General features: G+C 65.6%; 52 protein-coding genes (1 of these 52 running past the window's edge). 20 read left to right on the top strand and 32 right to left on the bottom strand.

Annotated elements, in window-relative coordinates:
* Both RT513_RS04135 and RT513_RS04130 read right to left on the bottom strand, forming a co-directional pair.
* A protein-coding gene (locus tag RT513_RS04135; protein WP_290690887.1) for an inner membrane-spanning protein YciB crosses the window boundary here: on the bottom strand, window positions 1-552 show its 5' portion. 57 nt of this gene lie to the left of the window's left edge; the window shows 552 of its 609 coding nt (coding positions 1-552); its start codon is at window positions 550-552; its stop codon lies beyond the left edge, outside the window.
* Window positions 553-604: 52 nt separating this feature from the next.
* Window positions 605-1,513, bottom strand: a complete 909-nt coding sequence (locus tag RT513_RS04130; protein ID WP_290690885.1) for an EamA family transporter — start codon at window positions 1,511-1,513, stop codon at window positions 605-607.
* A gap of 63 nt (window positions 1,514-1,576) precedes the next feature.
* On the opposite strand from RT513_RS04130, the gene RT513_RS04125 reads away from it, so the two are divergent.
* Window positions 1,577-2,080 (top strand): MgtC/SapB family protein, encoded by a 504-nt coding sequence (locus RT513_RS04125; RefSeq protein WP_290690883.1) that lies wholly within the window; start codon window positions 1,577-1,579, stop codon window positions 2,078-2,080.
* Window positions 2,081-2,200: 120 nt separating this feature from the next.
* Here the strand turns inward: RT513_RS04125 and ftsY are convergent, their stop codons facing one another.
* The gene (gene ftsY, locus RT513_RS04120) at window positions 2,201-3,316 is read right to left on the bottom strand and encodes a signal recognition particle-docking protein FtsY (protein WP_290690881.1); all 1,116 of its coding nucleotides are present in this window, start codon (window positions 3,314-3,316) and stop codon (window positions 2,201-2,203) included.
* 160 nt (window positions 3,317-3,476) lie between these two features.
* Here ftsY and RT513_RS04115 point away from each other — a divergent pair, with 160 nt between their 5' ends.
* The 3 genes from RT513_RS04115 to RT513_RS04105 all read left to right on the top strand — a co-directional run bounded on the left by RT513_RS04115 (window position 3,477) and on the right by RT513_RS04105 (window position 6,178).
* On the top strand, window positions 3,477-4,208 hold the full coding sequence (locus tag RT513_RS04115; RefSeq protein WP_290690879.1) for a lipopolysaccharide kinase InaA family protein: 732 nt from the start codon (window positions 3,477-3,479) through the stop codon (window positions 4,206-4,208).
* Between the two features lie 85 nt (window positions 4,209-4,293).
* On the top strand, window positions 4,294-4,704 hold the full coding sequence (locus RT513_RS04110; protein ID WP_290690877.1) for a hypothetical protein: 411 nt from the start codon (window positions 4,294-4,296) through the stop codon (window positions 4,702-4,704).
* A 187-nt stretch (window positions 4,705-4,891) separates the two neighbouring features.
* Window positions 4,892-6,178, top strand: a complete 1,287-nt coding sequence (locus tag RT513_RS04105; RefSeq protein ID WP_290690875.1) for an O-acetylhomoserine aminocarboxypropyltransferase/cysteine synthase family protein — start codon at window positions 4,892-4,894, stop codon at window positions 6,176-6,178.
* Between the two features lie 84 nt (window positions 6,179-6,262).
* Here the strand turns inward: RT513_RS04105 and RT513_RS04100 are convergent, their stop codons facing one another.
* Window positions 6,263-6,955 (bottom strand): SIMPL domain-containing protein, encoded by a 693-nt coding sequence (locus tag RT513_RS04100; RefSeq protein WP_290690873.1) that lies wholly within the window; start codon window positions 6,953-6,955, stop codon window positions 6,263-6,265.
* Window positions 6,956-7,113: 158 nt separating this feature from the next.
* Here RT513_RS04100 and RT513_RS04095 point away from each other — a divergent pair, with 158 nt between their 5' ends.
* Window positions 7,114-9,015, top strand: a complete 1,902-nt coding sequence (locus tag RT513_RS04095; RefSeq protein WP_290690871.1) for a hypothetical protein — start codon at window positions 7,114-7,116, stop codon at window positions 9,013-9,015.
* Here RT513_RS04095 and RT513_RS04090 read toward each other — a convergent pair whose 3' ends face one another.
* Together RT513_RS04090 and RT513_RS04085 are read right to left on the bottom strand one after the other, a co-directional pair.
* Window positions 9,016-9,813 (bottom strand): alpha/beta fold hydrolase, encoded by a 798-nt coding sequence (locus RT513_RS04090; RefSeq protein ID WP_290690894.1) that lies wholly within the window; start codon window positions 9,811-9,813, stop codon window positions 9,016-9,018.
* An 8-nt stretch (window positions 9,814-9,821) separates the two neighbouring features.
* Window positions 9,822-10,418 carry a 2-hydroxychromene-2-carboxylate isomerase gene (locus tag RT513_RS04085; RefSeq protein ID WP_088214318.1) on the bottom strand — a complete coding sequence of 199 codons (597 nt, stop codon included), beginning with the start codon at window positions 10,416-10,418 and terminating at the stop codon, window positions 9,822-9,824.
* Window positions 10,419-10,516: 98 nt separating this feature from the next.
* On the opposite strand from RT513_RS04085, the gene RT513_RS04080 reads away from it, so the two are divergent.
* Window positions 10,517-11,533 carry a ribose-phosphate pyrophosphokinase gene (locus RT513_RS04080; RefSeq protein WP_035744902.1) on the top strand — a complete coding sequence of 339 codons (1,017 nt, stop codon included), beginning with the start codon at window positions 10,517-10,519 and terminating at the stop codon, window positions 11,531-11,533.
* A 163-nt stretch (window positions 11,534-11,696) separates the two neighbouring features.
* On the opposite strand, the gene RT513_RS04075 is transcribed toward RT513_RS04080, so the two are convergent.
* From RT513_RS04075 to RT513_RS04050, 6 genes are all read right to left on the bottom strand, one after another.
* Complete coding sequence (locus RT513_RS04075) at window positions 11,697-12,095, bottom strand: F0F1 ATP synthase subunit epsilon (protein WP_088214317.1); 399 nt, start codon at window positions 12,093-12,095, stop codon at window positions 11,697-11,699.
* Between the two features lie 10 nt (window positions 12,096-12,105).
* Window positions 12,106-13,524: a F0F1 ATP synthase subunit beta gene (atpD, locus tag RT513_RS04070; RefSeq protein ID WP_290690867.1), complete on the bottom strand. Its 1,419-nt coding sequence runs from the start codon at window positions 13,522-13,524 to the stop codon at window positions 12,106-12,108.
* 15 nt (window positions 13,525-13,539) lie between these two features.
* Window positions 13,540-14,415, bottom strand: a complete 876-nt coding sequence (locus RT513_RS04065) for a F0F1 ATP synthase subunit gamma (protein WP_290690865.1) — start codon at window positions 14,413-14,415, stop codon at window positions 13,540-13,542.
* A 24-nt stretch (window positions 14,416-14,439) separates the two neighbouring features.
* Complete coding sequence (atpA, locus tag RT513_RS04060; RefSeq protein ID WP_290690863.1) at window positions 14,440-15,978, bottom strand: F0F1 ATP synthase subunit alpha; 1,539 nt, start codon at window positions 15,976-15,978, stop codon at window positions 14,440-14,442.
* Window positions 15,978-16,547 (bottom strand): F0F1 ATP synthase subunit delta, encoded by a 570-nt coding sequence (locus RT513_RS04055; RefSeq protein WP_088214314.1) that lies wholly within the window; start codon window positions 16,545-16,547, stop codon window positions 15,978-15,980. The genes atpA and RT513_RS04055 overlap by 1 nt, the downstream gene beginning before the upstream one ends.
* A gap of 225 nt (window positions 16,548-16,772) precedes the next feature.
* Window positions 16,773-17,531 (bottom strand): methyltransferase domain-containing protein, encoded by a 759-nt coding sequence (locus tag RT513_RS04050; RefSeq protein ID WP_088214313.1) that lies wholly within the window; start codon window positions 17,529-17,531, stop codon window positions 16,773-16,775.
* 67 nt (window positions 17,532-17,598) lie between these two features.
* Between RT513_RS04050 and gloB the strand changes: the two genes are divergently transcribed.
* Both gloB and clpA read left to right on the top strand, forming a co-directional pair.
* Window positions 17,599-18,369 (top strand): hydroxyacylglutathione hydrolase, encoded by a 771-nt coding sequence (gloB, locus tag RT513_RS04045; protein WP_290690856.1) that lies wholly within the window; start codon window positions 17,599-17,601, stop codon window positions 18,367-18,369.
* A 202-nt stretch (window positions 18,370-18,571) separates the two neighbouring features.
* Window positions 18,572-20,920: an ATP-dependent Clp protease ATP-binding subunit ClpA gene (gene clpA / locus RT513_RS04040; protein ID WP_290690853.1), complete on the top strand. Its 2,349-nt coding sequence runs from the start codon at window positions 18,572-18,574 to the stop codon at window positions 20,918-20,920.
* A gap of 340 nt (window positions 20,921-21,260) precedes the next feature.
* Here clpA and RT513_RS04035 read toward each other — a convergent pair whose 3' ends face one another.
* The 9 genes from RT513_RS04035 to cyoA form a co-directional block, all read right to left on the bottom strand.
* Window positions 21,261-22,775 carry a peptidoglycan -binding protein gene (locus RT513_RS04035; RefSeq protein ID WP_290690851.1) on the bottom strand — a complete coding sequence of 505 codons (1,515 nt, stop codon included), beginning with the start codon at window positions 22,773-22,775 and terminating at the stop codon, window positions 21,261-21,263.
* Window positions 22,775-23,953: a biopolymer transporter ExbB gene (locus tag RT513_RS04030; RefSeq protein WP_088214309.1), complete on the bottom strand. Its 1,179-nt coding sequence runs from the start codon at window positions 23,951-23,953 to the stop codon at window positions 22,775-22,777. Before RT513_RS04030 ends, RT513_RS04035 begins: the two co-directional genes overlap by 1 nt.
* A gap of 117 nt (window positions 23,954-24,070) precedes the next feature.
* On the bottom strand, window positions 24,071-24,628 hold the full coding sequence (locus RT513_RS04025; RefSeq protein ID WP_290690847.1) for a response regulator transcription factor: 558 nt from the start codon (window positions 24,626-24,628) through the stop codon (window positions 24,071-24,073).
* Window positions 24,567-25,910, bottom strand: coding sequence for an ATP-binding protein (locus RT513_RS04020; RefSeq protein WP_290690844.1), 1,344 nt, complete (start codon window positions 25,908-25,910; stop codon window positions 24,567-24,569). Before RT513_RS04020 ends, RT513_RS04025 begins: the two co-directional genes overlap by 62 nt.
* Window positions 25,907-26,686, bottom strand: coding sequence for an SURF1 family protein (locus RT513_RS04015; RefSeq protein WP_290690842.1), 780 nt, complete (start codon window positions 26,684-26,686; stop codon window positions 25,907-25,909). The genes RT513_RS04020 and RT513_RS04015 overlap by 4 nt, the downstream gene beginning before the upstream one ends.
* Entirely contained in the window at window positions 26,683-27,096 is a 414-nt protein-coding gene (cyoD, locus tag RT513_RS04010; protein ID WP_088214307.1) for a cytochrome o ubiquinol oxidase subunit IV, read from the bottom strand. The genes RT513_RS04015 and cyoD overlap by 4 nt, the downstream gene beginning before the upstream one ends.
* Window positions 27,093-27,722, bottom strand: coding sequence for a cytochrome o ubiquinol oxidase subunit III (gene cyoC, locus RT513_RS04005; protein ID WP_290690840.1), 630 nt, complete (start codon window positions 27,720-27,722; stop codon window positions 27,093-27,095). Before cyoC ends, cyoD begins: the two co-directional genes overlap by 4 nt.
* An 18-nt stretch (window positions 27,723-27,740) precedes the next feature.
* The gene (gene cyoB, locus RT513_RS04000) at window positions 27,741-29,744 is read right to left on the bottom strand and encodes a cytochrome o ubiquinol oxidase subunit I (RefSeq protein ID WP_088214305.1); all 2,004 of its coding nucleotides are present in this window, start codon (window positions 29,742-29,744) and stop codon (window positions 27,741-27,743) included.
* Between the two features lie 14 nt (window positions 29,745-29,758).
* Window positions 29,759-30,943 (bottom strand): ubiquinol oxidase subunit II, encoded by a 1,185-nt coding sequence (gene cyoA / locus RT513_RS03995; RefSeq protein ID WP_290684795.1) that lies wholly within the window; start codon window positions 30,941-30,943, stop codon window positions 29,759-29,761.
* 220 nt (window positions 30,944-31,163) lie between these two features.
* Between cyoA and RT513_RS03990 the strand changes: the two genes are divergently transcribed.
* Window positions 31,164-32,498, top strand: coding sequence for an MFS transporter (locus RT513_RS03990; RefSeq protein WP_088214304.1), 1,335 nt, complete (start codon window positions 31,164-31,166; stop codon window positions 32,496-32,498).
* A gap of 68 nt (window positions 32,499-32,566) precedes the next feature.
* Here the strand turns inward: RT513_RS03990 and RT513_RS03985 are convergent, their stop codons facing one another.
* Window positions 32,567-34,231 (bottom strand): thiamine pyrophosphate-binding protein, encoded by a 1,665-nt coding sequence (locus RT513_RS03985; RefSeq protein WP_290684799.1) that lies wholly within the window; start codon window positions 34,229-34,231, stop codon window positions 32,567-32,569.
* Between the two features lie 254 nt (window positions 34,232-34,485).
* Window positions 34,486-35,523, bottom strand: coding sequence for an NAD(P)/FAD-dependent oxidoreductase (locus RT513_RS03980; protein WP_290684801.1), 1,038 nt, complete (start codon window positions 35,521-35,523; stop codon window positions 34,486-34,488).
* A gap of 69 nt (window positions 35,524-35,592) precedes the next feature.
* Between RT513_RS03980 and mnmD the strand changes: the two genes are divergently transcribed.
* Both mnmD and RT513_RS03970 read left to right on the top strand, forming a co-directional pair.
* On the top strand, window positions 35,593-36,279 hold the full coding sequence (gene mnmD, locus RT513_RS03975) for a tRNA (5-methylaminomethyl-2-thiouridine)(34)-methyltransferase MnmD (protein WP_290684803.1): 687 nt from the start codon (window positions 35,593-35,595) through the stop codon (window positions 36,277-36,279).
* An 18-nt stretch (window positions 36,280-36,297) separates the two neighbouring features.
* Complete coding sequence (locus RT513_RS03970; RefSeq protein ID WP_290684805.1) at window positions 36,298-37,212, top strand: DMT family transporter; 915 nt, start codon at window positions 36,298-36,300, stop codon at window positions 37,210-37,212.
* 221 nt (window positions 37,213-37,433) lie between these two features.
* Here RT513_RS03970 and RT513_RS03965 read toward each other — a convergent pair whose 3' ends face one another.
* Window positions 37,434-39,389: a lytic transglycosylase domain-containing protein gene (locus RT513_RS03965; RefSeq protein ID WP_290684809.1), complete on the bottom strand. Its 1,956-nt coding sequence runs from the start codon at window positions 39,387-39,389 to the stop codon at window positions 37,434-37,436.
* A gap of 145 nt (window positions 39,390-39,534) precedes the next feature.
* On the opposite strand from RT513_RS03965, the gene dapA reads away from it, so the two are divergent.
* From dapA to RT513_RS03945, 4 genes are all read left to right on the top strand, one after another.
* A complete protein-coding gene (dapA, locus tag RT513_RS03960; RefSeq protein ID WP_088214298.1) occupies window positions 39,535-40,407 on the top strand; it encodes a 4-hydroxy-tetrahydrodipicolinate synthase in 873 nt (290 codons plus the stop codon).
* Between the two features lie 106 nt (window positions 40,408-40,513).
* The gene (gene smpB, locus RT513_RS03955; protein WP_035708467.1) at window positions 40,514-40,987 is read left to right on the top strand and encodes an SsrA-binding protein SmpB; all 474 of its coding nucleotides are present in this window, start codon (window positions 40,514-40,516) and stop codon (window positions 40,985-40,987) included.
* A 410-nt stretch (window positions 40,988-41,397) separates the two neighbouring features.
* Window positions 41,398-42,246 carry a 3-mercaptopyruvate sulfurtransferase gene (gene sseA / locus RT513_RS03950; RefSeq protein ID WP_290684813.1) on the top strand — a complete coding sequence of 283 codons (849 nt, stop codon included), beginning with the start codon at window positions 41,398-41,400 and terminating at the stop codon, window positions 42,244-42,246.
* Window positions 42,247-42,250: 4 nt separating this feature from the next.
* A complete protein-coding gene (locus RT513_RS03945; protein WP_290684815.1) occupies window positions 42,251-43,450 on the top strand; it encodes an amino acid aminotransferase in 1,200 nt (399 codons plus the stop codon).
* 46 nt (window positions 43,451-43,496) lie between these two features.
* Here the strand turns inward: RT513_RS03945 and RT513_RS03940 are convergent, their stop codons facing one another.
* Together RT513_RS03940 and RT513_RS03935 are read right to left on the bottom strand one after the other, a co-directional pair.
* Window positions 43,497-44,276: a gamma-glutamyl-gamma-aminobutyrate hydrolase family protein gene (locus RT513_RS03940; RefSeq protein WP_290684817.1), complete on the bottom strand. Its 780-nt coding sequence runs from the start codon at window positions 44,274-44,276 to the stop codon at window positions 43,497-43,499.
* Between the two features lie 119 nt (window positions 44,277-44,395).
* Window positions 44,396-44,725 (bottom strand): hypothetical protein, encoded by a 330-nt coding sequence (locus tag RT513_RS03935; RefSeq protein ID WP_290684819.1) that lies wholly within the window; start codon window positions 44,723-44,725, stop codon window positions 44,396-44,398.
* A gap of 117 nt (window positions 44,726-44,842) precedes the next feature.
* On the opposite strand from RT513_RS03935, the gene pepN reads away from it, so the two are divergent.
* Window positions 44,843-47,404: an aminopeptidase N gene (gene pepN, locus RT513_RS03930; protein WP_290684821.1), complete on the top strand. Its 2,562-nt coding sequence runs from the start codon at window positions 44,843-44,845 to the stop codon at window positions 47,402-47,404.
* 182 nt (window positions 47,405-47,586) lie between these two features.
* Here the strand turns inward: pepN and RT513_RS03925 are convergent, their stop codons facing one another.
* Both RT513_RS03925 and RT513_RS03920 read right to left on the bottom strand, forming a co-directional pair.
* The gene (locus RT513_RS03925) at window positions 47,587-48,165 is read right to left on the bottom strand and encodes a lytic transglycosylase domain-containing protein (protein WP_088214292.1); all 579 of its coding nucleotides are present in this window, start codon (window positions 48,163-48,165) and stop codon (window positions 47,587-47,589) included.
* A 161-nt stretch (window positions 48,166-48,326) separates the two neighbouring features.
* Window positions 48,327-48,884: a type 1 glutamine amidotransferase domain-containing protein gene (locus RT513_RS03920; protein WP_290684824.1), complete on the bottom strand. Its 558-nt coding sequence runs from the start codon at window positions 48,882-48,884 to the stop codon at window positions 48,327-48,329.
* Between the two features lie 148 nt (window positions 48,885-49,032).
* On the opposite strand from RT513_RS03920, the gene gatB reads away from it, so the two are divergent.
* A complete protein-coding gene (gatB, locus tag RT513_RS03915; protein WP_290684826.1) occupies window positions 49,033-50,544 on the top strand; it encodes an Asp-tRNA(Asn)/Glu-tRNA(Gln) amidotransferase subunit GatB in 1,512 nt (503 codons plus the stop codon).
* Window positions 50,545-51,490: 946 nt separating this feature from the next.
* Window positions 51,491-51,934 carry a DUF4177 domain-containing protein gene (locus tag RT513_RS03910; RefSeq protein WP_290684828.1) on the top strand — a complete coding sequence of 148 codons (444 nt, stop codon included), beginning with the start codon at window positions 51,491-51,493 and terminating at the stop codon, window positions 51,932-51,934.
* 3 nt (window positions 51,935-51,937) lie between these two features.
* Here RT513_RS03910 and RT513_RS03905 read toward each other — a convergent pair whose 3' ends face one another.
* Complete coding sequence (locus RT513_RS03905; protein WP_088214288.1) at window positions 51,938-52,195, bottom strand: BolA family protein; 258 nt, start codon at window positions 52,193-52,195, stop codon at window positions 51,938-51,940.
* Window positions 52,196-52,267: 72 nt separating this feature from the next.
* Here RT513_RS03905 and RT513_RS03900 point away from each other — a divergent pair, with 72 nt between their 5' ends.
* Entirely contained in the window at window positions 52,268-52,900 is a 633-nt protein-coding gene (locus RT513_RS03900) for a J domain-containing protein (RefSeq protein ID WP_088214287.1), read from the top strand.
* 3 nt (window positions 52,901-52,903) lie between these two features.
* Here RT513_RS03900 and RT513_RS03895 read toward each other — a convergent pair whose 3' ends face one another.
* A complete protein-coding gene (locus RT513_RS03895; RefSeq protein WP_290684831.1) occupies window positions 52,904-53,668 on the bottom strand; it encodes an SDR family NAD(P)-dependent oxidoreductase in 765 nt (254 codons plus the stop codon).
* 162 nt (window positions 53,669-53,830) lie between these two features.
* On the opposite strand from RT513_RS03895, the gene cobS reads away from it, so the two are divergent.
* Window positions 53,831-54,802 (top strand): cobaltochelatase subunit CobS, encoded by a 972-nt coding sequence (cobS, locus tag RT513_RS03890; protein ID WP_290684833.1) that lies wholly within the window; start codon window positions 53,831-53,833, stop codon window positions 54,800-54,802.
* Between the two features lie 68 nt (window positions 54,803-54,870).
* On the opposite strand, the gene RT513_RS03885 is transcribed toward cobS, so the two are convergent.
* Window positions 54,871-55,407, bottom strand: a complete 537-nt coding sequence (locus tag RT513_RS03885; RefSeq protein ID WP_088214284.1) for an isochorismatase family protein — start codon at window positions 55,405-55,407, stop codon at window positions 54,871-54,873.
* A gap of 105 nt (window positions 55,408-55,512) precedes the next feature.
* Window positions 55,513-56,097: an NADPH-dependent FMN reductase gene (locus tag RT513_RS03880; protein ID WP_290684836.1), complete on the bottom strand. Its 585-nt coding sequence runs from the start codon at window positions 56,095-56,097 to the stop codon at window positions 55,513-55,515.
* Between the last annotated feature and the right edge of the window lie 78 nt (window positions 56,098-56,175).

Raw genomic sequence — 56,175 nt, 5'->3', positions numbered from 1 at the left:
GATGAAGAAGGCAAAGACCGCGAGCGTCAGGCCGAAGGTCTTGAAGTTCACCCAGACCTCGGTGGAAAGCGTCCGCCAGATCACCTCGTTCGCGACCGCGATGAGCAGGAAGAACACGAAGACGCGGCGGGTGAGGATCATCCAACCCTCCTCCCGCATCGGCACCACCTCATCCATCAGGAAGCGGAGGTAGGATTTGCCCTGCAACAGCCCCACCCCCAGCACACCCGCGAACAGCAGGTAGATGATGGTGAGCTTCATCTTGAAGAACCGCTCGTCGTTCAGCCAGACCGACAGCCCGCCGAACACGGTCACCAGCACCAGCGTCAGCACCTGCATCCGCGACAGATGCCCCGTCAGCGCCCAGAGGATCGCCGTGCAGACGATCATCACCGGGATGAAGGCCGCCGTCATCAGGATGAAGCCGTCATAGGACGTGCCGCCGATGACGAAACTCTGGTCCTTGATCCGCATGTAGCCCACGAAGAACAGCAGCACCGGCCCAAGCTCCAGCGCGAGCTTCAGCCACGGGTTGATCTTTCTCACAGCCATCGGCACCTCCGTTCGGGCGGCAAATTGCGCGTTCGGGCGGGGCAATGCAACGTCAATGCACCGCCCCCACCTGCACAAGCACGGCACCTGCGGCGATAAGCAGCATGAGCGCCGTGCGCGCCGGCCCTACCTTCTCGCCGAGCATCAGCCATCCGATCAGCGCGGCGAAGGCGGTCGATGTCTCCCGGAGCACCGCCGCCTGCCCGACATCGCCGATCCGCGTGGCGATCATGATGGCGCCAAAGCTGAAGAACGCCGTCACCGCCCCTATCAGGCCGAGCCTGATGAGCGGGCGGGCCTCTCCGGGCCGAATGGGATACCACCTGCGCCGGATGACGAGCGGGAAGCTCAGCCCGTCGATCAGAAAGAACCACGCCAGAAAGGTGAAGGGATCGGCGGTGGAGCGGATCCCGAAGGCGTCATAGGTGGTGTAAAGCGCGACGAACCCGCCCGTCGCCACGGCAAAGCCCAGGGCGGACACCAGCGTTTCGCGGTTCAGGACGATCGTCCGCAGGTTGTAGAAGGCAAGCCCGAAGATCGCCCCCACCAGCACCAGAACGCCTGCGAACTGCAAGGGCGCGAAGACCTCCCCGAAGAACAGATAGGCCCCGAGCACCGCAAAGAGCGGCGCTGCGCCCCGCACCACCGGATAGACGACCGTATAGGCGCCGCGGGCATAGGTCGCCGCCTGCAGGAACTTGTAGGCGAGGTGAATGACCAGCACACCCGCGAAGATCGGCCACATGTGCGGCTCAGGCCATGGCACGACGAACAGCGCAAAGGGCGCGGCCATGGCCGCCGCCGTCAGGTCGATCACCGCGCGCGATTTCCACGGGTCCGCCCGCTGCCCCTTCTGCAACGCGCCGAACACCGCATGGAGGAGCGCGGCCAGAAGCGCGAGCCCCATGGAGATCTCCTGGCCGAGCGGCGTTCCCGCGATGCTGACGAGCCATTCGCTCATTGCCACGCCGGGAACCGCAACCGGCTCCCCCCGCTTGTAGCAAAGGGAAAAAAGGGGGCGATCATGCTGGCCGTGCTGAAGGAAGAACTGTCCGCGCCATTCGAGGCATTTCCGATGGAGGTGGCGGTTCTGCGGTTGCTGGCCGCCGTGACGCTGGGGGGTCTCATCGGTTTCGAGCGGGAGATCAAGGAAAAACCGGCCGGGCTCCGCACGCATATGATGGTCGCGCTGGCCGCCTGTCTGTTCACCCTCATGGCCTTCGAGATGGTGCAGGTGGAGGCCAAAGGCAGCGGCGCCTCCATCCAGGCCGACCCGATCCGCGCCATCGAGGCCGTGACGGCGGGTGTGGCCTTCCTTGCCGCGGGCACGATCTTCAGCCAGAGGGGGCGGGTCAACGGGCTGACGACGGGGGCGAGCATGTGGCTCGCGGGGGCGGTCGGCCTTGCCTGCGGGGCGGGGCGCATCCCGCTTGCCGCCCTCGCGACGCTGGTGACGCTCATCGTGCTTTGGCTCGTCCGTCTCGCTTCGCGCCGGATCGGGGCGGTGGAACGCGGCGACCACGCCTGATCTTCCCTCGACCGTCGCTGTCGCGCGCATCGGCGCGGCATCGGACGCTGGCCGTTTCTCACCGGTCAGCCTCTCACCGGCCAGCGGGCCCGGCGGCTCCCGGATCGCGCCGGAGAGCGATCACGCCTCCGCCCCGGTCAGGGCGCGCGCGAAATCCTCCGGGTCGAACGGGGCGAGGTCGTCTATCTGCTCGCCCACGCCGATCGCATGGATCGGCAGGCCGAACTTGTCGGCCAGCGCCACGAGCACGCCCCCGCGTGCCGTTCCGTCAAGTTTGGTCATCACGAGGCCGGACACATCGGCAAGCTTTCGGAACGTTTCCACCTGATTCAGCGCGTTCTGCCCGGTCGTCGCATCGAGAACGAGAACGGTATTATGCGGCGCGGAGGGGTCCTTCTTGCGGATGACCCGCACGATCTTTGCCAGCTCCTCCATCAGGTCGGCGCGGTTCTGAAGCCGGCCGGCGGTGTCGATCATCAGCAAGTCCGCGCCCTCCGCCTCCGCCTTGGTCATGGCGTCGAACGCGAGGCTCGCCGGGTCCGATCCTTCGGGCGCCGTCAGCACCGGCACACCGGCACGCTCCCCCCAGACCTGCAACTGCTCGACCGCCGCTGCGCGGAAGGTGTCGCCTGCGGCAATGACCACCTTCTTGCCCGCTGCCCGGAACTGCGAGGCGAGCTTGCCGATGGTGGTGGTCTTGCCGGAGCCGTTCACGCCGACGATCAGCACCACCTGCGGTTTCTTCGGATAGAGCGGCAGGGGCCGCGCCACCGGCTCCATGATCCGGGCGATCTCATCAGCCAGCGCCGTGCGGATCTCGCTGGCGGACATGCGGCGACCCATACGTCCTTCGGCGATATTGGCCGTGACGCGAAGCGCGGTCTCAACTCCCATGTCGGCCTGGATCAGCAGCTCCTCAAGGCTCTCCAGCATCGCGTCATCCACGACGCGGCGCGGCTCCTCCACCCGCGCTTCGCGGCCGAACAGCCGGCCGACCAGACCGGGCCGTTCCGGCGGAATGGAAGCGGGCGGCTCAGGCGCCACATCGACCGGCAGGACCGGCAGGACCGGCGTCGCGGCAAGCGGCAGGGCGGGCGGCGCGGAAGGGGATGTCTGCGCGGCAGGCTGGGTTTCTGCCTCCGCGGCCGGAGCCTCTTCCACGAGGGCATCGATCCCCTGCTCGATCCGGCTCGATGATCGCGTGAGCCGTTCCTTGAGCTTGCTGAAGAAGGACATGGGCACTCTCCCCGCGATTGCACCGGCGATTTCACTGGGCCTTTCGGCTTTTCTCTCAGCTAAAGCAGACGGACGTCAGTTGAAAGACCCGCACCCCCCGAAACCAGCCCGAAGGCTCTTTCCCCTCCCGTTTCGGAGCGTGAGCGGCTAGATAACCGGGATGACCGACGCTTTCCTCCCCCGGCTCCGTGCCGCAATCGCCACGCTGCCACCCGCACAGCGCGTCGCGCCGGTGGCGGTGGATGGCAGGCGCTACTGGGTGAAGCGGCGGGAGCATTACAACAGCCTGAAGCTCCGGCTGCAGAAAGGCGATGCCGCGCGCGCCTTCGAGCGGGAGCGCCGCGCGCTTCATGATCTGGGCCGGCTCGGGCTGCCGGTTCCGCCGGTGGTCGATGAAGCGGAGGATTATTTCGTCACCCCCGACAGCGGTGTGCCGCTGGCGAAAATCCTTCGCGACAGGCTTCTTGCGGAGGAGGAGCGGATGGCGGCCTTTCGGGCCGCGGCGCGCGCGCTCCATGCCTTCCACGCAGCCGGAATCGCGCATGGACGCCCGAACCTGCGCGACATGCTGTGGGACGGGGAGCGCATCACGCTCATCGACTTCGAGCGCTATGCCCCCCGCAGGAACCGCCGGATCAACATGGCGCTCGATCTGCTGATGTTCGTCTTTTCCGCCTATGTCGCGGCGGAGGGCGAGCGCCCGGAGATCGACGCCGCCATCGCGGCCTACCGGGAGGAGGACAGCATCGGACTGTGGCCTCTGGCGGGGCGTATCGCGCGTATGCTGGGCTTTCTGACGCCACTGACCGCGCCGCTCCGCAGGCGCAGACCCCGCTCGCGCGAGCTTGCCGCCCTGCCGCTGACGCTCCATCGTTTCAGCGCGGAGACGTGAGGAAACAGGGACTGGCCAGACGCCGGTCGATCTGTCACCGTTCGGAGGTGCCCCCCACTTCGGAGGTGACCCCGACGAGGTTCCGATGCGCCTTCTGCTCTCCGCTCTCGCCCTTGGCCTTGCCGCCCTGCCCGTGCTCTCGGCCACGACGGCCGAACGGCCCATGTCGGCAGAGGCGTTCGAGCGGTATTCGACGGGCAAGACACTGACCTATGGCGCGAACGGCGCGCCCTATGGCATCGAGCGCTATCTGCCGGGGCGGCAGGTCGTCTGGGCCTTTGTCGGGCAGGAATGCCGCTACGGCCAGTGGTATCCCGCCGGGGACGAGATCTGTTTCGTCTATGAAAGCGATCCGCTTCCGCAATGCTGGGTCTTCTACGCGACGCCGGGGGGCCTCCGCGCCCATTTCAACGGGGATCCGAACGGGGAGGATCTGGTGGAAGTGAACCAGAGCAACGACAACATGCCCTGCCCCGGGCCGAAGGTGGGAGCCTGAGTCCAGCCATCGGACACTGGCCTTGCGAGCGGACACTGGCCCTGCGGGGTTCCGTCTCATCCTCTGCCGGACGGATGACCGGTCCGGAACTCCCCGCCTGGAATGACTGCGCTGTCACCGGTCGGTCACGCGCCGCTTGCGGCGGGCTGCGCCCTCCCCTAGCCTCCCGCGCGAAGAGGAGAACGACATGACCAGAACCCCCGGTTTCGACACGCTGCAAGTCCATGCGGGCGCGAACCCCGATCCCGCGACCGGTGCCCGTCAGGTGCCGGTCTATCAGACCACCGCCTATGTGTTCCGCGATGCAGATCACGCAGCGGCGCTCTTTGGCCTTCAGGAGGTGGGCTACATCTATTCCCGCCTGACCAACCCCACGGTCAGCGCGCTTCAGGATCGGGTGGCGGCGCTTGAGGGCGGTGCGGGCGCGGTCTGCTGCTCCTCCGGCCATGGCGCGCAGATCATGGCGCTGTTCCCGCTGATGGCGCCGGACAAGAACGTTGTCGCCTCCACCCGGCTCTACGGGGGAACGGTCACGCAGCTTACCCAGACGATCAAGCGGTTCGGCTGGTCCGCCAAGCTGGTGGATTTCGACGATCTGGACGCGCTGCGGGCCGCGATCGACGAGGATACCCGCGCGATCTTCTGCGAATCGATCTCCAATCCCGGCGGCTATGTCACCGATATTCCCGCGGTGGCAAAGGTGGCGGATGAGGCCGGGCTGCCGCTCATCGTGGACAACACGCTCGCCACGCCCTGGCTCTGCCGCCCCATAGAGATGGGCGCGACGCTGGTCGTGCATTCGCTGACGAAATACATGACCGGCAACGGCACGGTCACGGGCGGGGTCGTGGTCGATTCGGGCAAGTTCGACTGGTCGGCGTCTGACAAGTTCCCCTCGCTCTCCGCGCCGGAACCCGCATATCACGGACTGAAGTTCCACGAGGCGCTGGGGCCGATGGCTTTCACCTTCCACAGCATCGCCGTCGGTCTGCGTGATCTTGGCATGACGATGAACCCGCAGGGCGCACATTACACGCTCATGGGGATCGAGACGCTGAGCCTGCGCATGGCCCGGCACGTGGAGAACGCACGGAAGGTCGCCGCCTGGCTGGAGGCCGATCCCCGCGTGGAGGTCGTGACCTATGCGGGGCTGCCGTCCTCCCCCTGGTATGAGCGGGCGCAGCGGATCACGCCCCGTGGCGCGGGGGCGCTGTTCACCTTTGGCGTGAAGGGTGGCTACGAGGCCGGGGTGAAGCTGGTGGACAGCGTGAAGCTGTTCAGCCACGTGGCGAACCTTGGCGATACGCGTTCGCTCATCATCCATTCGGCCTCCACCACGCATCGGCAGCTCACCGATGCGCAGCGGGAGGCCGCAGGCGCCGGGCCGAACGTGGTCCGCCTGTCCATCGGGATCGAGGATGCCGACGACCTGATCGCGGATCTGGATCAGGCCCTCAGCGCCGCGGTGGGGTAACGCCCGGGCAGCCAGCGCAAACGAAAGGCCCGGACAGGTTGTCCGGGCCTTTTCCCTGTGTCGCGCATCCTTGTATCGCGGGGCCTACTGTCCCAGACGGAAAACCATCGTCACATTCGCGTTCACGCTGACCTCACCCTCTGCCAACGGGACGCCCGCGCCGCTGTCCGCGCTCATGCGCATCATCGGGCGCGGCTGCTGGCCGGTGAAGCTTTCGGTCAGCGACTGAACCGGGCCGAGCGCGACGCCCGCCGCCTCCGCATAAAGATGCGCGCGTGCGATGGCATCGGCGACGGCGGCCTTGCGCGCAGCATCCGCGTTGGGTTTGGGATCGGACAGCCCGAACCGCAGCCCCTGGAACGTGTTCGCCCCGTTCCTGACGACGGTATCCAGCACGCTGCCCAGCTTGTTCAGATCCCGCACCGTCACGCTCACGTTGTTGGCGGCGACAAATCCCACGACCTTCGGCTGGCCCTGCTGGGGCTGCTCCCAGCGGGGCCCGAGCGTCAGGTCGGAGGTCTGCATGTCCTTGGCGGCAATTCCGGCCGCCTTCAGCGTCTCAAGCATCTTCGCGGTCGCGGCGGTGTTTTCGGCCAGCGCCGCATTCGCGCTGTCCCCCAGGGTCTCGACCCCCAGCGTCACGGTAGCCATGTCGGGGCGGGCGCTGACCTCTCCCTCTCCGTTCACGGTAATGGTCGGATAGGTCATCTGTGCCTCCTGCGCGGCAAGCGGCGTGGCCGCGAACGTCATGAGCATGGCGAGAGTGGTGAACCGCATGATATGCCTCCTTTTTCCTCTGCTGTGGCGGGGCGTCGCACCGCTGACAAGTGAACTCTCCGTGTTCCTACCCCTAGCGTGCGCGATTTCCCGCTATACCCCATGCTGATGCCACTGCATAATCGCAGCGGTCCGTCTTTCGTGGTAGGTGCGTTCCGATGAAGCCCAGTTTCACGCTCGAACTTGCCGCCGACGGCATCCGTCTTTTCCACCGCACGCCGCTTGGCTGGCGAACGGTCGGGGCCGTCGGTCTGGGCGATCCCGACCTCGGCCAGAAGGTCGCGGCACTCCGCAGCACCGCGCTTGGCATGGAGCCGGGCGTGCTGACGACGCGTCTTGCGATCCCGAACGACCAGATACTCTATACGCGCGTCATGGCCCCCGGGCCGGATGCCGCCTCCCGCCGCCGTCAGATCCGCGCGGCGCTGGAGGGGATGACCCCCTATGCGCCGGAGGAGCTGGTTTTCGACTGGACCGGCGACGGGCGGGAGGTGCAGGTCGCCATCGTCGCGCGGGAGACGCTGGAGGAGGCGGAGGCCTTCGCCGCCGATAGCCGCTTTGCGCCGGTGGCCTTCGTGGCGATACCGCCGCAGGGCCAGTTCAATGGCGAACCGTTCTTCGGCCAGACCCATCTCGCCCCCGCGCTGCTCGGCCCGGAGGAGCGGGTGGAGCGTGAGACCGTACCGATGCGCCTTCTCGACCGGCGTCCTGTTCCGGGGGAGCCGAAACGGCCGCCCGACGCCGCGCCGACGGCTTCCCCGGGGGCGCAGCGGGCGGTGCAGGGCTCCGAGGCGATGGCGGTGGATGCGCCGGGCTCTGTCGGGGTTCTGTCAGACCATGTGGAGGAGGGTCGGGAAACCCACCCCCCTGCCCCCATGGCGGCCGAACCGCCGCCGCTCGATGCGGATGTGGCCGCGCTCGCCGCGCCAGCCGCCACTGTTCGGCCGACCGCGCCGCGCCCCGATCTGCCCCCGCAGGAGAGCGTCCGCCATGTCAGCCCGCCGCTTCAGGGCGCCGCCAGCACGTCCCCTGCGACGGATGCGAAGAACACCCTGCGTGCGCCTGCGAGGGAGCGGACACGCATGCGGCGCGGACTGATGCTCGCCCTTGGGCTTCTGGTGCTTATCCTGCTTGTCCTGCTCGGGTCTGGCCTGTTTCTGGGTGACCAGCGGACGAGCCGCGCCGGTCAGTTCGACTTTGTCGGTGCCGCGCACGCCGGCACCCTCGCCGCTCCGACTCGCCCTCTGACGGCGCAAGCGGCGGAGGCGGAGACCCTTCGTGGGCTTCTTGCACGACACCGTCCGGCCATGCTCGGGGTGGCTTATCCGGTCGGCCCGCGCCTCGCCCTGACGGAAGCACCACGCCGCCGCACGGGGGCGCAGATCGACGCCACCCGGCCGAAAGCGCGCCCCGGCTCCCGCCCGATAGCCGCCACACCGGCGGCACCGCGGAACATGGCCAGCAACGATCCTGCCCCGAAACTGTCCTCGCATCGTCCGATGCCGAAGCCCGCAGGCATCGCCGCGCGTGGCCAGGCCGCAGCCGAGGCAGAGAACCCCCCCGTCGCGCTCGCCGTCGATCGGCCCCGTTCGAGACCAAGGAATTTTGCGCCCGCCATCGCGGTCGCCCTTGCCGCAGCCGTGGCGGAACCAGCCGCCCCGGCGCGCGCCGCCGTCGCAGCCCCCCCTCAGCCGCAAATGACGCCGCCCGTCGTTGCTGCGGCGCGCCAACCGGTCGTGACCAGAAGCCCTCTGGCTGCAGCCACAGAATCTGACGATGAACCGGAACCACAGGTCGTGACACCCAGAATCCCCACCCGAGCCTCCGTTGCCAAGCAAGCCACCATCACTAAAGCGATGAACCTGCGCGATGTTAATCTGCTTGGCGTGTTCGGCACATCGTCGAACCGCCGCGCCCTCGTTCGGCTATCCAACGGACGGTTGCAGCAGGTGAAGGTGGGAGACCGGTTCGACGGGGGTCAGGTGGTGGCCATCGGGGCAAGCGAGCTTCATTACGTGAAGTCGGGGCGTGGCTTCGTGCTCGCCATGCCCAAGACCTGATCAGCTCCGCGCGAGCAAACGCCGCAAGGCCTCTGCCACAGCCGCCGGATGCGTGATGGGCGCCATATGGCCCGCGCCCGGAATCGCCACGACCTCCGCATCGGGAAGGCGCGCCGCAAGCCGGTGCACGATCTCCGGCGCGAGGGGCGCGGATGCGGCCCCATGGATCAGCGTTACGGGCCGGGCCAGCCCTTCCAGCCGCCCCGGTCGGAGCAGGCCTGCGGAATCCTCGGACAGCGCCCCCGATGTCGCGGGAATCACCTCGATACGATCGACGATGTAGCGCTTCATCCGGTCGGGCAACCACTCCCATGCCATGCCCGCACCCCAGCGCGACATGAAGGCGCGGGAGGCCTCTTCCCTGTCGCCCCGCCCCCAGGCCTCTGCAAAGGCCCGGTTGTCAGCTACGGGTCCGCCACCCGTCACCGCGGCGAACAGCACCGGCTCCACCAGGGCGAGGCTCCGCACGAGTTCAGGGGTCTCCAGCGCCAGACGAAGAACAAGCGTGCCGCCGAGCGAGTGGCCGACCAGATCGACCGGCCCGCCCCTGCCCGCCGTCAGCACCGAACGACGTAGCGCATGCGTCGCGACATCGTGATAGTCGCCAAGGCCGGGGGCCCACCGCCAGCTTCGCCCGTGCGAGGGCAAATCCACGGCAGTCATCGCGCAGAGGTCATCCAGATCAGCAGCGACACCGCTCCACGCTCCGCCATGGGCGAGCGAGCAATGCGCCAGAACGACTGCCCGGGGGCCGCTGCCCCAGCTTCGCGTGGCAAGCGGCGCTCCGCGGTCCACCATGTCGGCCACTACAGCCGCCCCGACAGATGCGCGTCGAGGTCGGAGAGCCGGTCCTGCCCCCAGAACATCTCCTCGCCGACTATGTAGAAAGGAGCGCCGAAGACGCCCCGGGATACGGCTTCCTCCAGATTTCTCGCATAGGTTTCCGCTCCCACCAGCAGGCCCTTGTCGGCCAGTGCGGCGTCAAAGCCGTGGCGGGAGAGTTCGTCGCGGATCACGTCATCCTCCGCGATGTTCCGCTCCTCCGCCCAGCAGGCGGCGCAGAACCCGTGAACGAGACCTCCCAGATCGCCTCCGCCAGCAGATTGCGCCGCGATGATCGCATAGGCGGAAGGCGCGGCGTTCACGGGCCAGAAGCGCGGCTGGAGATGGATCGGCAGCCCGGCCTTCGCCGCCTGCCGCCGCAATTCCTGCAACCGGTAGGCCTGCCGCGCCGGGTGACGTTGCGGCAACGCCAGCCCGCCCGTGCGGGGGAACAGACCGCCGAGATCGACCGGTTTATAGGCGATGGTCGCGCCGTGGCGGGCGGCGATCTCTTCCAGGCGCAGGCCCGCGAGGTAGGTATAGGGCGAGGCCGTCGAAAAGAAGTAGTCGATCTGCGTCATGAACCGTCCCCCCGCGTGTTGGCGCGAGCGTAGCCCGGTGATAAGCGGTGTCAATATCGCGAATCCGGCCTCCCGCCGATTGTAGCAAGGATCCCGTCATGGCTGCCATGAATGAGCCGAAACTGATCTCCGGCAACGCCAACCGCTCGCTCGCCTCTTCCATCGCACGTCGCATGTCGATGCACCGCGGCATGACCGTCGGGCTCGTCGATGCGCGGGTGGAGCGCTTCAACGATCAGGAAATCTTCGTCGAAGTCTATGAGAACGTCCGTGGCGAGGACATGTTCATCATCCAGCCGACCTCCAACCCGGCGAACGACAACCTGATGGAGCTGCTCATCATCACCGATGCGCTCCGCCGCTCCTCCGCCGGACGGATCACCGCCGTGGTCCCCTATTTCGGCTATGCCCGGCAGGATCGCCGCACCAAGGCGCGCACGCCGATTTCCGCGAAGCTGGTCGCCAACCTGCTGACCGAGGCCGGGATCGAGCGCATCCTCACGCTCGACCTGCATGCGGCCCAGATTCAGGGCTTTTTCGACATCCCGGTGGACAACCTCTATGCCGCCCCGGTGTTTGCTCTGGATGTGGAGCACAATTTCCGCGGCCGGATGAACGAGATCACCGTGGTTTCGCCCGATGTCGGCGGCGTGGGCCGCGCGAGGGAGCTCGCCCAGCGGATCGGCGCCAACCTCGCCATCGTGGACAAGCGGCGCACCAAGCCGGGTGAGGTCGCCGAAATGACCATCATCGGTGAGGTGGAGGACCAGATCTGCCTTATCATCGACGATATCTGTGACACGGCCGGAACGCTGGTGAAGGCGGCTGACCTGCTTCTGGAGAATGGCGCGAAGGAGGTCCACGCCTATATCAGCCACGGGGTGCTGTCCGGCCCCGCGGTGGAACGGATCACCAATTCCGCCATGAAGAACCTCGTCATCACCGATTCCATCGAGCCGACGGCGGCGGTGAAAGCGGCGCATAATATCCGCATCGTGCCCACCGCGCCGATGTTCGCGCAGGCGATCCTGAACATCTGGAACGGGACATCGGTGTCCTCGCTGTTCGACACCAATACGCTGGTGCCGATCTATGAGGGCATGTATCCGCGCTGACGGCGCGGCCTTCGGGAGAGGGATCGGACCGCGCTTCGGCGCGGTCTTTTTCATGCCGGTGAAAGGTTTTTATACCGGTGAAGGGCTTTCATGCCGGCGAAGGCTGGCGCATGAAAAAAGCCGGCATCGCTGCCGGCTTTCCCGCATCTCATGGAGCCGCCGCTCAGTGGCGGATCAGATCCTTCAGCGCCTTGGTATCGGCGACCAGCTTTTCCGTATTCGCCTTTTCCTCGGGCGGCGCGCTGTCGGCAAGGCTCTCCGCCTCGAGCACCAGTTGGTCGATCACGCTGGAGGTCACCTCCGTAATCGGGATCGCCTTCTCCGCCAGCACAGAAACCGCGCCCGCGTTGATCTCGGCAAAGCCCCCGGTAACGACGAAACTCGCCGCGCCTTTCGGACCTTCGACCCGGACGATGCCGGGACGAAGCGTGAGGATCAGGGGGGCGTGCCCCGGCATGGCCGTAAGCTCTCCCTCCGATCCGGGGATGGTGACCGCCGTGGCGGCAACGGATGTCAACATCCGCTCCGGCGCCACGAGGTCGAACTGCATCGTATCGGCCATGTCAGCTCCCTCAGGCCGCGGCCGCAGCGAGACGCTCGGCTTTCGCCTTCACTTCCTCGATGTCGCCGACCATGTAGAAGGCTGCTTCCGGCAGGTGATCGTATTCGCCCGCGACGACCGCCTTGAAGGAGGCGATGGTCTTGTCGAGCGGAACCTGCACACCGGGCGAACCCGTGAACACCTGCGCCACGTCGAAGGGCTGCGACAGGAAGCGCTGGATCTTCCGGGCGCGGGCCACGGTCAGCTTGTCCTCCTCCGACAGTTCGTCCATCCCGAGGATGGCGATGATGTCCTGCAGCGACTTGTAGCGCTGAAGGATCCCCTGCACGGCGCGGGCGGTGTCGTAGTGATCCTGCCCCACCACCTGCGGATCGAGGATCCGGGAGGTCGAGTCGAGCGGGTCCACCGCCGGGTAGATGCCCAGCTCCGAGATGGCGCGGGACAGCACCGTCGTCGCGTCGAGGTGGGCAAACGACGTCGCAGGTGCCGGGTCGGTAAGGTCGTCGGCCGGCACGTAGATCGCCTGCACCGAAGTGATGGACCCGGCGCGGGTCGAGGTGATCCGCTCCTGCAGCGCACCCATGTCGGTGGCGAGCGTCGGCTGATAGCCCACGGCGGAGGGGATGCGGCCCAGCAGCGCCGACACTTCCGAGCCCGCCTGGGTGAAACGGAAGATGTTGTCGACGAAGAACAGCACGTCCGAACCCGACTGGTCACGGAACTGCTCCGCGATGGTCAGACCGGTGAGCGCCACGCGGGCACGGGCACCCGGCGGTTCGTTCATCTGGCCATAGACCAGCGCCACCTTGGACTCTTCGAGCTTGTCGATGTTGATGACGCCCGATTCGATGAACTCGTGGTAGAGGTCGTTGCCCTCGCGCGTCCGCTCACCCACGCCGGCGAACACGGAATAGCCCGAGTGCACCTTGGCGATGTTGTTGATGAGTTCCTGGATGAGCACCGTCTTGCCGACGCCCGCACCGCCGAAGAGGCCGATCTTGCCGCCCTTCGCATAGGGGGCCAGCAGGTCGATGACCTTGATGCCGGTGACGAGGATCGCCGATTCCGTGGACTGGTCCTCGAAGTCGGGCGCGGGCTGGTGGATGGCGCGGCGCTCGGTCGCGTCGACCGGACCCTTTTCGTCGATCGGCTCGCCGATGACATTCAGGATGCGGCCGAGCGTGCCGTCGCCGACGGGCACCGAAATCGGTGCGCCGGTATCGCTCACCGGCTCGCCGCGGACGAGGCCTTCCGTCGCATCCATCGCGATGGTGCGCACGGTGTTCTCGCCAAGGTGCTGAGCCACTTCCAGAACGAGGCGCTTGCCGTTGTTGGTCGTCTCCAGCGCGTTCAGGATCGCCGGGAGCGCGCCGTCGAACTGCACGTCCACGACAGCGCCGATGACCTGCGTGACTTTGCCTTGTGACATTGGTTACTCCGGTCGTTAGAGCGCTTCGGCGCCCGAGATGATTTCGATAAGCTCTTTGGTGATCGCAGCCTGCCGGGAGCGGTTGTACTGGATCGTGAGCTTGTTGATCATGTCCCCCGCGTTGCGGGTCGCGTTGTCCATCGCGCTCATCCGCGCACCCTGCTCCGAGGCTGCGTTCTCAAGCAGCGCCGTGAAGATCTGGGTCGCGATGGAACGCGGCAGCAGATCGGTCAGGATACCTTCCTCGGACGGCTCATACTCATAGAGCGACGAGGCGGATGTGGCGGGCGTTTCCTCGAACGAGGCGGGGATGATCTGCTTCGCCGTCGGCACCTGGCTGATGACCGACTGGAAACGGTTGTAGAAGATCGTCGCCACGTCGAATTCGCCGTTCTGGAACCGTGTCATGATCTGACGCGCGATATCGTGGGCATTGACGTAGCCGAGTTTCTTTACCTCCGACATATCGACATGCCCGACGAGATACTGCCCGTAGTCGCGGCGGAGCTGTTCGCGCCCCTTCTTGCCCACGGTCAGGATCTTCACCGTCTTGCCCTGCCCGATCAGCGTGTCGGCACGGAGCCGCGCCAACCGGACGATGGAGGAGTTGAAGGCACCGGCAAGGCCACGCTCCGAGGTCATGACGACCAGGAGGTGGACCTTGTCCTGCCCCGTTCCGGCGAGCAGCCGCGGCGCGCCAGGCGAGCCCGCGACCGACCCGGCGAGGCCCGCGATGACCGAATTCATCCGCTCCGCATAGGGGCGGGCGGCTTCGGCGGCTTCCTGGGCGCGGCGCAGTTTCGCCGCCGCGACCATCTGCATGGCCTTGGTGATCTTGCGCGTCGACTTGACGCTGCTGATCCGGTTCTTGAGGTCCTTTAGGCTCGGCATCTATCCGTCCCTGCTCCCCCGCCCTTAAGCGAAGTCTTTGGCAAATTCAGTGATCGCGGCCTTGATCTTGGCTTCAAGCTCGTCCTTCACCTTGCGGTCGTTGACGGTGATGTCGTCGAGCAGCGCGCGGTGATTGGTGCGCAGATGGCCCAGCAGGCCCTTCTCGAAGGCACCGACCTTGCCAACCGGGATCGAATCCAGGAAGCCATGCGTCCCCGCATAGATCGCGCAGACGATCTCCGCGTTGGTCAGCGGCGAATACTGCGGCTGCTTCATCAGCTCCGTCAGGCGGGAACCGCGGTTCAGCAGCTTCTGCGTGGAGGCATCGAGGTCGGAGCCGAACTGGGCGAAGGCCGCCATCTCGCGATACTGCGCGAGTTCCAGCTTCACCGGGCCCGCGACCGATTTCATGGCATTGGTCTGAGCAGCCGAGCCGACGCGCGACACCGAGAGGCCGGTGTTCACCGCCGGGCGGATGCCCTGGTAGAACAGTTCCGTCTCAAGGAAGATCTGACCGTCGGTGATGGAGATCACGTTGGTCGGGATATAGGCCGACACGTCGCCCGCCTGGGTTTCGATGATCGGAAGCGCCGTCAGCGAACCGGCGCCAAAGGCATCCGACATCTTCGCCGAGCGTTCCAGCAGACGGGAGTGGAGATAGAACACGTCGCCCGGATAGGCTTCGCGCCCCGGCGGACGGCGCAGCAGCAGCGACATCTGACGGTAGGAAACGGCCTGCTTGGAGAGGTCATCATAGATGATGAGCGCGTGACGGCCGTTGTCGCGGAAGAATTCCGCCATCGCGGTCGCCGAATAGGGCGCGAGATACTGCATCGGCGCGGGATCGGAAGCGGTCGCGGCGACGACGATCGTGTATTCGATCGCACCGCTCTCCTCGAGCTTCTTCACCAGCTGCGCCACGGTCGAGCGCTTCTGCCCGATGGCGACGTAGATGCAGTAGAGTTTCTTGGATTCGTCGGAACCGGCAGCCTCGTTGTAGGACTTCTGGTTCAGGATGGTGTCGAGCGCCACGGCGGTCTTGCCGGTCTGACGGTCGCCGATGATGAGCTCCCGCTGACCGCGGCCGATCGGGATCATCGCGTCGATCGCCTTGAGGCCGGTGGCCATCGGCTCGTGCACGGACTTCCGCGGAATGATGCCGGGAGCCTTCACATCGGCCACGCGGCGCTCGGAGAAGTTCAGCGCGCCCTTGCCGTCGATCGGGTTGCCGAGACCGTCGAGCACGCGGCCCAGCAGCCCCTCGCCCGCGGGCACGTCCACGATGGATTTCGTGCGTTTTACGGTGTCGCCCTCGCGGATGCCGCGGTCGTCACCGAAGATCACGATACCGACGTTGTCGACTTCGAGGTTCAGCGCCATCCCCTGGATGCCGCCGGGAAACTCGACCATCTCCCCCGCCTGCACGTTGTCGAGGCCATAGACCCGGGCAATCCCGTCGCCAACCGACAGGACGCGGCCGATTTCCGCCACTTCGGCTTCCTGGCCGAAATTCTTGATCTGCTCTTTGAGGATCGCGGAGATCTCAGCAGCTTGGATACCCATTATCCGACCTCTTTCATTGCATTCTGGAGTGCCGAGAGCTTCGAGCGGACCGAGGTGTCGATCATCTTCGAGCCCAGCTTGACGACAAGACCACCGATGAGCGTGTCATCCACGGTCGTATTGATCAGAACCTTGCGCCCGTCCGCCTTGGCGGTGAGCACGGTTTCGAGACGTTGCACCTGATCCTCGGTGAGCGGCTGGGCGGAAATCACCTCAGCAGTCACCTCGTTCTTGGCGCGCTTGATCATGTCCCGAAGCTCGGTCACGAACTGGGGGAGCGTGAACAGCCGCCGATGATCCGCCATGAGGCCCAACGTGCGCGACATCACATCCGTGAGACCGGCCTTGCCCGCGACGGCCATCACCGCATTCTTCTCCGCGTCGCGCGAGTAGAGGGGCGAGGTAATCATGGTTCGGAAATCGGCGCTTTCCTTGAGAATCGCGTCGAGAGTGCCGATATCGGCCTCCAACGCATCAAGCGCGTTCTGCTCTTGTGCCAGTTCGAAGACGGCCGTCGCATAACGCGCGGCGATACCGTATGAAATCGAAGCAGGTTCGGCCACGTCCACCCTTCCGATGCTGTGACCCCTCACCGGCGCAGTGCGGGAAAAGCACGCGGGTCCGGGGCCGTCCAAGGCGCACGCACGGCGCGGCCCAAATCCGGGGTTGCGTGTAGCAGACCCCTTCCGCGCTCGCAACCGTGTTGGACCGACGGAGACACCCACAAAAGGCTTATTTCGGGCCTTTAGCGCCAACATCTGGCAAGGTTGCCACAGCTCTGTGCAACCTGTGACTTAAGCGGGCTCCGCGCCTGCGACGGGACCGGGCTGGGTTGCCCCCTCCAGCACGCGGAGCGGCCGGCGGACCATCTGCCGCAGGCCCGGACGGGTGGGGGCATAAACCTGCTTCGACGCCTCCACGATATGTACGCCGCCCGAAAAGACGGACGAAAGCCGCCGCCCCGTCCCCTCCCAGAAGTCTGAGGTGCGCAACCAGAATCGCCGGGGAGATGGCGGGGTGTAAAGCGAGGTGACGTAGCGTTCGGGAGTGAAAGCGTGGCGCTTGAGCTGCGACTCCAGCTGGCGGAGCGAATAGGGACGGCCGAAACCGAAGGGTGTCGAATCCGTCCGGGACCACATGCCGGACCGGTTGGGCACGACGAAGATCGCACGCCCCCCCGCCCCCAGCACCCGCCAGCACTCCTCCAGAAGCTCGGACGGGTAGTCCGTCGTCTCCAGCCCGTGGAGCAGGAAGAGCTTGTCCGCGATGCCGGTGGGGAGCGGCCACTGCGTCTCCTCGCAAAGCACGGAGACGTTCGCCTCCCCCCGCGGCCAGGACATCACGCCCTGCTGACCCGGCATCAGTGCGACAATCCGACGCGCCTTGCCCATGTAGGGTCGCAGAAGCGGCGCGGGAAAGCCGAATCCCACCACCGTCTGGCCCTGAGCCTCCGGCCAGAGCTCAAGGAAGCTCTGCCGCAGGCTCCGCTGCGCAACCCGGCCGAGGCCGGTGCGGTAATAGAAATTACGCAGTTCCAGCGCGTCCAGGTGCATTGTCTCCGCGGTATCAGCGATTAGCTTGGCCATGACCCGCAAGATAGCCGAGCCGCAAGGAAACACCATGACCCTCGACATCATCACCATCCCCTGCCTGAGCGACAATTACGCCTACCTGCTGCACGACGCCGCGACCGGCGACACCGCCGTGGTGGATGTGCCGGAAGCCGCGCCGATTCTCCGCGCCCTTGAGGAGCGGGATTGGCGGCTGGGCACGATCCTCCTCACCCACCACCATCCCGATCACGTTCAGGGGGTCGATGAGCTTCGGGCCGCCACGAATGCGCGCGTGATCGGCGCCGCCGCCGACCGACACCGGCTCCCCGCGCTCGACACCGCGGTGACGGAGGGCGACACGGTTCGGGTCGGCGGAGAGGACGGCCGGGTGATCGATGTCTCCGGCCATACCGTGGGACATGTCGCCTTCCATTTCCCGCAGACAGGGGCGCTCTTTTCCGCAGACAGCCTCATGGCCTGCGGCTGCGGGCGGCTTTTCGAGGGAGCGCCCGCTATGATGTGGGAAAGCCTGACGAAGCTCATCTCATTGCCGCCCGAAACGCGCGTCTATTCCGGTCACGAATACACGACGGGCAACATCGCGTTTGCGCTAACCATTGAACCTGAGAACGGAATGCTTAGATCGCGACAGACCGAGGTGGCGGCTCTGCGTGCGCGAATGCAACCGACCGTACCCTCGACGCTCTCGGAAGAACTCGCGACCAATCCTTTCCTGCGGCCCGGCGAGGCCGGCATCAGACGCCAGCTCGGGTTCGGGAGCGATGCAGAAGATGCGGAAGTTTTTGCCGAAATCCGGCGCAGAAAGGACGCATTCTGAGCGATTCCGGGACGACCGGTCATCCGGTCGGGACATGGGAGGAGCCTTTCCGATCACATTTGTCGCAACTGCGCGCGGATCGGGCGGAATCTCACAGAAAAAACTTGAAGCGCGGCCTCGAACACCGAACTTTAAGGATATGGGGACACGGTTGGAGCGGGGTCCGCCCCACCTCCGACCCTCAAGGACAGGAGCACGGCCCGTGCCTTCTTTTTCGACCACCCTCGAGCAAGCAATCCATGCTGCGCTGGCGCTGGCCAACGCGCGGCGCCACGAACTCGCAACGCTGGAGCACCTGTTGCTGGCGTTGATCGACGAACCCGACGCCTCCCGGGTGATGAGGGCCTGCAGTGTCGATCTTGAGGAACTCCGCCGGACGCTCACCGACTTCATCGACGATGATCTTTCGACCCTCGTGACCGATATCGAAGGCTCGGAGGCGGTGCCGACCGCGGCCTTCCAGCGCGTGATCCAGCGTGCGGCGATCCATGTCCAGTCCTCCGGCCGGACAGAAGTGACGGGGGCGAATGTCCTTGTCGCGATCTTTGCCGAACGCGAATCGAACGCGGCCTTCTTCCTGCAGGAGCAGGACATGACCCGTTACGATGCGGTCAACTTCATCGCCCATGGCGTAGCCAAGGATCCCTCCTTCGGCGAGACGCGCCCGATCACCGGAACCAGCGATCATGAGGAGGAACAGAACACGTCGTCCCAATCCGGTTCCACCTCGGGGAATTCCGGGGGTGAGTCGCGCGAATCCGCGCTTGCGAAATATTGTGTTGACCTGAACGCCAAGGCGCGGAAGGGCGATGTCGATCCGCTGATCGGCCGGGAGGGGGAGGTGGAGCGCTGCATCCAGGTGCTCTGCCGCCGCCGCAAGAACAACCCGCTTCTCGTGGGGGATCCCGGAGTCGGCAAGACCGCCATCGCCGAAGGACTCGCCTGGAAGATCGTCGAAGGGGAGACGCCGGACATTCTGGCCTCTGCCACGATCTTCTCGCTCGACATGGGCGCGTTGCTCGCCGGAACCCGCTACCGGGGGGATTTCGAAGAGCGCCTGAAGGCCGTGGTCAAGGAGATGGAGGATCACCCCGACGCGATCCTGTTCATCGACGAAATCCATACAGTGATCGGCGCGGGCGCCACCTCCGGCGGCGCGATGGATGCCTCCAACCTGCTGAAGCCCGCGCTTCAGGGGGGGCGGCTGCGCTGCATGGGCTCCACCACCTACAAGGAGTTCCGCCAGCATTTCGAGAAGGACCGGGCGCTGTCGCGGCGTTTCCAGAAGATCGACGTGAACGAACCGTCGGTGCCCGACACGATCAAGATCCTGATGGGCCTGAAACCCTATTTCGAGGAGCATCACGACATCCGCTATACCGCGGATGCCATCAAGACGGCCGTGGAGCTGTCCGCGCGCTACATCCATGACCGGAAACTGCCCGACAAGGCGATCGACGTGATCGACGAGGCAGGTGCCGCTCAGCACCTGCTGCCCGAGTCACGCCGCCGCAAGACGATCAACGCCAAGGAAATCGAGGCCGTCGTGGCCAAGATCGCCCGGATCCCCCCGAAAAGCGTCTCCAAGGACGATGCAGAGGTGCTGCGCGACCTGGAAAAGACCCTCAAGCGCGTGGTCTTCGGTCAGGACAAGGCGATCGAGGCGCTCTCCTCCGCGATCAAGCTGGCCCGCGCGGGCCTGCGGGAGCCGGAGAAGCCCATCGGCAACTACCTGTTCGCGGGTCCGACCGGCGTCGGCAAGACGGAGGTCGCCAAACAGCTCGCCAATACGCTTGGCGTGGAACTGCTGCGCTTCGACATGTCGGAATACATGGAGAAACATACGGTTTCCCGGCTGATCGGCGCGCCTCCGGGCTATGTCGGCTTCGATCAGGGCGGCATGCTGACCGACGGCGTGGACCAGCATCCGCATTGCGTGCTGCTGCTGGACGAGATGGAGAAGGCGCACCCGGATGTCTACAACATCCTGTTGCAGGTGATGGATCACGGCAAACTCACCGACCACAATGGCCGGCAGGTGGACTTCCGCAACGTGATCCTGATCATGACCTCGAATGCCGGGGCCTCCGAACAGGCGAAGGCGGCCATCGGCTTCAACCGTGACCGTCGCGAAGGTGAGGATACGGCAGCCATCGAGCGGACCTTCACGCCGGAATTCCGCAACCGTCTGGATGCGGTGATCTCCTTCGCACCGCTGCCGCGTGAGGTGATCCTGCAAGTCGTCGAAAAGTTCGTTCTGCAACTTGAAGCCCAGTTGATGGACCGTGGGGTGCATATCGAACTGACACCAGCCGCCGCTGACTGGCTGGCCGAGAAGGGCTACGACGACAAGATGGGCGCGCGTCCCCTCGGTCGGGTGATCCAGGAGCACATCAAGAAGCCGTTGGCGGAGGAGTTGCTCTTTGGTCGGCTCGCCAAGGGCGGCGTGGTCAAGATCGCGGTCAAGGACGACACCATCGCCCTGGAGATCGAGGAGCCGTCGCGCCCCCGGCTCACAGGCAACAAGCCGCCGCTTCTGACAGCGGAATAAGCCCGATCTTCATGAAAGGCCCCGCTGTGCGCAGCGGGGCCTTTTCTTTGCTGCGCTTGGCAGGCTGCTAAAAAGGCCCTGAAATGTCCTGTTTCACAAATCGGGAAATAGGCTCCCGGATGATCAGAACCGTTTGAATTCTTCTTTGGATTGCGAACGATCACCGCCTCAACGCAGATCTGAACGCCTTTTCAGCAGTCCGTGGAGATGTCTAAATCTCCCTTGGTGAGGATCCGCAGCGCAACACCCTACACGACCGGCACTTTCGTGAAAGAAGCGCTATCTTGTTGCTGGCGCGCGCCTCCAAACGTCAGGCCCACCCGAAATCACCCCCACGGGTTCAACGCTCGGTCAGTTTCAACTCGATTCGGCGGTTCTGCGCCCGCGCTTCGGGTGAGTTGCCGCTCGCGACGGGGCGAAATTCACCAAATCCCGTCGCGGCCAGACGTTCGGGTGGGAATCCCAGATCGTTGACCATGTAGCGCACGACCGACAGGGCACGGGCCTGACTCAGCTCCCAGTTGTCGCGAAACTGTCCCGTCCCCGACAGGGGCGTATCGTCGGTATGGCCATCCACCCGAAGGATCCAGTCGATGCCCGGCGGAATTTCATTCGAGATATCCTTCAGAATCGAGGCGACCCCGGCGATCTGCGAGCGTCCTTCGGGCGCAAGGGTATCCGAACCCGGCTGGAACAGCACTTCGGAAGAAAAGACGAAGCGATCCCCCACGATCCGCACGCCATCCCTTCCCTGCAGAACATCGCGCAGCTTGCCAAAGAACTCCGAGCTGTAGCGTTCCAGCCGTTCGGCTTCCGCCGCAAGCCGGGCCCGCTCCGCCGCTTCGAGTTCCGCCCGCCGCCGCTGTTCTTCAGCGACCTGCGCCAGCGCGACGTTGAGCTGGCCCCCGAGCGTTTCGATACGCACATCCGCCTCACGCGTCTTCTCGCCGGAGGCATCGAGCACGGCCTGCAAGGAGCCGAGTTGTGCGCGCAACGCCGCCACCTGTTCATTCAGGGCGGCAACCCGGCGGGCATCCTCGGCTCCCCGTGCCTGCTGGCCTGCCAGCGCGGAATTGGCGGCGGCAAGCAGGCCCGCGCGCCGCTCGGCTTCGGTGAGTTCCCGCGTCGCATCCGCCTTCGCCGTGTCCCGCGCGGCTTCCGCAGCGGCGAGCAGGGTCAGCGTTTCCTCTGCCCGTTTGCGCTGCTCCTCCAGGGCGAGGGTCATGGCCGTCAGTTCCGCATCGGCGTTCTTCAACCGCTCACGAAGCGCCGCGGCGGCCTCCGACTCCGTCAGGCGCTGGACCTCCGCCTCCGACAGGCGGGCCGCATCCGCCTCTCCCTTTGCCCGAAGATCGGCAACAAGCGCCTCCAGCGCTTCCCGCCGGGCAGCCGCCAGCCGGGCGGCCTCCTGCCCCGCATCGACCTCCTGCCGGGCCTGTGCGAGCGCGAGATTCAGCGCCTCCTGCGCGGACAGAAGCTCCCGCTTCTCGCCCTCCGCCGTTGCGAGCGAGGTCTGAGCCCGATCCCGCGCTGCGATCAGCGCGGCGACCTGCGCCTCGAAATCGGTGATACGGCCAGTCGCAGCGTCCAGCGCCCCCTGCCGCTCCGCCAGTGTGCCTTCAAGCACCTGCCCCCGGCGTTCGGAAATGTTGAGTGCACGCGACAGTTGGGCCACTTCGCCCGTCAGCGCCTCCAGCTCGGAATCCTGGCTGCTCACCCGATCCTGCAACACGAACATCACGATCATGAAGATCGACAGCACGAACATGATGACCATGAGGAGCGAGGTCATCGCGTCCACGAAACCCGGCCAGACGTTGGTTTCAAATCGTGTGCGCCCGCGCGAGAACGCCATCACCCCCTCCGCTGGTCGGAGCCCAGACCCCGCACCGCCGATGCGAGTGCGGCAAGGTCGCTGCGGAGATCATAGAGCGTCTCCTGCCGCCCCGCGGACAATTCTTCGAGAATCTTCAGAAGCTGCACGTCCATGGACCGCAGCCGCATACGGCTTTCGGCATCCAGCGCGCCGGTTTCCTCCCGCTGGGCAAGGGCGCCGACCAACCGCTCCTGCCCCTCCGTCAACCGGGTGAGCGCGCCCATCGTGCCCGCCTCCCCCTCCAGCTTGCGGGTCAGGCGATCCACGGATTCGGCCAGCAGCCCGATACGCTGGTCGAGCAGGCTCCGCCGCTGCTCCGCCTGTGCGTAAAGCTGGGTCAGTGCATCCATCTGGTCCGACAGGTGGTCGATCAGACCCCCCACGGCCTCCTGGCTGATGGAGCCGTCGTCGCCGGAGGCGATCCCGATGCGCGTCATGGAGGAGAGCCAGTCCTCAAGCTCGCTGTAAAAGCGGTTCTGCCCGTGGCTGGCAAAGATCTCCAGAAGCCCGATGACCAGCGACCCCGACAGGCCGAGCAGCGAGGATGCAAACGCCGTCCCCATTCCGCCAAGCTGCGAGTTCAACCCCTGCATGAGCCGGCCGAACACCGCGAGGCTCTCCTCCCCCGGCTGGGGGCTGAGTGCGCCGATGGTCCGCACGACCGCGGGAACCGTCGTGGCGAGGCCGAAGAAGGTGCCGAGCAACCCAAGGAAGATCAGCAGGTTGCCAAGATAGCGGGTGATGTCCCGCATCTCCTCCATCCGCGCGCCGACCGATTCCAGAATGGAGCGCGCGGAGGTTGAGGAGAGCTGAAGCCGCCCCGCCCCCGGCGTGCGCTGCCCGAGAAGCGTGGCAAGCGGCACCAGCAGCTTCGGCGGCCGGGAGGCGACGTAGCCCGGGCGGTTGTGCGCAAATCCCTCGATCCAGTTCACCGCCGCCATGAGCTGACCCACCTGCCAGAAGCAGGCCACCACCCCGACGACGAACACGAACAGGATGGAACCGTTCAGCCAGACGTTCGCGCGGAAGACCTCCGACACCTCCCGGTGGATCATCCACGCGCCCGCCGCGACCAGCAGCAGCGCGATGACCATGAACAGAACCTGCCGGACCGGCTGGGAAAAAACGGTATCAACCTCTCGGGTCGGGCGGTTCATTGCAATCCGTTCACATGACGTTCGATTTCGGGGGAGAATGACGTGCCCGGCCCGCGATGCCAACAGGCAAGACGGCTGATGCCGCGGGCCATTACGCCGCCGTTGCAGAATAGCCGGTCAGCGAACCTGACGCTTCTCCAGCTTGCGCGCCAGCGTCCGGCGATGCATCCCCAGCCGCCGCGCGGTTTCCGAGATGTTGAACCCCGTCGCGACCAGCGTTTCGTGGATGCGTTCCCATTCCAGCGTCTTGATGGAGGAGGGCTGGGTGGACAGCTCCACCCCAGGATCCCCTGTTCCGCGCACGAAGGCATCGAGGATTTCATCGGTATTCGCGGGCTTCGTCAGGTAGTGGCAGGCGCCCAGTTTGATCGCTTCGACGGCCGTCGCGATGCTGGCGAAACCGGTGAGGACGACGATCTGCATCTCCGGGTCACGGCGATGAAGGTGATCGACACAGACAAGGCCCGAGCCGCCGGAAAGCTTGAGATCCACCACGGCGCGGGCCGGCCGATGCGCCGCGAGCACCTGCTCCAGATCCTCCATCCCGTGCGAGTGGAAGACGATCATGCCGCGCCGCTCCAGCGATTTCTTCAGGGTCGCCGCAAAATCGGGGTCATCCTCGATCAGAAGGATCGTCTCCTCCGTCCCACTCCCCGTCTGACCAGTCTCCGTCATTGTCATCCTCGTCCTCGGCGCTGAGGAGATGCAGGGGCAACCGCAAGGTCACTTCCGCCCCGCCCTCCGGCCGGTTCCCGGCGGATACCGATCCACCGAGCTTGCGTATGGCGTTCACCACGAGGAACAACCCCAGGCCACGCCCTTGCCGTCCCTTGGTGCTTTGATAGGGCCGGCCGAATTCGTCAAGCATCTGCGATGAAAAACCCTGACCGCGGTCCGTGACACGAAGCAGCAGCATCGCCCCCTCCCGCCGCACGTCGAGGCCCACCCAGTCGGGCGAGGCCTCCACCGCATTGTCGAGCACGTTCATCACGATCTGCCGAAGCGTCGCATCGGATACGAGGCCCACATCTTCGCCGAAATCGTTGTGACGCTCCAGCATGACGCCGGGATGCGCGGATTGCCAGTCGCGCGAGATGCGGGCAACGAAGCTGTGAACGGTGGTCAGTTCCGTTCCCTCGCCCCGCGCGGCGCCGGAGGTCATCAGGATGCCGGTGATGATCGCCTTGCAGCGATCGACCGAACTGCGCATCGTCTCGATCTCCTGCTGGAGTTCGGGATCGTCGGAGAGCTTCGGCATCCGCCGCCAGTCCCCCAGAATGACGGAGATGGAGGCAAGCGGCGTAGAGAGTTCATGCGCCGCACCGGAGGCCAGAAGCCCCATGCGGACGATGTGGTCCTCCTCCGCCGCCTGCTGGCGAAGGCGGGCCACGCGGGCATCGCTCTGCCGCAGGTTCGCGGCGACCCGCGTCAGGAAGGCGACGACAAGCACCGCATCCAGCGTAAGACCGACGAACATGCCCGCGACGTAAAGCTTGAAGAAGGACGGTCCGTCCGGGGGCAATCCCAGCGGCCGGTGCAGCACGATCAGCAGCGCAAAGAGGCAGCTCGTCAGCGCGACGAGAAACCACCCCGCCGGAGGCCGGAGCATCATCGCTCCCAGCGCCACCTGCACCACGTAAAGCGTGACGAAGGGATTGCTGGCCCCGCCGCTGAGCGCGAGCTGCGCCGTCAGCGCCAGCACGTCGAGCGTCAGCGCCATGAACACCACGCGCCCCGGTACACGCTCCGCCCGGCGGAGCCAGAGGATGGTCGCGGCGTTCAGCAGGACGAGGCAGGCCACGACCGCCGACATCGGCACGAGCGGCAGTTGCACCCGCAGGAACCACGCGGCAAAGGCGATGGCGACGATCTGGCCCGCCACGGCGATCCAGCGAAGCTGGATCAGCAGCCACATGTTCTTGCGCGCGGTGGGCGGGCTGGCGGCGGGCGGCCTCACGCCCGCCTCCGCCTTCCGGCTTCATGCCGCAGGACGAAGATCGTGCAGCCCGCCATTCCGATCGCCAGCGCGAACCATGTCAGTGCATAGCTGAGGTGGTTGTCCGGAAAGCGCACGACGGTCAGTCCGCCGACCGGCAGGCCGCCGGGGTTCGGCGTGGCGTCGGCGTCGATGAAGTAGGGGGCAACCGTCCCGCTCAGGCTGCGGGCAGCCGCGATGGCCGACACGTCGCGCGAATACCAGCGGTCGCCCGCCGGATCGTTGGACCGCAGGAACCCGCCCCCCGGTTCCGTCAGTCGCAAAAGCCCGGTGACCGTGGTGCGGCCCGCGATCTCTCCCTGCTCCCGGCTGGCCTCGTCCCGCCGGTCGGAGGGGACAAAGCCCCGGTTCACCACGACCGTAAAGCCCTGATCGGTCGCAAGCGGGGTCATCACCCAGAAACCTCCGCCCAGAGCGGTCAGCGCCTGCACCAGCGTCTCGCGGCTGTGATCGAAGGTGCCGGTGACTGTCACGCGGCGGTATTCGTCCGTATCGGCGCCGACGGGCCAGGCCTCCGGCCCGGGTGCCGCGACCGGAGCGGCATGGATCCGGGCATCCACCCGCGCCACAAGGTCATGCTTCCATGCCCGCCGCTCCACCTGCCACCAGCCGAGCGCGAGGAGGCACACTGTCAGCACGAGACCGATGGCGGCGATCACCCCCATCCGCAATGGCGAACGGGGCGCCCTTTCGGTATCGCCCCGTCCCGGTTCCACGTCATGACCCTTGGCGGTCACATCGTGCTCATGTTGTGCATCTCCGGCATCATGTTCGTGTTCAGGTGATACATCACCCACAGCGAACCGGAGAGCGTGATGATCACCAGAATAAGGGTGAAAATCAGCGCCAGCATCGTCCAGCCGCCCTGCGACCGGGTGTTCATGTGCAGGAAGTAGATCATGTGGACCACGATCTGCACCACGGCAAAGGCCATGATGACAATGCCGGTCGTCCGCGGGTTGGGGATCACCTCGCCCATCACCAGCCAGAACGGGATCGCCGTCAGGATGACCGACAGGATGAAGCCGGTCATGTAGGATCCGAACGAGCCGTGATCCTCCTCCTCATCCGGGTGATCGTGGAGGTGCTGCTGGTGCGACCCCTGCGTCGCGTGCGCGGTATGGAGAGGCGTGTAGTCTTTGCTCATCTCAACATCCCCATAAGGTAAACGAAGGTGAAGACCCCGATCCAGATCACGTCGAGGAAGTGCCAGAACATCGACAAGCAGGTGAGCCTGCGACGGTTCGCGGCGATCAGCCCCTTCCGGCGCACCTGCGTGACCAGCACCACCAGCCAGATCAGGCCGATGAACACGTGAAGACCGTGCGTGCCGACCAGGGCATAGAAGGCCGACAGGAAGCCCGACCGCTGCGGGCCCGCACCCAGGTGGATCATGTGGTGGAACTCGTAGAGTTCGATGCACAGGAAGGCCAGCCCGAACAGCCCCGTCACGATCAGCCAGTTGATGACATGGCGGCTGTGCCCCTTCACCATCGCCAGCATCGCAAAGCCGTAGGTGATGGAGGAGAACAGCAGCATGGACGTGTTCAGCGCCACCAGCGGCAGGTCGAACAGGTCGCGCGGCCCCGGCCCGCCGGCGAAGTTGCCGCCGAGCACGCCGAAGCAGGCAAAGAGCACCGCGAAGATCAGGCAGTCGCTCATCAGGTAGATCCAGAAGCCGAGCATGGTGCTCGCGCCTTCGGGATGCTCATGCGGGTCGAGATCGAAGAACTCCGGCGCCTCGCCCGCGGTCTTTGCAGTCATGGTTGTCATGGAACTGTCTCTCCAGGCTCAGGCTCGGGCTCGGGCGAGCTGCCGCGTCCGGTCCGCTTCCGTCGTGCTCACGTGCGCGGCGGGAATGGTGAAGGTCTGGTCGTAGCGGAAGCTGTTGGCGATCGCGACCCAGAACACGCCGACGAGGCAGAGCGCGGCCAGCCACCAGATATACCAGATCATCGCCAGACCGAGCACGGTGCTGAGCCCCGCGATGATGATGCCCGCCCCCGTGTTGCGGGGCATCAGGATATCGCGGAACCCTTCGACCGGGCGGCGGTAGCCCGCTTCCTTCATGTCCCACCACGCGTCGAGATCGCGCACGACAGGCTGGAAGGCGAAGTTGTATTCCGGCGGCGGCGACGAGGTCGCCCACTCCAGCGTGCGCCCGTTCCAGGGATCGCCCGACACGTCGCGAAGCTGATCGCGCCGCAGGATGGAAACCCCGAACTGGATGAACATCGTCAGGATGCCGAGCGCGATGAGCGCCGCACCGACCGCCGCGATCTGGAACCAGATCTGCAACGAGGGGTCGTCGAACACCCGCATCCGCCGGGTCACCCCCATGAGGCCGAGGATGTAGAGCGGCGTGAAGGCGATCCAGAAGCCCGGCACCCAGCACCAGAAGGATACCTTGCCCCAGAACGGGTCGAGCTTGAAGCCGAAGGCCTTGGGCCACCAGAAGTTCATCGCCGCGAACAGGCCGAACAGCACACCGCCGATGATCACGTTGTGGAAGTGCGCGACGAGGAAGAGCGAGTTGTGCAGCACGAAATCCGCCGGCGGCACGGCCAGAAGCACGCCCGTCATCCCGCCGATCACGAAGGTCAGCATGAAGGCGATGGACCACATCATCGGCAGTTCGAACCGGATCCGCCCCTTGTACATGGTGAACAGCCAGTTGAAGATTTTCGCGCCCGTCGGGATGGAGATGATCATCGTGGTGATCCCGAAGAAGGAGTTCACCGACGCGCCCGACCCCATGGTGAAGAAGTGGTGAAGCCACACGAGGTAGGACAGGATCGTGATGACCACCGTCGCATAGACCATGGACGTATAGCCGAAGAGCCGCTTGCCGGAGAAGGTGGACACCACCTCGGAGAACACGCCGAACAGCGGCAGGATCAGGATGTAGACCTCCGGGTGGCCCCAGATCCAGATCAGGTTCACATACATCATGGCGTTGCCGCCGAGATCGTTGGTGAAGAAGTTCGTCCCCACGTAACGGTCGAGGGTCAGCAGCGTCAGCACTGCCGTCAGCACCGGAAACGCCGCGACGATCAGCACGTTGGTGCAGAGCGAGGTCCAGGTGAAGACCGGCATCTTCATCATCGTCATACCCGGCGCGCGCATCTTCACGATGGTCGCGATCAGGTTGACGCCGGAAAGCAAGGTCCCCACACCCGCGACCTGAAGGCCCCAGATGTAGTAATCCACCCCGACCCATGGGCTGTAGGTGATCCCCGACAAGGGGGGATAGGCCAGCCAGCCGGTCTGGGCATATTCACCCACGAACAGCGACACCATGGTGATGATCGCCCCGCCCGCCGTCATCCAGAACGAGAAGTTGTTCAGGAACGGGAAGGACACGTCCCGCGCGCCGATCTGCAGCGGCACGACATAGTTCATCAGCCCCGTGACCATCGGCATGGCCACGAAGAAGATCATGATGACCCCGTGCGCGGTGAAGATCTGATCGTAGTGGTGGGCGTTCAGATAGCCCTCCGATCCACCGAAGGCCATGGCCTGCTGGATCCGCATCATCACCGCATCGGCAAATCCGCGAACGAACATGATGAGGCCCAGGATCATGTACATGATCCCGATCTTCTTGTGGTCCACCGTGGTGAACCATTCCTTCCAGAGATAGCCCCACAGCTTGAAATAGGTGAGCGCGCCGAGAAGCGCGATCCCGCCTATCGCCACCGCGACAAAGGTCGCGACGACGATTGGCTCGTGCAGCGGCAGGGCCTCCCAGGTGAGGCGGCCGAAGATGAATTCGGAGAGCGGCATACCAAACATCGGTCAGTCCTGTCTCAGAGCGCGGAGGGGCGGGCGGCGTCTGCCTCCGCTTGCGAAGTGGGCGCCGTGAACGGCAGGAGCGAGGGCTGCGTCAGGCCATGCCCGCGGAACGGCGTCCGGGTGCGGACCTGCTCGGGCAGTTCGGCCGCAGCCAGCGGGCCGCCGAAAGCAAGCTTTGAGTCTTCCACGGTGCAGAATGTCTCCACAAACGAAGGCAGGCCGCCGAAGATGGTCGCCTGACGGATCGGTCCCTCGGCATCGAAGGGACGGACGTTCAGCGTTCCGGCGAGACCCGCCCCGCCCCGTGCGTCGATGGAGGCCATTTCATTCATGCACATCCGCCCCGGCTCCACGCACATGTTGAGAATCAGGCGATAGAGATCGGCATCGACCGACTGGTAATGCGTGGCGGGGTTGTTCTCGCTGGGTTTGACGAGGTCGAGATAGGTCGCGCGGTCGAGCGTCTGGCCGCTTTCGCGCACCTGCTGAACCCATTGGTCGTAACCCGCGTCGTCAAGCCCGTGGAAGGCGAATCGCATGTGGGAGAAGCCGTGGCCGCTGTAGTTGGCGGAGAAGCCCTCATAATCGCCTGCATGGTTGATGACGGCGTTGAGCTGCGTCTGCATCCCGGGCATCGCATAGATCATGCCCGACAGCGCCGGAATGTAGAAGGCGTTCATCACGGAGGTGGCGGTGATCTTGAACCGGATCGGCCGGTCCACCGGCGCGGCGAGTTCGTTCACCGTGGCGATCCCCTCTTCGGGGTAGATGAACAGCCATTTCCAGTCCATCGCCACGACCTGCACCTCCAGCGGCCGGTGATCGGCGGCAAGCGGCCTGTCCTTGTCCAGCCGGTCGAGCGGCCGGTAGGGGTCAAGCAGGTGCGTGCCGACCCATGTCAGCGCACCGAGGCAGATGATGATGAGCAGCGGCGCCGCCCAGATGACGAGTTCGAGCTGAGTCGAGTGATCCCAGTCCGGCTTGTATTCCGCTTTCCGGTTCGATTCGCGGTACTTCCACGCGAAGAAGATCACCAGCGCCATCACCGGAATGATGATGAGCAGCATGAGCAGCGTGGAGATCACAAGCAGGTCCCGCTGCCGCATCGCAATATCGCCCGCCGGTGACAGGACCACCGGCTTGCACGCTGCGAGAAGGAGCGGAACGAGGATAAGGGGGACGAGGCGCGCTGGTTTCACGGGCTTTCCCATCATCTGGCAAGGAAACTAGGGGGCGATCCGGCTGGGCCGGAAGATCGGGCGTTGGATTAAAGGCTCTGCCGCAGGTCCGACATTGGACAATTTGCCCAATGCCGCAGGTGCAGCCGTCGGCTCTATAGAGACGCCGCCCCGTGCCAGTGGCGCGGAGTGCGCTATCATGCACAACTTATATCAGATGCAGGAAGAGGCGAGGTCCAGCATGAGCAGCACCGCAGCCACGGGAACGCCGGAGACGACGGCGGAACGCGACGCCCGCGCCATCCACAAGGATGGCGGTCATGACGTCTCGCCCAACGAAATCGCCATCGGCGTCATCATCGGCCGGATGTCGGAATTCTTCGACTTCTTCGTCTATTCCATCGCCTCCGTTCTGGTCTTTCCGGCGGTGTTCTTTTCCTTCGCCGATCCGCTGACGGGCACGCTGCTGTCCTTCGCAGTCTTCGCGCTGGCCTTTGTCGCGCGTCCCATCGGCACGATTCTCTTCATCCAGATTGACCGCGCCTGGGGACGGGGAGCAAAGCTCACGCTCGCCCTGTTCCTGCTCGGAACGGCGACCGTCTGCATCCCGCTGATTCCCGGCTATGCCACCATCGGCTACTGGTCGATCCTGTTCCTTGCCGCCTTCCGCTTCCTGCAGGGGATCGCGCTCGGCGGGGCATGGGACGGGCTGTCCTCGCTGCTCGCCATGAACGCGCCTCCCGGCAAGCGGGGCTGGTACGCGATGCTGCCGCAGCTTGGCGCACCGCTCGGGCTGATCGTGGCGTCCGCGCTGTTCGCCTATCTGGTGCTCAGCCTCTCCACCGAGGATTTCCTGAGCTGGGGCTGGCGCTATCCGTTCTTCGTCGCCTTCGCGATCAACGTGGTGGCCCTGTTCGCCCGCCTGCGCATCGTGGTGACGCCGGAATACGAGCGCCTCTTCGAAAGCCGCGACCTGCAACCCGCGCCGGTCGGCAATACGCTGAGCGCGGAAGGGCCGCGGATCATCCTCGGCATCTTCACCCCGCTCGCGAGCTTTGCGCTCTTTCACATGATGACGGTGTTCCCGCTGTCCTACGTATTCCTCTACACGGAGGAACCGCCGGCGGACTTCCTCATCATCCAGGTGATCGCGGCTGTTGTGGGCGTCGGTGCCGTGCTGCTGTCGGGTGTGCTGTCGGACAGGATCGGCCGGGGCAACCTGCTCGCCCTCGCCGCCATCGGTATCGCGGTGTTCAGCGTCGTGGCGCCGGCCTTCCTTGGCGGGGCGGAGACGGGGGAGCTGATCTACATGATCGTCGGGTTCGTGCTGCTCGGCCTGTCCTTTGGCCAGTCCTCCGGCGCGACGGCGGCGCGGTTCGATCCGACCTATCGCTACACCGCGTCCGCCCTGACATCCGACCTCGCCTGGCTGTTCGGCGCCGGATTCGCGCCGCTGGTCGCCCTGGCGCTGGTGCATTGGTTCGGCCTGTGGTCGGCGGGCGCCTATCTGCTCTCCGGCGCGATCTGCACGCTGGTGGCGCTCCGGGCGAACCGGCAGCTCGAATTCAAGAACTGAGCATCGGGCCTTCCAAAATTAAAAGGGCCGCTCCCCGGAGCGGCCCTTCTTCATTTCGGCCCGGGAGCTCAGCCCTTTTGCGCCGCCTCGCCCTGTGCCCGCGTCTGGGCCAGCGTCGCGCCGGCAGAGAGCGCCTCCGGGTCCAGCACGAGTTCGATCATCGCAGGCTTGCCGGAGGCCGCCGCGCGCTCAAATGCCGCCGCGAAATCCTCCGTCCGCTCCACCCGCTCGCCATGCCCGCCATAGGCCCGCGCCAGCGCCGCGAAATCAGGCGAGGCCAGGCGCGTGCCGCTGACCCGTCCCGGATAGGTCCGTTCCTGGTGCATGCGGATAGTGCCATACTGGCCATTGTTGGCGACGATGGTGATCGGGGTCGCGCCATGCTGCATCGCGGTGGAGAACTCGTTCAGCGTCATCTGGATATCGCCGTCGCCCGCCACGCAGACCACCCGCCGCCCCGGATGTTCGAGCGAGGCGGAGATCGCCGCCGGGAACCCATAGCCCATGCTGCCCGACGTCGGCGCCAGTTCCGTAGGGAAGCCGCGATAGCTGTAGTAGCGATGCAGGAAGGCCGCGAAGTTGCCCGCGCCATTGGTCAGGATCGCATCGTCGGGAAGCGTTTCCGCCAGCCAGCCGATCACCTGTTCCATCTTCACCGCACCGGGGGTTTCCTTGGGCCGGGTCCAGCCCTCGAAATCCGCGCGGAGCGCCTTGGTCCAGCCCTCCCGCACCGGGTTCGGCGCTGCGTTCTGGCGGGCGAGGGCGGCGATCATCGCGGGCGCCGTCGCGACGACCGCGACATCCGGCCGCCAGACATGACCGAGTTCGTCCGGGTCGGGATGGACATGCACGATCCGCGGTCCCGGCGCGGCCGGGTCGAGCAGCGTGTAACCATTGGTGGCCGTATCGCCCAGGCGGGAGCCGAGGACGATCAGCAGGTCCGCCTCGCCCAGACGCGCGCCGAGCTTCGGGTTCATGCCGACGCCGAGATAACCCGCGTAATGCGAATGGCGGTTGTCGAGCCTGTCCTGCCGCCGGAAGGAAGTCGTCACCGGCAGGTTCTGCGCCTCTGCGAACCGGGCGAGATCCGCCGCCGCCTGAGCCGACCATTGCGACCCGCCGACGACGAGGAGCGGGCGCTCCGCCCCCTCCAGCGCCGCCATCACGGCAGCCACATCCGCCTCGGCAACCGTGGGCGCGCGCGGTTCGGCAGGGGCCAGATCGGGCACATCCGCACGGCCGGCCAGCACATCCTCCGGCAAGGCCAGCACCACCGGGCCGGGCCTGCCGGAGACGGCGAGCCGGAAAGCGCGGGAGACATATTCCGGGATCCGCTCCGTCTGATCGATCTCGGTGGCCCATTTCGCCAGCGGACCAAAGACGGCGCGGTAGTCGATTTCCTGAAACGCCTCCCGGTCGCGGTCGCTACGGGCGATCTGACCGACAAAGAGGATGAGCGGGGTCGAATCCTGCCGGGCGACGTGCACACCGGCGGAAGCATTGGTCGCCCCCGGCCCGCGGGTCACGAAACAGACGCCCGGCTCGCCCGTAAGCTTGGCATGGGCCTCCGCCATCATGGCCGCGCCGCCTTCGTGACGGCAGACGATATTCTCGATCCCGCTGTCGTAAAGCCCGTCAAGGACAGCCAGAAAGCTCTCCCCCGGAACGGAGAAGACGCGCGTCACCCCCCGCGCCTTCAGTTGGTCCACAAGGATCTGTCCGCCGTGCCGCATGGGTGCTCCCTTCCGTTCGGGCCGCACAGTGCGACAGCGGAGGCGAGGGGGCAAGTGTTGGAAATGTCTCCCGGCGACGGAAGGGGATAGCCGCCGATGCCGGGCTTGCCCTGATCGGCATGGGGAACTTGGCGCGGAGCGAGGGGGCCGCACCCTATCCGCCCCGGGATCACCTCAAGGCGCGCGCCCGCGGCGGCGGCATCGCACGCGGCGACATCGACCATGCGCCATGTCTACCCGGCCCGCCAGGCGCGTCAGAGGTTAGCCTCGACCCGGAAGCCCGAAGGAATGCCCTCCTCCCGCCCCTCCAGCACGAGGTCCGCCATGACCTCGGCCACCTTGGGCGCGATGCCGAAGCCGATCTTGAAGCCGCCGTTTGCGATGAAATGATCCGCCCGCCCCGGCCAGGGTCCGAGCATGGGGGACCTGCTCCGCGCACGCGGCCTTACCCCTGCCCAGCACCGCACCACCGGCGCGCCCTCCAGCGCCGGGCAAAGCCCGACGGCCCGCGCATGCAACTCCGCGAGCGCACCGTCCACCCGGTCGGGCACATCGAACTCCTGCTCGGAAGTGGATCCGACAGCCACCGTGCCATCGGCATGGGGCACGATATGAACGCCTTCGGTGAACACCTGCGGGCGCTCCGCCGCCGGAAGCGCGAGGGTCAGCGCCTGCCCCTTCACGCCCCCGCCCACCTTCCGGTCCAGCGCCAGGGACAGCGCCGCCAGCCCCGTCCAGCCGGTGGCCCAGACCACCCGGCCATAGGGCGCGCCCTCCCGCCGCACATCGCCCCCCCGGGCGATGATCGCATGGGCCAGCGCCTCGCAAGCTGCGGCGGGCAGGATGCGGGCGGTGAGCGTATCCTCCACCACCTCGACCACACCGGGAGGGAGCCAGTCGCCTTCGCCAGCGGAAACAGAGCGCACACGCCAGCGCGCCGCCCCCGTCCAGAGCGCTTCGGCCGTGGCCTCCCGCGTGCGGGCCAGCGTCGCGGCCTCCGCGCTCATGAGCGGCTGGATACGCCCCGTCCGCCCATAGCCCGGATCGCGGCCGGAGGCCCGTGCCACGCCCGCCCACCAGGTCTCCGCCATCAGCAGGCTGTCGAGCTGGAACTGCTTCTTGTCGTTCCACGTCTCCGGCACATGCGGTGCAAGCGCGCCCACCACCCCGCCCGACGCTCCGGCCCCCACGCCCGAAGGGTCGATCACCCGCACCTTGGCTCCGCGTTCCAGACAGGCCCAGGCGATGGAAAGCCCGAACACGCCCGCGCCGTAAACCGTCACATCCGTCATGCCCTGCTCTCCCCGCTTGTGTGTCGTGCCGCTCTGTTCTAGCCCCGGAACAGCCTTGAGGACCATGCCATGCCGCACACACCTTCCGACACGGCCCAGATCGACTGGCGCGACGGCGGCGTGCCGGTCGCCCGCCGCTTCGACGACCCGTATTTCTCGCTGGGCGACGGGCTGGCGGAGACGCGGCATGTTTTCCTTGGCGGCAATGATCTGCCAGCGCGGTTCCAAGACGGCTTCCACATCGCTGAGCTGGGATTCGGCACCGGGCTGAACCTGATCGCGACCGTTCTGGCATGGCAGGCGGCGGACCTTCCCGGCAGCTTCCGCTTTACCAGTTTCGAGGCCTTCCCGATGCGCGCGGATGACATGGCCCGCGCGCTCTCCGCCTTCCCGGAGGCCGCGGGCATGGCGGAGCCGCTGCTCTCTGCATGGGCGGGAGGGGAGCGCCGCTTCCCCCTCGGCCCGGCGGAGGTTGAGATCGTGGAGGGCGATGCGCGGGAGACGCTGCCGCTCTGGACGGGGCGGGCGGATGCGTGGTTCCTCGACGGCTTCTCCCCCGCCAAGAACCCGGAGCTGTGGAATGAGGCGCTTATGGCTGCCGTTGCCGCCCACACGTGTCCGGGCGGCACCTTTGCCACCTATACGGCTGCGGGACATGTGCGGCGGGCCTTGCAGGCGGCGGGATTTGCGGTAGAGCGCAGAGAGGGATACGGACGCAAGCGGCATATGACCGCTGGTCGTCTGCTCACACCCTGAAGCGGACGCTGACCAGCCATGGCACAACAGAACACCCGTCTCGGCATCGTGCTGATGATCTGCACGACCTTCGTCTTTGCGGTGCAGGACGGGATTTCGCGCCATCTCGCGGGCGAATACAACGTGCTGATGGTGACGATGATCCGCTACTGGTTCTTCGCTGCCTTCTGTGTGGCGCTGGCATCGCGGATGCCGGGCGGCCTGCGCCGGGCGCTCCGGCCCGCCTATCCGAAGCTCCAGATCCTCCGCGGCCTGCTCCTCGCCTTCGAGATCTGCGTGATGGTGCTGGCCTTCACCCTGCTGGGGCTGGTGGAGACGCATGCGATCTTCACCGCCTATCCGCTCATCGTCGCGGCGCTCTCCGGCCCGATTCTGGGGGAGAAGGTCGGCTGGCGCCGCTGGGCCGCGATCGCCGTGGGCTTCCTCGGCGTGTTGGTGATCCTACGGCCCGGACATCACGTCTTTTCGGCAGTGGCGCTGGTCCCGTTCATCTCCGCCACTTCCTTTGCGATCTACGGGCTGCTGACCCGTTACGTCGGCCAGAAGGACAGCGCGGGCGTCAGCTTCTTCTGGACGGGAACGGTGGGTGCCGTGGTGATGACGGCGGTGGGCCTGCCCAATTGGCAACCGATGAGCGCGCCGGATTGGGGCTGGATGCTGCTTCTGTGCTGTGTGGGCGTGCTCTCCCACTACATGCTGATCCGCTGCTACGAGGTGGCGGAGGCGAGCGCGGTGCAGCCCTTTGCCTATTTCCAGCTTCCCTTCGTCGCGGTGATCGGCCTGACGATTTTCGGCGAGACGCTGGCATGGAACCTGGTGATCGGCGCGGCCATCGTGGTCGGCGCCGGGCTGTTCACGCTATGGCGGGAACGGAAGGTGGCCGCGCGGGCCGCCGCCGCGGCACGGGCGGAGGCCGCGATCACCTCCCCCTGAAAGGGGGCGGATGGCGCGCGGCTCTGCCTGACTGTGGCCGGTTTACAGGCGTCATCGCGCGGCTGTGCCCCCGCATTCGCACCATTCGAAATGCCTTCGAGAGATGCCGCCGCAATGCCAAGCCGCCTTTGCTCCGGCGAAGGCGGATGGATGGGTCCGCCCCTGACGGAACCGCCCGGACCTGCGGGACCGGACGCCCGTTCCAGCGCAACTTGCCCGCTTTACCGAGACTTCAGATCCGCCGTGGGGCGCAGTTCCACCGTCTTTCCGGCAAGCCGCGCGCGATAGATGGGGAGTGCCTCCGCCACGCGCATCACGTAGTTCCGGGTTTCGGTGAACGGGATGCTCTCGATCCAGTCCACCACGTCCACCTCACGTGAACGGGGGTCGCCATAGGTCGCGATCCATTCCCGGACCCGCCCCGGCCCTGCGTTGTAGCTCGCCGCCAGCAACGCCACGGAACCGCCGAACTCCTCCTGCAAATGGGCGAGATAGGCGGCGCCCATCCGCGCGTTGTAGGTCCAGTCGCTGGTGAGCTTCTGCGGCGCGAAGGCCACGCCCAGCTTGCGCGACATCTGCTCGGCGGTGCCGGGCATGACCTGCATCAGCCCGCGCGCGCCGGCGGAGGACACGACGCCCGCGTCGAACTCGCTCTCCCGCCGGGCGATGGACAGGGCCAGAGCCCGCTCCACCGGCAGGTCGAGCCGGGCGAGTTCCATCGTGGGGAAATAGGCGCGCGGCAGCACGATGGAGCGGGAGGCCGCCTCCTTCGCGACCAGAAGCGCGATATTCGGCTCCCCCTTCGCCAGCGCCGCCTCCCCCAGCTGCGCCAATCCGCCCGCATCGAGCGAATCGGCGAGCGCGATGTAGAACCGCTTCGCCTGATCGCGGGCCCCTGCCGCCTGCAAAAGCTCTGCCGCCTGAAACCGCGAATCGCGGGTGAAGGGAGCGCCACGCCAGTCGGGCACCTTGGCCGTTCCTGCCAGATCGGTCTTCATGGGCTGGCCGATCCGCTCCGCCGCGAGCTGGCCATAGAAGCCGGTCTGGAACTCGGCGGCCAGCGCATAGGCCGCTCCGGCGGCCTTGCGATCGCCCGCAGCTTCCGCCGCGCGCCCTTCCCAATAGGCCGCGCGCCCTAGGCTGATGGGAGAGTTCACCGCCGTCCGCACATTGCGGAAATGCGTCATCGCCTGCCGGGGATTGTTGAGCCGCTGCAGCGCGATATAGCCCGCGAGCCATTCGAGATCGGCGTAATCCGCGCCTTTTGTCAGCCCGTGCTGCGAGGCCAGCCGGTAGGCCAGCTTGGTATCGCCCAGCCGCATCTCCCGCCGCGCTAGCAGCGCCCGCCGCTCCGCCCAGATCTCCGGCCTGCCGAGCGAGGCGGGGCTGCGGTCCAGCCCGTCGAGATACAGTGCCGCCTCCTCATACCGGCTCTTGCGCATCCGCCAAGCGAACCGCTCCCAGGCAAGACCCGGGTCCGACTGCGCCCTGTCGGGGACCGCATTGATGAAACCGTCCACCCCCGGCAGATCGCGCCGCAGGGCGATCCGCGCGCGCGCCAGCGCCTGCCAGTTCCCGTTGACCAGCGGCAGCATCCGCTCCGCATCCGTAAACCGTTCGCGCCAGAGCATGTTGTCCAGCCGCTCGACATGATGCTTGGCCAGCAGCGCGGGCCAGGCCGAGATCAGCGCCGCCTGCTCGCTCTCGGTGAGCGGCAGTTCCCGCCAGGCGCGGGTGACGACCGCCGCGGCCTTGTCCGTCTGCCCCTTGGCCTTCCAGGCCGCGCCGAGCGCCAGCGCCCCCTGCCCGGTCAGCGGGCGCTGCGTCCCGAAGAAGCCGATCACCCGGTCCGGGTCGGCGCCCGGCGGAATGGCCGCCTCCCCCCGTCGCCGCACGAGGTCTATCCCCGGCCAGTCGCCGTGCCGCGCCACGAAGGCGGTATAGGCGCCGAAACTCCCTTCCCCCTGCCGGAGCCGGAGCCATTCGATGATGTCCGCCGCGATGGGCCCGGATGTCCGGGCAGAAGCCTGCGCGGCGTCCCAGTCCTGCCGCCCGGCCGCGTCCAGCGCGGCGGCGAGACGGTTCGCCGGACGCTGCTCCGCCGCGGCCTGGGCAAAGGGCGCGGCGAACGAGGCCAGCAGAAAGGCCGCGGCAACGGCGGGGACGAGACGGGACATGTGACGGAACCTGCTTCTTGTTTTGCCGGGAGTGTAGCGATGCGAGAGGCGTCCTCCAACTCACAATAGGGCCAGTTGGCAACCGCTTCCGCGATGATTAAAAGGCGCCCGAAGGAACCGGGCCGGAAGCCCAAGGAGGTGCACGATGTTCAAGGGGTCTCTTCCAGCTCTGGTCACGCCGTTCAAGGACGGAAAGCTTGATCTCGCCACGCTCGAAAGCTTGGTCGAATGGCATATCGCGGAGGGGTCGAGCGGCCTCGTCCCCGTCGGCACCACTGGTGAAAGCCCGACGGTCACGCATGAGGAGCATGGCCGCGTCATCGAGGAGGTCGTGCGCGTCGCCCGTGGCCGCGTGCCGGTGATCGCGGGCGCCGGCTCCAACGCGACGGCGGAGGGGATCGACCTGATCCGCCACGCAGAAGCCGCAGGCGCCACGGCGGCGCTCGTCGTGACTCCCTACTACAACAAGCCCACGCAGGCGGGCATGGTCGCGCATTTCACCGCGATGCACGACGCTTCCTCCCTGCCGATCATCATCTACAACATCCCCGGACGCTCCGTGGTGGACATGATGCCGGAAACGATGGGCGCGCTTGCGAAGTTGCCGCGGATCGTGGGCGTAAAGGACGCGACCGGCCGGATCGAACGGGTGTCGCTCCAGCGGCAGTTCTGCGGGCCGGACTTCATCCAGCTCTCGGGCGAGGATGCGACGGCGCTCGGCTTCAACGCCCATGGCGGCGTTGGCTGCATCTCCGTCACGGCCAATGTCGCCCCCCGGCTCTGCGCCGAGTTTCAGGCGGCAACGCTCGCAGGCGATTACGCCAAGGCGCTGGACTATCAGGACAGGCTGATGCCGCTGCATACCGCGATCTTCCTTGAGCCGGGCGTGGCAGGGGCGAAATACGGCCTGTCGCTGCTCGGGCGCTGCGCGGAGGAGGTGCGCCTGCCGCTCACCCCGCTCACCGAAGGCACCAAGGCCGCGATCCGCGCGGCGATGGAGCATGCGGGGCTTCTCTGAAGCAGGGTGCAGGGCGCATTTCCGCAACGCCATCGGGGGGGTTGACCCCCCGATGCGCGGCAAGTGAGTGGACAGGGCCCTTCCTCTCCCCTATCTGACGGCGATCATGGCCCAGAAATCCGATCCCAACTCCAAGCTCATCGCCGAGAACCGCCGCGCGCGGTTCGACTATTTCATCGAGAGCGACCTCGAAGCCGGTATCATTCTGACGGGGTCGGAGGTGAAATCCCTCCGCCGCGGTCAGTCAAACATCGCGGAAAGCTATGCGAATGTGGAGCAGGGGGAGCTGTGGCTCATCAACTCCTATATCGCGGCCTACAAGGAAGCCGGGATCTTCGGACATGAGGAGCGGCGGCGGCGCAAGCTCCTCGTCTCCCGGCGGGAACTGTCGCGGCTCTGGAACGCCACCGCGCGGGAGGGGATGACCGTGGTTCCCCTGTCGATGTATTTCAATGACCGCGGCATCGTGAAGCTGAAAATCGGCATCGCCAAGGGCAAGAAAGTCGCCGACAAGCGCGAGACCGAAGCCAAGCGCGACTGGAACCGGCAGAAGCAGCGCCTTCTGCGGGATCGGGGCTGACGGAGACATCCGGGCGCCAGCCGGGCCTGTGACCGACGTCCGGCATTTTGCTACTAGGCTGCTGAAAAGTCCTGAAATGTCATGCCTCTGTGCCGGAAATCGGAAAATCGGCCCGCAAACGCCCGGAAGTCTATAGATTTCCGGCTGGATTTCGTCAGATGGCGAACGATTTCCGCTCCAACACTGGCCAAATGCCTTTTTCAGCAGCCTGCTAAGGTGCGACGTCCGCGCGCCAGCGGAGCCTAATCCAGGCGGCGCAAGGAAAGGGCTTCTGCGTGCATGGCCGCAGCGTCGGCGCGCCCGACGGGCCTAATCCGGCCCGCAACGGCTTTGCAGCGCAGCGCCCTCCTGACCACTCTTGCCTGTCCCGCCCTGCGGCGTCATAACCCGCTGCATATAGGGAGAGCGCGATGCAGGACGATCCGAAAACCCTTGTTTCCACCGGTTGGGTCGCGGCGCGGCTGGATGATCCGGCGCTGAAGCTGCTCGACGCCTCGTGGTACATGCCGGCCGACAAGCGCGACCCCGGGGCCGAGTTCGAGGCAGCCCACCTTCCCGGCGCCCGCTTCTTCGATATCGACGCGGTGAGCGATCCGGCCACCCCCCTCCCCCATATGGTGCCGCCTGCGGAGGATTTCGCAGCGGCAGCGGTCGATCTGGGCATCCGCAAGGGCGATCAGGTGGTGGTCTATGATGGTGCGGGCCTGTTTTCCGCCGCGCGGGTCTGGTGGCTGTTCCGGCATATGGGCTTCGACCGGATCGCCGTGATGGACGGTGGCCTGCCGAAGTGGCGGGCGGAAGGGCGGCCCGTGGAAAGCGGTCCCGCGACCGTGGGCGGCGGGAATTTTCAGCCCCGCCCTGAAACCGGTCTTGTCCGCAGCGCCGCCGAGGTTCTGGCAAGCGTTGAGAGCGGCGCGCCGAACATCGCCGATGCACGTGCTGGCGAACGCTTCCGCGGAGAGGTGCCGGAGCCGCGCGCCGGTCTGCGCTCCGGCCATATTCCGGGCGCGCGGAATGTGCCCTTCAAGACATTGCTGAACGCAGACGGCACCATGAAGGAGATCGAGGCGCTCCGCACCGTCTTCGCGGCTGCGGGCATCGACCTTGACCGCCCCGTCATCACCAGCTGCGGCTCTGGCGTGACGGCGGCCGTGTTGAGCCTCGCGCTCGAACGGATCGGCAATCAGGGCCACGCGCTCTATGACGGCTCGTGGACCGAATGGGGCGGCAGGGAAGATCTCCCCGTCGAGAAAGGATGAACCCGTGCTTTCCAATCTGAAACCGCAGCCCGCCGACAAGATCCTCCACATCACGCAGCTTTTCCGCGCCGATCCGCGGGCGGAGAAGGTGGACCTCGGCGTTGGCGTCTACAAGGATGCGACGGGCCATACGCCGGTGATGCGCGCCGTCCGCACGGCGGAGAAGCGGCTGGCGGAGACGCAGCCGACCAAGGCCTATACCGCGCTGGCGGGCGACCCGGCCTATCTGCTGGCGATGGGCGAGCTCGTGCTGGGCGGCGATCGCCCGCTCGACCGGATCGCGGCGGCGGCAACGCCGGGCGGCACCGGAGCGCTGCATCAGGCGCTGGAGCTTGCCCGCGCGGCGACACCGGGGGCTACGCTGTGGATACCTGAACCGACCTGGCCCAACCATCCGTCCATCGCCCGCCATCTGGGTATCGCCCATCGCGGATACCGCTATTTCGACCCGGTCACGGGTGAGGTGGACGAGGCGGGGCTGCTGGCCGATCTCGCGGGCGTGGCGGAGGGCGATATCGTCCTGCTGCACGGCTGCTGCCACAACCCGACGGGCGCCAATCCCACTGCCGCGCTGTGGGATCGCATCGCCGATCTGCTGGTGGAACGGAAGGCCGTCGCGCTGGTCGATATCGCTTATCAGGGCTTCGGCGACGGGATCGAGGAAGACGCGGCGGCGACGCGGCTTCTGGTTTCCCGCCTGCCGGAAGTGCTGGTGGCGGCGAGCTGCTCCAAGAACTTCGGCCTTTATCGCGACCGGGCCGGGATCGTGTTCGCCGTCGCGGCGGACAAGACGGCGCGTGATCTCACGCAGGATAATCTCGCAGCGCTGAACCGGGTGAACTACTCCTTCGCCCCGGATCACGGCGCGCGGATCGTGACGATGATCCTCGAGGATGAGACGCTCCGTGCCGATTGGGAAGCGGAGCTTCGCGACGTGCGGGAGGGGATGCTCGAACTGCGGCAGCAGCTTGCGGCGGCGCTGCGGACGGCGACCAATTCCGAGCGGTTCGACTTCGTCGCCCGCCATCGCGGCATGTTCTCCCGTCTCGGGCTAACGCAAGCGGAGGTGCTGCGGCTGCGGGAGGAGTTTGCCATCTACATGGTGGATGACAGCCGCTTCAACGTGGCCGGGCTCAACGTGGAAAGCGTCCCACGGCTGGCATCCGCCGTCGCAGAAGTGCTGCGCGAGACCACGGTGGCCTGAAGATGACGGTGGCCTGATCCGTTTGCTGCTCAGGTCCGTTCGCTGCTCAGGCGGTCCTGAGCAGCTTCCTTCCCCTGCGGGCGCTGGCGAAATCCTCCAGCGCCTGTCCGAAGGCCTCGAACAGCGGGCGGGAGACGGGATCGTTCGCGGCGTTCCATTCGGGATGCCATTGGACAGACAGCGTAAACCCCGGCGCATCCTTCACGTAAAGCGCTTCCGGCGTGCCGTCCGGGGCATGGCCGTCGATCACGATACGCGCGCCAGGACGGTTGATACCCTGCCCGTGAAGCGTGTTGGTCATCACCTCGTCCGTGCCCATCAGCCGGTGGAACACGCCGCCCTTGGTGAACTTCACGATATGGCGGAGGGCGAACTTCTCCTCCAGCGTGCCGTCGGGGGGCATACGGTGATTCATGCGGCCCGGAAGGTCTCTGATCTCCGGGAAAAGGGAGCCGCCCATGGCGACGTTCACCTCCTGAAATCCCCGGCAGATACCAAGGAAGGGCTGCCCGCGTTCCACGCAGGCCCGTACGAGCGGCAGGGTGATGGCGTCTCGCTCCCGCTCGAAACTGCCATGGGCCTCGGTCGCTTCCTCACCATATTCGGAAGGGTGGACGTTCGGCCGACCACCCGTCAGGAGGAACCCGTCGCAGGCTTCCATCAGATCATCGACGGAGACCAGTCGCGGATCCGCGGGGACCACCAAAGGCACGCCCTGCGACACCAATGCCACAGCCTCACTGTTGATGACGCCACCCGCATGGCCGCGATAACGACCCTCGATATCAAGATAATTGCCGATGATTCCCACAACCGGGCGTGACATGACTTTTCCCCGCTTTTGCGACCAATGTATGAACTCCGGTCGCAAAAAAGAAGCGGTCATCGGCTTCGCGGGCGCCAAAGAACAGTCAACTGCCCGAAACGAAGGCAGAATACACGGGATCAGTTCTGCGGTTGCGGCTCAACGGGCACTGCAGGCTGCGTTACCGTGCCTGCGGGGCCGGACTGGCCGGGAGTTCCGGTCTCGCCGGAGGTCGGCGCGCCGGGCGTCACCGCGCGCTGAGTCGCGGGGGCTGTCTGATCCTGAACCGGCTGGCCTGTCCGGCCGTCGATCTGAACATCGGCTCCGTCGGGGCCGGGTGCCGTGGCCGTGTCCCGGACAAGCCAGAAAAAGATGATACCCACCGCGAATATCACAACCAGCATCATGCCGATCAACGGGCCGCGGTGGCGACGGGTCTGCTTCTCGATATTCGTGTTCGGTGCGGACATGGGTTTCTCCTGCCGTGGCGTCGTTGGACGAGAGGTCCGGCGGACGGGTTGCACGCCTCTCCTTCCCTGCCTAACGTTCTGCTCCCGGGGAGGTTCCCCGCGCCTGCGGAGAGACAGATGAAAGACACCGCGCCGACGCCGGTCTTGCTTAGCGATTACCTGCCGCCCGCGTGGCTCGTCACCCATGTCGAGATGACGTTCCGCCTTTCGCCGCATGCCACGCGCGTCATCTCGCGAATCGCCTTCAGCCCGAACCCGGCGCGGGAGGGGCATCACGACCTCCGGCTGGACGGAGAACACCTGTCGCTGATCGCCGCGCGGATGGACGGCGTGCTGCTCGATGTGACGCCCGATGACCGCGGGCTGACGATTCCGGCGGCGCGGCTGCCGCGGACCGCCTTCCTGTGGGAGTCGGAGGTGGAGATCGCGCCGGCTGCGAACACCGCCCTCGAAGGGCTTTACATGTCGAACGGCATGTATTGCACGCAATGCGAGGCGGAGGGTTTCCGCAAGATCACCTTCTATCCCGACCGTCCCGATGTGATGGCGACCTTCCGCGTACGGATCGAATCGGACATGCCGGTGATGCTGTCGAACGGCAATCCGGTCGCCTCCGGGCCGGGCTGGTCGGAATGGGACGACCCCTGGGCCAAGCCCTCCTATCTCTTCGCCCTCGTCGCGGGTCAGCTTGTCGCGCATCGGAGCAGCTTCACCACCCGCTCAGGGCGGGAGGTCGCGCTGGCCATATGGGTCCGGCCCGGGGATGAGGATCGGTGCGCCTACGCGATGGATGCACTCAAACGCTCCATGGCCTGGGACGAGCGGGTCTATGGCCGTGAATATGATCTGGACGTGTTCAACATCGTCGCGGTCGATGACTTCAACATGGGCGCGATGGAGAACAAGGGGCTGAACATCTTCAACAGCCGCTACGTGCTGGCCAGCCCGGAAACCGCGACGGACACGGATTACGAGAATATTGAGCGCATCATCGCGCATGAGTACTTCCACAACTGGACGGGCAATCGCATCACCTGCCGCGACTGGTTCCAGCTCTGTCTGAAGGAGGGTCTGACCGTCTTTCGCGACCAGCAGTTCTGCCGCGACGAACGGTCGGAGCCGGTGAAGCGGATCGAGGAGGTGATGACCCTGCGCGCCCGCCAGTTCCGGGAGGACAACGGCCCGCTGGCGCATCCGGTGCGCCCCGAAAGCTATGTGGAAATCAACAATTTCTACACCGCCACCGTCTATGAAAAAGGCGCAGAGCTGATCGGGATGCTGCGGCGGCTGGTGGGAGAGGAGGGCTACCGCAAGGCGCTCGACCTCTATTTCGACCGGCTGGACGGGCATGCCGCGACGATTGAGGACTGGCTCGCGGTCTTTACCGAAGCGACGGGGCGGGACCTGACACAGTTCAAGCGCTGGTATTCCGATGCGGGCACCCCCCGGCTGACGGTGAGCGAACGCCATGAGGGCGACCGCTACACCCTGACCTTCGCCCAGCAGACGCCTCCTACCCCCGGCCAGCCCGAGAAACCACCGCGTGTCATTCCGGTGGCCCTGGGCCTGCTGAACCCGAACGGGGACGAAGTGCTGCCGACGACCGTGCTGGAGGTGACGGAGGCGCGGCAGAGCTTCACCTTCGACAATATGCCCACGTGCCCTGTTCCCTCCCTTCTCCGGGGCTTCTCCGCCCCGGTGATTCTGGAACGGGAAACATCGAGCGAGGAGCGGGCCTTCCTGCTTGCGCATGATACCGATCCGTTCAACCGCTGGGATGCGGGCCGCGCGCTGGCCAAGGATGTGCTCGCCCGCATGGTGACGGAGAGCGCGACGCCCGGCCCCGACTATCTCACCGCGCTTGATCGTGTGGCGCGGGATGAGGCGCTTGACCCGGCGTTCCGCGCCCTGGCCCTCCGCCTGCCCTCGCAGGACGACATGGCGCAGACACTTCATGATGCGGGTGTGACCCCGGACCCGGACCGCATACACACCGCGTCGCAGCGGTTGACGCTCGCCGTGGCGGAGGCCCTCGCCCCTACCCTGTCACGGCTTTACGAGGCGATGGACGTGCCCGGCCCCTATACGCCCGACGCGCGGACGGCCGGCTGCCGCGCGCTCCGGCTGACGGCGCTTGGCTTCCTCACCCGGCTCGACGAGGGGCAGCGCGCCGCGCGGCAGTTCGCGGCGGCCGACAACATGACCGAGCAGCTCGGCGCCCTTGCCGCCCTACTGGATATCGGTCGTGGGCAGGAAGAAGTGGGCCGATTCCAGCGGCAATGGGCCGGGGACCGGCTGGTCATGGACAAGTGGTTCAGCCTCCAGCTCGCCCATGCCGCGCCGGGGACAGCCGTGGAACTGGCGCAGACTCTGGCCGCGCGGGCCGATTTCGACTGGAGGGTGCCCAATCGCTTCCGGGCGCTGGTGGGCGCACTGTCAGGCAATCACGCGGCCTTCCATCGGTCGGATGGCGCGGGCTACCGCTTTGTGGCGGACTGGCTTTTGAAGGTGGATCCGCTGAACCCGCAACTGGCCGCGCGCATGTCCACGGCGTTCGAGACATGGCGCCGGTATGACGCGGACCGGCAGGGCCTCGCCCTTGGCGAGATGCAGCGCATGATGGCGACAAGTGGGCTTTCGCGAGACATGCGCGAGATGCTCGGCCGCATGGCCGAATGAACATCCGCCCTGCCGCTCAGGCCGGGCGTTTTCCACTCCTTCCATCCGAACGGGGCAAAAGCGGTATCCCGTTCGCAAGCGACGAGGAACGGGGTCACCCGGTCAGTGGCGACACTTGCCCGTGACATGCGAAAGATTGCGGGGGAATCAGCCCCGCGAGAACGGCAGCGGCCTTTGCGGCCTCAGACCTGACAGTAAGCCTGGGTGCGGGTCCATTTGGAGATCTGGGCGCGTTTTGCCGGATCATGCATCGGACCCCAATCCGATACCACTTCGGCAACGCCAGCCCGATCGGCCTTGCGCGCCGCGATCTTCACCGCGCAGGCGAGATTGCTCGCCCCGTCATAAAGACCGCTCGCCGTCTCCTCACACCCGACGTAACGGGCGGTTGTGGGAGAAATCTGCATCAGACCGAGGTAGCGGCCACCGCCGCCCTTGGCCTCGGGGTTCCACGTGCTCTCATACCGCGCGATGGAGGAGAAAAGCCCGGTCCAGAATGCGCTCCGCTCCTCGGTGGACGCGGTGCGATAACCGGGGCAGAAATCCTCCACATCATCCGGCACGGCGGAAAGCAGGACCGCCCCTTCCGCCTTCAGCGCATTGAGTGTGGATTTTGTCCATTTCGTTGCCTCCGGCCGGTGGTCCCATTGCGCAACCGGGAGTGCCGTGGGCACTTCGACGGATTGGGGCGTGGAACAGGCGGCAAGCGGCAGCATCACCAGCGCCACGAGGAGGAGACTGCGAAAGGACGTGACAGGCATTGGACCGTGGGCGCTGCACCGAACCAGATCGTCCGGCGCGCGGACCCTGCGATGGAACCGGTCCGGCCTGCAACCATTTGAAAATCCTGTCGGCGGTCAACCGCCGACACCCCTGCCACGGTGGCGGATCCCCGCCACCGCCACGGGGTTCAGATATGGGGTCAGGCCGCGCGCTGATGTTTTCCTTCCCTGACTTCCTCGACGATCTTGGCCACGAACGGCTCCAGATCATCGGGGGAGCGGGAGGTGATGATGCCCTGATCGGTAACCACAGCCTCGTCCGCCCAATGACCGCCGGCATTCTTCATGTCCGTCATGATCGACTTGTAGGAGGTCACGTTGCGCCCGCGCACGGCATCGGCCTCCACCAGCATCCACGGCCCGTGACAGATCGCGGCAACGACCTTCCCCTCCCGCACGAAGGCCTTGACCAGATCGACAGCACGCCGGTTGGTGCGCAGTTTATCGGGATTGATGACCCCGCCGGGAAGAACGAGCGCATCGTAATCGCTCTCGGTCACCTCCTCCAGTTCGCGATCGGCCTTGATCTCGTCCGTCCAGTTGCCGTCCTTCCAGCCGCGGATCGCCTTGCCTTCCGGGGTGACGACCTCGACCTGTGCGCCACGGTCACGCAGTTCCTTCAGCGGCACCTCAAGCTCCGATTGCTCGAACCCGTCGGTGGCGAGAATGGCGATGCGGGCTTTCCTGATATCGGTCATCGGGGACTCTCCTTTCGTTGTGTCCCTCTCTAAACGGGCCCTGAAACGAGAAGTTCCCGCACGGGACGGCCTCAACAACCGCTTTTCCCCTTGCACATTTCCCCCGCCTTTCGTGTAACGCGAAGATCCCGAGACCAAGGAGGCCAAGATGCTGGACACAGTCCCCGCCCCGCCCGAACCCAAGGTGATCCACGGCGCGACCGGCGAATGGGAGCTGGTCATCGGGATGGAGATCCATGCGCAGATCGCGTCTGAGGCCAAGCTGTTCTCCGGCGCTTCCACCGGCTTCGGGGCAGAGCCGAACAGCCACGTGAGCTTCATCGACGCGGCGATGCCGGGCATGCTGCCGGTGCTGAACGAATTCTGCATCCGTCAGGCGGTGCTGACCGGCCTCGGCCTCAAGGCGAAAATCAACCTGCGTTCGGCCTTTGACCGGAAGAACTACTTCTACCCGGACCTGCCGCAGGGCTATCAGATCAGCCAGCTCTATCACCCGCTCGTCGGCGAGGGCGAGGTCTGGGTCGAGATGTCCCCCGGCATCGCGCGGCGCGTACGGATCGAGCGTATCCACGTGGAGCAGGACGCGGGCAAATCCATCCATGACATGGATCCGAACATGTCCTTCGTGGACCTGAACCGTACCGGTGTGGCGCTGATGGAGATCGTCTCCCGCCCCGATATCCGCGGGCCGGAGGAGGCAGCCGCCTATGTGGCGAAGCTGCGCCAGATCCTGCGGTATCTGGGCACCTGCGACGGCAACATGCAGAACGGCAACCTGCGCGCGGATGTGAACGTCTCCGTCTGCCGGCCGGGGCAATACGAGAAATATCAGGCAACGCAGGATTTCTCGCATCTCGGCACCCGCTGCGAGATCAAGAACATGAACTCCATGCGCTTCATCCAGCAGGCCATCGACTACGAAGCCCGCCGCCAGATCGCCATTCTGGAAGACGGGGGAAAGGTCGATCAGGAGACCCGTCTCTACGACCCGGACAAGGGCGAGACCCGCTCCATGCGGTCGAAGGAAGAGGCGCACGACTACCGCTACTTCCCCGACCCGGACCTGCTGCCGCTGGAGATCGAGCAGGAATGGGTCGATGACATCGCCGCCGCGATGCCGGAATTGCCCGATGCGAAGAAGGCGCGTTTCATCGCCGATTTCGGCGTGACGGATTACGATGCCGGCGTTCTCACCGCCGAGACGGAGAACGCGGTGTTTTTCGAGGCCGTCGCCTCCGGCCGCGATGGCAAGCAGGCCGCCAACTGGGTGATCAACGAGTTTTTCGGCCGGCTGAACAAGGAGGGGCTGAGCATCTCGGATAGCCCGGTTTCAGCCGCGCAACTCGCCGGGATTCTCGACCTGCTGGCGAATGAGACCATCTCCGGCAAGATCGCCAAGGATCTGTTCGAAATCCTCTGGACCGAAGGCGGTGACCCGGCGGAGATCGTCGAATCGCGGGGAATGAAGCAGGTGACCGACACCGGCGCGATCGAAGCCGCCGTTGACGAGATCATCGCTGCCAACCCGGCGCAGGTGGAAAAGGCCAAACAGAACCCCAAACTGGCGGGCTGGTTCGTCGGACAGGTGATGAAGGCGACCGGCGGCAAGGCCAATCCTGCGGCGGTAAACGCGCTGGTTGCCCAGAAGCTCGGACTCTAGGCCGAACCCGCGGGTCCTGGCCTGCGGGGGCGCTGCCCGGTACCGTTAGCGGCTGCGGGAAACGTCCTGAAGTGTCATGCTTAGGTGCCGGAAATCGGAAAACGGCACGGAAATATATAGATTTCCGGCTGGAATTCGTCAGATGGCGAACGATTTCCGCCCCAATAGAGGCCAAAAAGCCTTTTTCAGCAGCCTGTTAGCGGGCTGCTGAAAACATCCCGGGGGTGCCCTCACGCGGAGATCACCCCGGAAGCCGCAGGTTTTGGCTCATGGCCGGGCCGATTTCCTGTCCTTCAATGGATCTCCGCCTTTATTTATCAGTCTATCAAAGCGGGGCGATCCCGGACCTGATCGTCACCGACAGAGCATTCAGACGTCTCCGCCTTGGCAAGAAGGCCGGATGGCAGCTACCGGGGGCAGACTGCTGACAATTTTCTCTTTGGATCATGTGCCAAAAAGGAAACGGCGGCCTAGGGCCGCCGTTCCTCGCTACGTCGCGGGTAGTCTTCCGAAGCTCCACGTAACGGATCCGCTCCCCTGCCGTTACGCTCCACTCTCGGAGTCATGCCCCGACGCCGCCTATCGCGACAGTTACCCATCGCGACTTCTTTACTGCTCCCGCGACGCTATCCGGGTGAGCGAAGCGGGAGCTGCAGATGAAAGTGACGACAAACATCACCTTCACCCAGATGATCCGGCGAGCCTCCCAACACGCCCGATCATCGCGTTCATGGGTTTCATTATTGCTTAACTTGAGAGCATTTCAACATGATTCGTGTCGTCTCAGTGAACATTTTAAGAAAATTCTTTCCTCACCACGTGTTGGCCGTCACAGCCCGCCCACGCCATTCCATTTCAGCTTGAAACTCGCGCAAGGCGGACACATCTGCTAGCCTACGCGGCCCAAGGCGCGCCTCGTCGCGCGTGATTCACGAACGAGGAACGTATGTCACGGTACGAGTACAAGGCGCTTCCCGCCCCGTCCCGCCCCGCAAAGATCAAAGGGGTCAAGCGGCCCGATGAAAAGCTGGCTGCCACCGTTTCCGACGTCATGAACAGGATGGCGGCGGATGGGTGGGAATATCTGCGGGCCGACACTCTGCCTCTCGAAGAACCCCGCGGCCTCCTGTCCCGGGCGCGGAGTTCCTTTCAAACCTTGCTGGTCTTCCGCAGGCTTCGCGAGGAAGCGCCGGCCATGCCCCGGGAGATTGCCCCCGCCGCGCGGCCCGACATCCGCATGGTTCAGCGCCTCTGGGGCCGCGAGAAGCCCGAGTCGCAGGCTCCTTCCCTGCCTCCGGCGGAGCAGAAACCCACGCTGGTCGCGAGCGCACCCGAGGGATCCACGCCGCGCATCGTCGCCGATCGGCCTACGGATCCCGGACAGCCATAGTCCTCAGGCGGAGAGCGTCAGGCGGAGAGCGTGGATCCGGGCGATGAGGTCCGGCCCCAGTGCCGAATGAACGGCCCGGTGCCGCTCAAGGCGCGAGAGCGGGCCAAGATCCTCCGCTTCCATCGTCACGGCAAAATGCGTTTCTCCGCCTTCCCGCCAGCCGGAATGGCCGCGGTGGCTTTCGCTCTCATCCTCCACGGACAGGCGCCGCGGGCGGAAAGCCGCCTCAAGCCGGGTCTGGATTTCGTCAGTAACCGCCATTTTTGATGTCAACCCCTTCAATCGCGCTGCAAAAACTCTAAACTCGTCGGCCCGAGTCGAAAAGGTACCCCCATGTCAAACCGCCCCCCTTTTGAGTTCGACATTCGTGTTTCGACGGACAAGAAGCGCCGCACGCGTGGTCGGCGGGGCATGTCCGGCGCATTCGAAACCTCACAGCGGGGCTGCGACCATCCGGGATGCACGGAAGCCGGCCAATACCGTGCCCCGAAATCACCCGACCACCTCGATGAGTATCTCTGGTTCTGCAAGGAGCATGTCAGGGAGTACAACCTGAAATGGAACTTCTTCTCCTCCACCACGGAGGAGGAGTTTCAGCGCATGATGGACAGCGACCGGGTATGGGGCCGGGAAACGAAGCCCTTCGCGCAGCGCACCGAAGAAGCGAAGGCCTGGGCGCGGCTTGGCATCGACGACCCGTTCGAGGTTCTTGGGGAGAAGGCCACGCAATCCAAGGCGCCCACCTCCGGCATCACGCGGAAGCTGCCGCCGACGGAGCGGAAGGCGCTGGAGATCCTTGAGGCCAAGGACCATTGGAGCCGTCTGGAAATCCGCAAGCAGTACAAGAGCCTCGTCAAGGATCTGCACCCTGACATGAACGGCGGCAACCGCTCCGACGAGGACCGGTTGCAGGAGGTCGTCTGGGCCTGGGACCAGATCAAGGACAGCCGCCACTTCCGTGACTGAGGTTCACGCCTGCGGCGGCTGCCCGTTGGAGGCGTGCAGCCCGCCATCGACGGGGATGATGACGCCGTTCACGAATCGCGCATCCTCTGACGCGAGAAAGGTGATGACGGCGGCAACATCCTCCGGCTCCCCGACACGACCCAGCGGGATCCGCTCAAGGAATTTCTGCACCAGCGCCTCATCGCCCATCATCTCTTCGGTCATTCCGGTGCGGGTGAGCGCGGGAGCCACGCCATTGACGCGGATACCCGAATCCCGCGCGTCCAGCGCCAGCGCACGGGTCATGTTGCTCACCCCGCCCTTTGCCGCGTTATAGGCGAACATGCCCCAATCGCCGCCAAGACCGGAAACGGAGGAGGTATTGACCACCGACCCCTGTGCCTTCTCAAGCTGCGGCCAGGCCGCGCGGCTCATCAGGAAAACGCCGGTCAGATCGATGTCGATGACCTTGCGCCAGTCCTCAAGGCTCATTTCGTCTATGCGTCCGGTCATGCCGACCCCGGCATTGTTGACGAGAACATCGATCCCCCCGAAACGCTCCACCGCCGCATCGGCGATGGAGATGACATCCGGCTCGCGGCTGATATCCCCCGCAAAGGCAAGGGTTCTTGCCTGGTCCATGCCCTTTGCCGCCCCTGCCAGCGCCTCCACCTCTCGGGCGACCAGAACCACGTTGGCGCCCTCCTCAGAAAAGCGCCGTGCAGTGGCGAGCCCGATGCCGGAACTCGCGCCCGTCACGATAATCGTCTTGCCGTCGAAGCGTGCCATGGGTGATCTCTCCGTTTCATTCCGGGCCACGAACGCCCGTCGGGGGAGAAACGGCTGCCACCGCGCGCTGTTCCGTGACGGGGGTGCCCTTGTTCTCCCCGCATGGTCCGTTATGCTCCGCCCGGTCTGGGGCAGGGAGCCTCGAAAGCGCAGGGCAGAACGATGGACGTGAATGCGAAACCCACCGAGGAAATCTCGGTCCGCGAAGTCTTCGGGATCGACAGCGACATGGTGGTGAAGGGTTTCGCCGAAGCCACCGACCGCGTGCCGACGCTCGATCCGACCTACAAGTTCGACCCTGACACGACGCTCGCGATTCTCGCAGGTTTTCAATACAACCGCCGTGTGATGATCCAGGGCTATCACGGCACGGGCAAATCGACACATATCGAACAGGTGTCCTCGCGGCTCAACTGGCCCTGCGTGCGGGTCAACCTCGACAGTCACATCAGCCGGATCGACCTGATCGGCAAGGATGCGATCAAGCTGAAGGACGGCAAGCAATACACCGCTTTTCAGGAAGGCATCCTGCCCTGGGCGCTCCGCAACCCGACCGCCATCGTGTTTGACGAATACGATGCGGGCCGCGCGGATGTGATGTTCGTGATTCAGCGGGTGCTGGAGACGGACGGCAAGCTCACGCTGCTCGACCAGAACGAGGTGATCACGCCGCATCCGTATTTCCGTATCTTCTCCACCGCGAACACGGTGGGTCTGGGCGATACGACCGGCCTCTATCACGGCACCCAGCAGATCAACCAGGGCCAGATGGACCGCTGGAGCCTCGTCGCCACGCTGAACTACCTGTCCCACGATGCGGAAGTGGCGATCGTGCTGGCCAAGAACCCGACCTACAACACGGAAAAAGGCCGCAAGATCATCAGCCAGATGGTGACCGTGGCCGACATGACCCGGACCGCCTTCATGAACGGCGATCTGTCCACGGTGATGTCCCCCCGCTCCGTCATCGCCTGGGCGGAGAATGCGCGGATCTTCCGCTCCGTGGGGTATGCCTTCCGGCTCACCTTCCTCAACAAATGCGATGAGTTGGAACGTCAGACGGTGGCGGAGTTCTACCAGCGCTGCTTCGATGAGGAACTGCCCGAAAGCGCGGTGTCGATGAGCCTCGCCTGAGGCGCAACGGAACAGCAAAAGGCCCCGGGCTCAGTCCGGGGCCTTTTGCTTTGGGCATTCGGGAAAGGCTATTCGTCCAGCAACACCGCGGCATCCGTCACCCGCGCGAAATCCGCCTCAAGATGCGCCATTGTCACATCAAAGATCGTGCGCGCCGACAGACCGGCAGCGGGCAGGCCGAAGCCGATCACAGCATCCCGCGCGACCGTCATGTTGAAACCGAGGTCCGCCCCCGCCCTGACGGTAGAATTGACGCAGAACCCGGCCACAGCACCGGTCACGACAAGGTCCGAGATCCCTTTCCCTTGCAGGTAGCGGGCGAGATCTGTCGAGGCAAAGCCCGAGGATGTGGTCTTCAGGAAAACCGGCTCGCTCTTCCACGCATCGTCACAAGGCATGGGCGCGTGGCCTGAGGCGCCGGGATGGAACGGTGAGGCGGGATCAGCATCGCGGTGCCGGACATGGACAACCGGCCAGCCCTTCTGGCGAAAGGCATCGGACAGCGCGGCAATCCGAAGCGGCGCATCAGGATTGACGTGATCCGCACCGGAATCGATCCGGTGCTGCATCTCCATCTGCATGTCGATGACGATCAGGGCCTTCATGGGCGAGACCTTTCTTCATGCGGCCGGCATAGCCGCGAAGGTGGCGCGCCCGCCAGTACCGAAAGGAATCGCCCCGCCGCGATCCGTGACGGGGCGACCACACCGTCAGGCGGAGCGGGCGGCCTTCGTCGCGTTCGCCCACCAGGCCATATCGTCGAGCAGACCCTTGGCGGAGGGCTCCAGATGGGCGGAGATGGTGGACATTTCGCCATTCTGGCCAAGCGGGGACACGGCAAAGAAATCGCCGCCGCCGATATGCACCGCATTGCGCACCGGCACCATCTGCAGCTCCACCCCGATGCCGCGCAGATGCTCGATGGCCCGCGCAGCCCCGACGCCGCCATAGCCGACCGCGCCCATCGGCTTGTGGACCCACTCCACATAGGCCTGATCCAGCGCGTTCTTCAGGGATCCAGTGACCGAGTGGTTGTATTCCGCCACGACGAAGATGTAGCCGTCGAATTCGGCGATCTTCTTCTGCCATGCCACCGCCTTCGGATCCTGCGACGGAACCCAGGCGTTGCTGGCGACCTCATGGAAGAACGGCAGGTCATAATCCCGCAGATCCACGAGTTCGACCTCGAGATCGTCGCGTTGACCGGCGATTTCCATGAACCACGCGGCAGGCTTGTCCGCGAAGCGGGTGGGGCGCGTCGATCCGATGATGACGGCGATCTTCGGCTTGGTCATGTCACACTCTCCAAAGTTGACAGAATTTCCTTTAGTGACCGGCGAACTGTCGCCTTGCCGCCCAAAGAGCGCAAGACG

The sequence above is a fragment of the Haematobacter sp. genome, assembly GCF_032102465.1.
GTDB lineage: Bacteria > Pseudomonadota > Alphaproteobacteria > Rhodobacterales > Rhodobacteraceae > Haematobacter.
Note: the sequence above shows the minus strand (reverse complement) of the source record. Positions and strands in the feature narration are given on the sequence as shown.

Excerpts from the sequence above, each read along its gene's own strand:
- RT513_RS03965 (WP_290684809.1), bottom strand. The coding sequence starts at position 39,389 with ATGTCCCGTCTCGTCCCCGCCGTTGCCGCGGCCTTTCTGCTGGCCTCG.
- atpD (WP_290690867.1), bottom strand. The coding sequence starts at position 13,524 with ATGTCACAAGGCAAAGTCACGCAGGTCATCGGCGCTGTCGTGGACGTG.
- RT513_RS04025 (WP_290690847.1), bottom strand. The coding sequence starts at position 24,628 with ATGACGGAGACTGGTCAGACGGGGAGTGGGACGGAGGAGACGATCCTT.
- RT513_RS03940 (WP_290684817.1), bottom strand. The coding sequence starts at position 44,276 with ATGTCACGCCCGGTTGTGGGAATCATCGGCAATTATCTTGATATCGAG.
- cobS (WP_290684833.1), top strand. The coding sequence starts at position 53,831 with ATGGACGTGAATGCGAAACCCACCGAGGAAATCTCGGTCCGCGAAGTC.
- RT513_RS04125 (WP_290690883.1), top strand. The coding sequence starts at position 1,577 with ATGCTGGCCGTGCTGAAGGAAGAACTGTCCGCGCCATTCGAGGCATTT.
- cyoD (WP_088214307.1), bottom strand. The coding sequence starts at position 27,096 with ATGAGCAAAGACTACACGCCTCTCCATACCGCGCACGCGACGCAGGGG.
- RT513_RS03885 (WP_088214284.1), bottom strand. The coding sequence starts at position 55,407 with ATGAAGGCCCTGATCGTCATCGACATGCAGATGGAGATGCAGCACCGG.
- smpB (WP_035708467.1), top strand. The coding sequence starts at position 40,514 with ATGGCCCAGAAATCCGATCCCAACTCCAAGCTCATCGCCGAGAACCGC.
- RT513_RS04065 (WP_290690865.1), bottom strand. The coding sequence starts at position 14,415 with ATGCCGAGCCTAAAGGACCTCAAGAACCGGATCAGCAGCGTCAAGTCG.
- RT513_RS04075 (WP_088214317.1), bottom strand. The coding sequence starts at position 12,095 with ATGGCCGATACGATGCAGTTCGACCTCGTGGCGCCGGAGCGGATGTTG.
- RT513_RS03980 (WP_290684801.1), bottom strand. The coding sequence starts at position 35,523 with ATGACGGATGTGACGGTTTACGGCGCGGGCGTGTTCGGGCTTTCCATC.
- gloB (WP_290690856.1), top strand. The coding sequence starts at position 17,599 with ATGACCCTCGACATCATCACCATCCCCTGCCTGAGCGACAATTACGCC.
- RT513_RS03935 (WP_290684819.1), bottom strand. The coding sequence starts at position 44,725 with ATGTCCGCACCGAACACGAATATCGAGAAGCAGACCCGTCGCCACCGC.
- RT513_RS04095 (WP_290690871.1), top strand. The coding sequence starts at position 7,114 with ATGAAGCCCAGTTTCACGCTCGAACTTGCCGCCGACGGCATCCGTCTT.
- RT513_RS04100 (WP_290690873.1), bottom strand. The coding sequence starts at position 6,955 with ATGCGGTTCACCACTCTCGCCATGCTCATGACGTTCGCGGCCACGCCG.
- RT513_RS04030 (WP_088214309.1), bottom strand. The coding sequence starts at position 23,953 with ATGAACCGCCCGACCCGAGAGGTTGATACCGTTTTTTCCCAGCCGGTC.
- RT513_RS03900 (WP_088214287.1), top strand. The coding sequence starts at position 52,268 with ATGTCAAACCGCCCCCCTTTTGAGTTCGACATTCGTGTTTCGACGGAC.
- RT513_RS03985 (WP_290684799.1), bottom strand. The coding sequence starts at position 34,231 with ATGCGGCACGGCGGACAGATCCTTGTGGACCAACTGAAGGCGCGGGGG.
- RT513_RS04130 (WP_290690885.1), bottom strand. The coding sequence starts at position 1,513 with ATGAGCGAATGGCTCGTCAGCATCGCGGGAACGCCGCTCGGCCAGGAG.
- RT513_RS03895 (WP_290684831.1), bottom strand. The coding sequence starts at position 53,668 with ATGGCACGCTTCGACGGCAAGACGATTATCGTGACGGGCGCGAGTTCC.
- RT513_RS04105 (WP_290690875.1), top strand. The coding sequence starts at position 4,892 with ATGACCAGAACCCCCGGTTTCGACACGCTGCAAGTCCATGCGGGCGCG.
- sseA (WP_290684813.1), top strand. The coding sequence starts at position 41,398 with ATGCAGGACGATCCGAAAACCCTTGTTTCCACCGGTTGGGTCGCGGCG.
- RT513_RS03910 (WP_290684828.1), top strand. The coding sequence starts at position 51,491 with ATGTCACGGTACGAGTACAAGGCGCTTCCCGCCCCGTCCCGCCCCGCA.
- cyoC (WP_290690840.1), bottom strand. The coding sequence starts at position 27,722 with ATGACAACCATGACTGCAAAGACCGCGGGCGAGGCGCCGGAGTTCTTC.
- RT513_RS04115 (WP_290690879.1), top strand. The coding sequence starts at position 3,477 with ATGACCGACGCTTTCCTCCCCCGGCTCCGTGCCGCAATCGCCACGCTG.
- RT513_RS04110 (WP_290690877.1), top strand. The coding sequence starts at position 4,294 with ATGCGCCTTCTGCTCTCCGCTCTCGCCCTTGGCCTTGCCGCCCTGCCC.
- RT513_RS03920 (WP_290684824.1), bottom strand. The coding sequence starts at position 48,884 with ATGACCGATATCAGGAAAGCCCGCATCGCCATTCTCGCCACCGACGGG.
- RT513_RS03905 (WP_088214288.1), bottom strand. The coding sequence starts at position 52,195 with ATGGCGGTTACTGACGAAATCCAGACCCGGCTTGAGGCGGCTTTCCGC.
- RT513_RS04085 (WP_088214318.1), bottom strand. The coding sequence starts at position 10,418 with ATGACGCAGATCGACTACTTCTTTTCGACGGCCTCGCCCTATACCTAC.
- RT513_RS03925 (WP_088214292.1), bottom strand. The coding sequence starts at position 48,165 with ATGCCTGTCACGTCCTTTCGCAGTCTCCTCCTCGTGGCGCTGGTGATG.
- RT513_RS04090 (WP_290690894.1), bottom strand. The coding sequence starts at position 9,813 with ATGGTGGACCGCGGAGCGCCGCTTGCCACGCGAAGCTGGGGCAGCGGC.
- RT513_RS03970 (WP_290684805.1), top strand. The coding sequence starts at position 36,298 with ATGGCACAACAGAACACCCGTCTCGGCATCGTGCTGATGATCTGCACG.
- RT513_RS04050 (WP_088214313.1), bottom strand. The coding sequence starts at position 17,531 with ATGCACCTGGACGCGCTGGAACTGCGTAATTTCTATTACCGCACCGGC.
- pepN (WP_290684821.1), top strand. The coding sequence starts at position 44,843 with ATGAAAGACACCGCGCCGACGCCGGTCTTGCTTAGCGATTACCTGCCG.
- RT513_RS03990 (WP_088214304.1), top strand. The coding sequence starts at position 31,164 with ATGAGCAGCACCGCAGCCACGGGAACGCCGGAGACGACGGCGGAACGC.
- RT513_RS04035 (WP_290690851.1), bottom strand. The coding sequence starts at position 22,775 with ATGGCGTTCTCGCGCGGGCGCACACGATTTGAAACCAACGTCTGGCCG.
- RT513_RS03880 (WP_290684836.1), bottom strand. The coding sequence starts at position 56,097 with ATGACCAAGCCGAAGATCGCCGTCATCATCGGATCGACGCGCCCCACC.
- atpA (WP_290690863.1), bottom strand. The coding sequence starts at position 15,978 with ATGGGTATCCAAGCTGCTGAGATCTCCGCGATCCTCAAAGAGCAGATC.
- mnmD (WP_290684803.1), top strand. The coding sequence starts at position 35,593 with ATGCCGCACACACCTTCCGACACGGCCCAGATCGACTGGCGCGACGGC.
- cyoB (WP_088214305.1), bottom strand. The coding sequence starts at position 29,744 with ATGTTTGGTATGCCGCTCTCCGAATTCATCTTCGGCCGCCTCACCTGG.
- gatB (WP_290684826.1), top strand. The coding sequence starts at position 49,033 with ATGCTGGACACAGTCCCCGCCCCGCCCGAACCCAAGGTGATCCACGGC.
- dapA (WP_088214298.1), top strand. The coding sequence starts at position 39,535 with ATGTTCAAGGGGTCTCTTCCAGCTCTGGTCACGCCGTTCAAGGACGGA.
- ftsY (WP_290690881.1), bottom strand. The coding sequence starts at position 3,316 with ATGTCCTTCTTCAGCAAGCTCAAGGAACGGCTCACGCGATCATCGAGC.
- RT513_RS04080 (WP_035744902.1), top strand. The coding sequence starts at position 10,517 with ATGGCTGCCATGAATGAGCCGAAACTGATCTCCGGCAACGCCAACCGC.